The organism is Pseudomonas sp. SG-MS2 (assembly GCF_009933855.1).
Classification (GTDB): domain Bacteria; phylum Pseudomonadota; class Gammaproteobacteria; order Pseudomonadales; family Pseudomonadaceae; genus Aquipseudomonas; species Aquipseudomonas putida_E.
This window is the reverse complement of record NZ_MOMO01000173.1, coordinates 1-41,635: the sequence shown is the minus strand read 5'-3', so window position 1 is coordinate 41,635 and position 41,635 is coordinate 1. Positions and strand designations below refer to the sequence as shown.

At 63.1% G+C, this 41,635-nt stretch carries 43 protein-coding genes and 2 riboswitches; of the genes, 12 read left to right on the top strand and 31 right to left on the bottom strand.

Features of this window, described 5'->3' with window-relative positions; genetic code table 11:
- The 4 genes from BLX42_RS14905 to BLX42_RS14890 all read right to left on the bottom strand — a co-directional run.
- On the bottom strand, positions 1-193 hold a 193-nt coding region (locus BLX42_RS14905; RefSeq protein ID WP_161872071.1), incomplete at its 3' end, for a DoxX family protein.
- Positions 194-207: 14 nt separating this feature from the next.
- The gene (locus BLX42_RS14900) at positions 208-828 is read right to left on the bottom strand and encodes a ferric reductase-like transmembrane domain-containing protein (RefSeq protein ID WP_161872070.1); all 621 of its coding nucleotides are present in this window, start codon (positions 826-828) and stop codon (positions 208-210) included.
- A gap of 169 nt (positions 829-997) precedes the next feature.
- Positions 998-2,284: a HAMP domain-containing sensor histidine kinase gene (locus tag BLX42_RS14895; protein ID WP_161872069.1), complete on the bottom strand. Its 1,287-nt coding sequence runs from the start codon at positions 2,282-2,284 to the stop codon at positions 998-1,000.
- Positions 2,281-3,021, bottom strand: a complete 741-nt coding sequence (locus BLX42_RS14890) for a response regulator (protein WP_039603377.1) — start codon at positions 3,019-3,021, stop codon at positions 2,281-2,283. The genes BLX42_RS14895 and BLX42_RS14890 overlap by 4 nt, the downstream gene beginning before the upstream one ends.
- 217 nt (positions 3,022-3,238) lie before the next feature.
- Here BLX42_RS14890 and BLX42_RS14885 point away from each other — a divergent pair, with 217 nt between their 5' ends.
- Together BLX42_RS14885 and BLX42_RS14880 are read left to right on the top strand one after the other, a co-directional pair.
- Positions 3,239-3,514, top strand: coding sequence for a DUF2790 domain-containing protein (locus BLX42_RS14885; protein WP_115275282.1), 276 nt, complete (start codon positions 3,239-3,241; stop codon positions 3,512-3,514).
- Entirely contained in the window at positions 3,504-4,040 is a 537-nt protein-coding gene (locus BLX42_RS14880; RefSeq protein ID WP_046787219.1) for a thioredoxin family protein, read from the top strand. The genes BLX42_RS14885 and BLX42_RS14880 overlap by 11 nt, the downstream gene beginning before the upstream one ends.
- Positions 4,041-4,091: 51 nt before the next feature.
- Here the strand turns inward: BLX42_RS14880 and BLX42_RS14875 are convergent, their stop codons facing one another.
- The 4 genes from BLX42_RS14875 to BLX42_RS14860 form a co-directional block, all read right to left on the bottom strand.
- Positions 4,092-4,940, bottom strand: coding sequence for a shikimate dehydrogenase (locus BLX42_RS14875; RefSeq protein WP_115275280.1), 849 nt, complete (start codon positions 4,938-4,940; stop codon positions 4,092-4,094).
- The gene (gene aroQ / locus BLX42_RS14870; RefSeq protein ID WP_046787217.1) at positions 4,937-5,386 is read right to left on the bottom strand and encodes a type II 3-dehydroquinate dehydratase; all 450 of its coding nucleotides are present in this window, start codon (positions 5,384-5,386) and stop codon (positions 4,937-4,939) included. The genes BLX42_RS14875 and aroQ overlap by 4 nt, the downstream gene beginning before the upstream one ends.
- 189 nt (positions 5,387-5,575) lie before the next feature.
- Positions 5,576-6,913: an MFS transporter gene (locus BLX42_RS14865; protein ID WP_125923270.1), complete on the bottom strand. Its 1,338-nt coding sequence runs from the start codon at positions 6,911-6,913 to the stop codon at positions 5,576-5,578.
- 192 nt (positions 6,914-7,105) lie between these two features.
- Positions 7,106-7,789, bottom strand: coding sequence for a FadR/GntR family transcriptional regulator (locus tag BLX42_RS14860; RefSeq protein WP_046787355.1), 684 nt, complete (start codon positions 7,787-7,789; stop codon positions 7,106-7,108).
- 278 nt (positions 7,790-8,067) lie between these two features.
- On the opposite strand from BLX42_RS14860, the gene BLX42_RS14855 reads away from it, so the two are divergent.
- The 4 genes from BLX42_RS14855 to BLX42_RS14840 are packed head-to-tail and all read left to right on the top strand — an operon-like array spanning position 8,068 to position 10,910.
- Positions 8,068-8,853 carry a transporter substrate-binding domain-containing protein gene (locus BLX42_RS14855; RefSeq protein ID WP_161872068.1) on the top strand — a complete coding sequence of 262 codons (786 nt, stop codon included), beginning with the start codon at positions 8,068-8,070 and terminating at the stop codon, positions 8,851-8,853.
- Positions 8,854-8,875: 22 nt separating this feature from the next.
- Positions 8,876-9,541, top strand: coding sequence for an amino acid ABC transporter permease (locus BLX42_RS14850; RefSeq protein ID WP_161872067.1), 666 nt, complete (start codon positions 8,876-8,878; stop codon positions 9,539-9,541).
- Complete coding sequence (locus BLX42_RS14845; protein WP_161872066.1) at positions 9,542-10,189, top strand: amino acid ABC transporter permease; 648 nt, start codon at positions 9,542-9,544, stop codon at positions 10,187-10,189.
- On the top strand, positions 10,176-10,910 hold the full coding sequence (locus tag BLX42_RS14840; protein ID WP_119688663.1) for an amino acid ABC transporter ATP-binding protein: 735 nt from the start codon (positions 10,176-10,178) through the stop codon (positions 10,908-10,910). Before BLX42_RS14845 ends, BLX42_RS14840 begins: the two co-directional genes overlap by 14 nt.
- Before the next feature lie 21 nt (positions 10,911-10,931).
- Here BLX42_RS14840 and BLX42_RS14835 read toward each other — a convergent pair whose 3' ends face one another.
- The 3 genes from BLX42_RS14835 to BLX42_RS14825 form a co-directional block, all read right to left on the bottom strand.
- Positions 10,932-11,708 carry a ParA family protein gene (locus BLX42_RS14835; RefSeq protein ID WP_161872065.1) on the bottom strand — a complete coding sequence of 259 codons (777 nt, stop codon included), beginning with the start codon at positions 11,706-11,708 and terminating at the stop codon, positions 10,932-10,934.
- A gap of 96 nt (positions 11,709-11,804) precedes the next feature.
- Positions 11,805-13,388: a sensor domain-containing diguanylate cyclase gene (locus BLX42_RS14830; protein WP_046787210.1), complete on the bottom strand. Its 1,584-nt coding sequence runs from the start codon at positions 13,386-13,388 to the stop codon at positions 11,805-11,807.
- A gap of 86 nt (positions 13,389-13,474) precedes the next feature.
- The gene (locus tag BLX42_RS14825; protein WP_119688666.1) at positions 13,475-13,954 is read right to left on the bottom strand and encodes a hypothetical protein; all 480 of its coding nucleotides are present in this window, start codon (positions 13,952-13,954) and stop codon (positions 13,475-13,477) included.
- 117 nt (positions 13,955-14,071) lie between these two features.
- Between BLX42_RS14825 and BLX42_RS14820 the strand changes: the two genes are divergently transcribed.
- Entirely contained in the window at positions 14,072-14,572 is a 501-nt protein-coding gene (locus BLX42_RS14820) for a GNAT family N-acetyltransferase (RefSeq protein ID WP_161872064.1), read from the top strand.
- An 86-nt stretch (positions 14,573-14,658) separates the two neighbouring features.
- Here BLX42_RS14820 and BLX42_RS14815 read toward each other — a convergent pair whose 3' ends face one another.
- The 12 genes from BLX42_RS14815 to ribBA all read right to left on the bottom strand — a co-directional run bounded on the left by BLX42_RS14815 (position 14,659) and on the right by ribBA (position 28,783).
- Positions 14,659-15,996, bottom strand: a complete 1,338-nt coding sequence (locus tag BLX42_RS14815) for an OprD family porin (protein ID WP_161872063.1) — start codon at positions 15,994-15,996, stop codon at positions 14,659-14,661.
- Positions 15,993-16,427: a pseudoazurin gene (locus BLX42_RS14810; protein ID WP_161872062.1), complete on the bottom strand. Its 435-nt coding sequence runs from the start codon at positions 16,425-16,427 to the stop codon at positions 15,993-15,995. Before BLX42_RS14810 ends, BLX42_RS14815 begins: the two co-directional genes overlap by 4 nt.
- A 16-nt stretch (positions 16,428-16,443) precedes the next feature.
- The gene (locus BLX42_RS14805; protein WP_161872061.1) at positions 16,444-17,232 is read right to left on the bottom strand and encodes an ABC transporter ATP-binding protein; all 789 of its coding nucleotides are present in this window, start codon (positions 17,230-17,232) and stop codon (positions 16,444-16,446) included.
- The gene (locus BLX42_RS14800) at positions 17,229-18,245 is read right to left on the bottom strand and encodes an iron ABC transporter permease (protein ID WP_161872060.1); all 1,017 of its coding nucleotides are present in this window, start codon (positions 18,243-18,245) and stop codon (positions 17,229-17,231) included. The genes BLX42_RS14805 and BLX42_RS14800 overlap by 4 nt, the downstream gene beginning before the upstream one ends.
- Positions 18,245-19,255, bottom strand: coding sequence for an ABC transporter substrate-binding protein (locus tag BLX42_RS14795; RefSeq protein ID WP_119688670.1), 1,011 nt, complete (start codon positions 19,253-19,255; stop codon positions 18,245-18,247). The genes BLX42_RS14800 and BLX42_RS14795 overlap by 1 nt, the downstream gene beginning before the upstream one ends.
- 110 nt (positions 19,256-19,365) lie before the next feature.
- A riboswitch (cobalamin riboswitch) is annotated at positions 19,366-19,564 on the bottom strand.
- 28 nt (positions 19,565-19,592) lie between these two features.
- The gene (locus BLX42_RS14790) at positions 19,593-20,759 is read right to left on the bottom strand and encodes a DUF1624 domain-containing protein (protein ID WP_161872059.1); all 1,167 of its coding nucleotides are present in this window, start codon (positions 20,757-20,759) and stop codon (positions 19,593-19,595) included.
- Between the two features lie 203 nt (positions 20,760-20,962).
- Positions 20,963-23,089 carry a TonB-dependent siderophore receptor gene (locus tag BLX42_RS14785; protein ID WP_161872058.1) on the bottom strand — a complete coding sequence of 709 codons (2,127 nt, stop codon included), beginning with the start codon at positions 23,087-23,089 and terminating at the stop codon, positions 20,963-20,965.
- A gap of 112 nt (positions 23,090-23,201) precedes the next feature.
- Positions 23,202-23,408, bottom strand: a riboswitch (cobalamin riboswitch).
- A gap of 46 nt (positions 23,409-23,454) precedes the next feature.
- Positions 23,455-24,603, bottom strand: coding sequence for an ABC transporter ATP-binding protein (locus BLX42_RS14780; RefSeq protein ID WP_161872057.1), 1,149 nt, complete (start codon positions 24,601-24,603; stop codon positions 23,455-23,457).
- Between the two features lie 19 nt (positions 24,604-24,622).
- Positions 24,623-25,432 (bottom strand): ABC transporter permease, encoded by an 810-nt coding sequence (locus BLX42_RS14775; RefSeq protein WP_046787199.1) that lies wholly within the window; start codon positions 25,430-25,432, stop codon positions 24,623-24,625.
- Positions 25,433-25,438: 6 nt separating this feature from the next.
- Complete coding sequence (locus BLX42_RS14770) at positions 25,439-26,356, bottom strand: ABC transporter permease (protein WP_115275265.1); 918 nt, start codon at positions 26,354-26,356, stop codon at positions 25,439-25,441.
- Positions 26,353-27,378: a polyamine ABC transporter substrate-binding protein gene (locus BLX42_RS14765; protein ID WP_046787197.1), complete on the bottom strand. Its 1,026-nt coding sequence runs from the start codon at positions 27,376-27,378 to the stop codon at positions 26,353-26,355. Before BLX42_RS14765 ends, BLX42_RS14770 begins: the two co-directional genes overlap by 4 nt.
- A 289-nt stretch (positions 27,379-27,667) precedes the next feature.
- Positions 27,668-28,783, bottom strand: a complete 1,116-nt coding sequence (gene ribBA, locus BLX42_RS14760) for a bifunctional 3,4-dihydroxy-2-butanone-4-phosphate synthase/GTP cyclohydrolase II (protein WP_125923280.1) — start codon at positions 28,781-28,783, stop codon at positions 27,668-27,670.
- 78 nt (positions 28,784-28,861) lie between these two features.
- On the opposite strand from ribBA, the gene BLX42_RS14755 reads away from it, so the two are divergent.
- Both BLX42_RS14755 and BLX42_RS14750 read left to right on the top strand, forming a co-directional pair.
- Positions 28,862-29,155, top strand: a complete 294-nt coding sequence (locus BLX42_RS14755) for a DUF1330 domain-containing protein (RefSeq protein WP_125923281.1) — start codon at positions 28,862-28,864, stop codon at positions 29,153-29,155.
- A 100-nt stretch (positions 29,156-29,255) separates the two neighbouring features.
- Positions 29,256-30,002 (top strand): SDR family oxidoreductase, encoded by a 747-nt coding sequence (locus BLX42_RS14750; RefSeq protein WP_161872056.1) that lies wholly within the window; start codon positions 29,256-29,258, stop codon positions 30,000-30,002.
- Positions 30,003-30,012: 10 nt separating this feature from the next.
- Here the strand turns inward: BLX42_RS14750 and BLX42_RS14745 are convergent, their stop codons facing one another.
- The 3 genes from BLX42_RS14745 to BLX42_RS14735 all read right to left on the bottom strand — a co-directional run bounded on the left by BLX42_RS14745 (position 30,013) and on the right by BLX42_RS14735 (position 33,962).
- Positions 30,013-32,088: a PAS domain-containing sensor histidine kinase gene (locus BLX42_RS14745; RefSeq protein ID WP_161872055.1), complete on the bottom strand. Its 2,076-nt coding sequence runs from the start codon at positions 32,086-32,088 to the stop codon at positions 30,013-30,015.
- A gap of 101 nt (positions 32,089-32,189) precedes the next feature.
- On the bottom strand, positions 32,190-33,599 hold the full coding sequence (mapR, locus tag BLX42_RS14740) for a GntR family transcriptional regulator MpaR (protein WP_161872054.1): 1,410 nt from the start codon (positions 33,597-33,599) through the stop codon (positions 32,190-32,192).
- 123 nt (positions 33,600-33,722) lie between these two features.
- Complete coding sequence (locus tag BLX42_RS14735; protein WP_046787191.1) at positions 33,723-33,962, bottom strand: DUF3203 family protein; 240 nt, start codon at positions 33,960-33,962, stop codon at positions 33,723-33,725.
- 192 nt (positions 33,963-34,154) lie between these two features.
- Here BLX42_RS14735 and BLX42_RS14730 point away from each other — a divergent pair, with 192 nt between their 5' ends.
- Positions 34,155-34,670 (top strand): MgtC/SapB family protein, encoded by a 516-nt coding sequence (locus tag BLX42_RS14730; RefSeq protein ID WP_161872053.1) that lies wholly within the window; start codon positions 34,155-34,157, stop codon positions 34,668-34,670.
- 532 nt (positions 34,671-35,202) lie between these two features.
- Here the strand turns inward: BLX42_RS14730 and BLX42_RS14725 are convergent.
- The 3 genes from BLX42_RS14725 to BLX42_RS14715 form a co-directional block, all read right to left on the bottom strand.
- Positions 35,203-36,102 carry a hydroxymethylglutaryl-CoA lyase gene (locus BLX42_RS14725; RefSeq protein ID WP_161872052.1) on the bottom strand — a complete coding sequence of 300 codons (900 nt, stop codon included), beginning with the start codon at positions 36,100-36,102 and terminating at the stop codon, positions 35,203-35,205.
- A 20-nt stretch (positions 36,103-36,122) separates the two neighbouring features.
- Positions 36,123-36,521, bottom strand: a complete 399-nt coding sequence (locus BLX42_RS14720) for a MerR family DNA-binding transcriptional regulator (protein WP_046787188.1) — start codon at positions 36,519-36,521, stop codon at positions 36,123-36,125.
- 109 nt (positions 36,522-36,630) lie between these two features.
- Positions 36,631-37,509 carry a helix-turn-helix domain-containing protein gene (locus BLX42_RS14715; RefSeq protein WP_125923285.1) on the bottom strand — a complete coding sequence of 293 codons (879 nt, stop codon included), beginning with the start codon at positions 37,507-37,509 and terminating at the stop codon, positions 36,631-36,633.
- Positions 37,510-37,639: 130 nt separating this feature from the next.
- On the opposite strand from BLX42_RS14715, the gene pobA reads away from it, so the two are divergent.
- Positions 37,640-38,827: a 4-hydroxybenzoate 3-monooxygenase gene (pobA, locus tag BLX42_RS14710; RefSeq protein WP_046787186.1), complete on the top strand. Its 1,188-nt coding sequence runs from the start codon at positions 37,640-37,642 to the stop codon at positions 38,825-38,827.
- Between the two features lie 135 nt (positions 38,828-38,962).
- On the opposite strand, the gene BLX42_RS14705 is transcribed toward pobA, so the two are convergent.
- Positions 38,963-39,145: a hypothetical protein gene (locus BLX42_RS14705; protein ID WP_039604431.1), complete on the bottom strand. Its 183-nt coding sequence runs from the start codon at positions 39,143-39,145 to the stop codon at positions 38,963-38,965.
- A 155-nt stretch (positions 39,146-39,300) separates the two neighbouring features.
- Here BLX42_RS14705 and BLX42_RS14700 point away from each other — a divergent pair, with 155 nt between their 5' ends.
- The gene (locus tag BLX42_RS14700; RefSeq protein ID WP_161872051.1) at positions 39,301-40,044 is read left to right on the top strand and encodes a peptidase C39 family protein; all 744 of its coding nucleotides are present in this window, start codon (positions 39,301-39,303) and stop codon (positions 40,042-40,044) included.
- Positions 40,045-40,104: 60 nt separating this feature from the next.
- Here BLX42_RS14700 and BLX42_RS14695 read toward each other — a convergent pair whose 3' ends face one another.
- Positions 40,105-41,388 carry an FAD-binding oxidoreductase gene (locus tag BLX42_RS14695; protein WP_012313845.1) on the bottom strand — a complete coding sequence of 428 codons (1,284 nt, stop codon included), beginning with the start codon at positions 41,386-41,388 and terminating at the stop codon, positions 40,105-40,107.
- Positions 41,389-41,635 lie beyond the last annotated feature (247 nt).

Here is a 41,635-nt window from a genome sequence, read left to right as displayed (position 1 = left end):
AGTTAAACTCCGCTGGCAGCAGGCTGAAGGGCAGAGGGAAGCTCCCCTGTATATCGCCGAACCAGTTGCTGCCGTTGAATTTCTCCAGGCCGGATTCGAAGAACTCCCAGGCCAGAAACATCCGCAATGGCAAATCAGCGCCCCAATCTGCAAGACTGTCGAGGGGGGGCAGGGTGCGAGTCAGCGTGGTCATGGTCTGTTCTCTCTTCAGGAAAGGGCCGTGGCGTTACGGCGCTTGTACAGCGCCAGCTTGGCGGTGAGCTTGAGGGCGATGGCGGTGAACATCAGGGCAAAGGCCAGCGGATACCAGCCACCCATGGGAATGCGTTTGTAGAACGACAGGCAGAACACGCCGGCCAACACCCACATGCCGGTGCTGTGCAAGGCTTTCCAGGCACGGCCGCCGAGCAGGCGCATGCTCGGCTTGAAGGAGGTAAGGGCCAGCAACAGCAGGAACAGGTAGGCGATGCTGCCTGGCAGGCTGGAGGTAACGGTGCGGCCGGCCCAGAACAACTCGGGAAAGTGCTGGGCGTAGCGGTAGATCAGCAGGCCGTGCACGGTGTGCGAAAAGGCAAAAGCCAGCCCCAGGAAGCGCCGCTCGCGCAAAACGCGAAGGCTGCTTGGGCCGGGCAGCAAGGCCACCAGCGTCGAGGCCAGGAACGTCATCAGGAACAGGGCGAAGGAACTGCGTGCGGTAGCGCGGATAGCGCTGCGCAGGCCGTCGGAACCGAGCGGGTGGCTGGCCAGGACCACGGCGGTCATGAACAGAGTAAGGCCGGCCAGGACGGTGAACAGCTTCCAGCCGGAGGGAAGGGCGATGGCTCTCATCGAAGAGGCTCCCGGTGTGTCAAAGTGTGACCGGGAGTGTGGCGGCACGGCGTATCTGCAGTGTGTCGGTGCAGGCTGTATTGTGTATCGGAATGTAGTGACAGGTGGTGTAGGCCAATTTCACCCGTGCAGGCGCGGCGCTCAGCACCGCGTCAAGGACGGCAGCGTTTCACTTCAGCTCGATTTGTGCGCACAGGCCTCCGCCCTGGCGATTGCTGAGGACCAATTGCCCGCCCATGGCCTGCATCAGTTGGTGGGCGATTGCCAGGCCCAGGCCGGTGCCCCCGGTACTGCGGTTGCGCGAGCTTTCCACCCGATAGAAGGGTTTGAGCACTTCGCCGAGCTCTTGCTGGGGGATGCCAGGGCCTTCGTCCAGCACGCGGATCACGATACGTCCCTGCTCACGGCTGACCTCCAGTTGCGCCTTGCCGGCGAACTTCAGGGCATTGTCCAGCAGGTTGACCAACACCCTGCGCAGCGCATGCGGGCGCGTTTCCAGCAAACTGCCGGTACTGCCGTGGCGCTCGACCTGCGCGCCGCTGTCCTGGTAATCGAACACCACGCTGTCGAGGAACGCGTCGAGGTTGATGCGGCAGGGCGGCTCGGTGTTGATATCCATGCTGCGGGCATAGGCTACGCCTTCGCGGACCAAGTGCTCCATGGCATCCAGGTCATGCCACAACTTGTCCCTCTCGACTCCCTCGTCCATTACCTCGACCCGGAGTTTCATACGCGTGATCGGGGTTTGCAGGTCATGGGAAATCGCTGCCAGCAACTGCATGCGCTCCTTGAGGTAGGCAGCGATGCGCGCCTGCAAGGCGTTGAAGGCGACAGCGGCGAATTTCACCTCGCGCGGGCCGCTTTCGTCCAGCAACATGCCGGGCTTGTCCGGGTCGAGGTCGTCAAGCGCCTTGACCAGGCGTGTCAGCGGGCCGATGGCCAGGCGCACGGCCAGCCAGGTACAGAACAGCAGCACGGCAAGCTGAATGAGCAGCACCAGCGGCAGCCAAGTGGCGATCGGCACGGGGGCCGGGGTGACATCGATGGTCAGCGGGGCGCCGTCGGCCAGACGCAGGTGGGCCTGGAAGTGTGCGTTAGGGCCAGGTATCTCCTGGAAGGTCAGGCGATACTGGCTACCGATGGCCTTGACGATCGAGTCGGCGGCCATGGGCGGGTCGTCGCTGGGCATCGCCGCACCCGTTACGCCAGCGTCCAGCCGATAGCGATAGGTGCGCCGCTCCAGGCGGGGCAGCCAGGCCGGGCGTTCAGCGGCGGGCAGGCGGTCGAGGATGGCCACCGAAGTGGCGACGTCCTGTTCCAGATTGCTGAGCATCATCGAGCGGCTGCTGATATAGCGCTCATAGGCCTGCAGGCTGAACGACAGTCCGTAGGCCAGCACCAGCCCGGTGATGAAGATCAGTGCCAGGCGCGAGGCGAGGGTGCGCGGCCACTTCATGATGGCGACTCGAGCAGTTGCACTGGCAGCGAGAACACATAACCTTCGCTGCGCACCGTCTTGATGCAGCTGGGCTCGCGCGCGTCGTCGCCCAGGCGCTGGCGCAGGCGGCTGACCAGCAGGTCAATGGAACGATCGAAGATATCGGCCTCGCGGCCCTGGGTCAGGTTGAGCAACTGTTCGCGGCTGAGAACCCGTTGTGGGTGGTCGAGGAACACGCGCAACAGGCGGTATTCGGCGCCACTGAGGGCCACCAGCGTGCCTTCGCTGTCGAGCAGGTGGCGCGCGGTGGTATCCAGACGCCACTGGCCGAAACGGATCAGGCGGCCGCTTTCGCTGATGGTCAGGTTGGGCGGCAGCATGCGTGTGCGGCGCAGCACGGCATTGATGCGGGCCAGCAGTTCACGGGCTGAGAATGGCTTGGTCAGGTAGTCATCGGCGCCCATCTCCAGGCCGATGATGCGGTCGGTCTCGTCGTTGCGCGCGGTCAGCATCAGCACAGGCGTATTGCGGTGCTTGCCGGCGCGCAGTTCGCGGCACAGCAGCAGGCCGTCATCGCCCGGCATCATGATGTCGAGGACGATCAGGTCGACGCTGTTGGCTTCGAGGAAGGCGCGCATCTGCCGGCCGTCGGCGACGATGCTGGTGCGCAGGCCGTTCTTCTTCAGGTAATTGCCGACCAGTTCGCGGATTTCGCGGTCGTCGTCGACGATCAGGATGTGATCGACATGTTCCATCGGTGGGGTCCTGTGCAAGGGGAATGGGCGCAGTGTACCGAGCAGGTATGAGCTTGCCTGCAGAGGTTTGTATTGCAGTGTATCTGGCCATGCAACAGATACAGCAGGAGGCAGGGCGCAGGGTCGGGTGACACATGCCCGATACCTGGCGAGCGTGAAATGGCTCTCACCGGGGAACACAACTCCCCACCCTCAGAAGATCCACAGGAGCGATGCCATGAACATGAAAACCCTCGCCAGCGCCAGCCTGTTCGCCGTGCTCAGCCTCGGCACCCTGGCTGCCCAGGCATCCACGCAGCCGATGGAGGATGCCAGCGTCATGCAGTACCGCTACGGCGACCGGCTGGATATACAGAAAGTGCTGTCGGTGAAGGATGATCAAAGCGATGCCTGTGGCCTGGTCAACACCCGCATGGATTACATCAACTCCCAAGGCCAGCGCCAGAGTGTGCAGTACCGCACCTATGCCACGAGCGGTTGCCATGACAACTGAGCGCCGCTTGTTGTTGAAAGTGGGCGGCGTCGCCTTGGCGCTCTTGGGCCTGGGCCTTGCCGGCCACCTGGCAGCCCGCGACAGTTATGGCGCGATGCCATCGCTGTCCGGGGCCAGTGAGTGGATCAACTCGCCAGCGCTGGATACCAAGGGGCTAAAGGGCAAGGTAGTGCTGGTGGACTTCTGGACGTGGGACTGCATCAACTGCCAGCGCAGCCTGCCGCACGTCAACGACTGGGCCCGGCGGTACGCCGATCAGGGGCTGGTGGTGGTGGGCGTGCACACGCCGGAGTACGACTACGAGCATGATGTCAGCCAGTTGAAACGCAAGGTGGCCAGCCTGGGGATCGCTTACCCGGTGGCGGTGGACAACGATTATCGGGTTTGGAATACCTGGGGTAATCAGTTCTGGCCAGCGCACTACTTTGTTGATCGCCAGGGCCAAGTGCGGCATGCGCACTTTGGTGAAGGTGACTACGACGGGCAGGAGAAGGTGATAAAGGCGTTGCTGGATGAAAAAGGCTGAGGTGTTTACCGTTCCTTTCGCGAGTAAACCCGCGAAAGGAACGGCACGGGCTCAACCGAAGCTGGCGAAATGCGCCTGCATGCGCTCGGCATTGGCCTGGCGGCCACTGAACAGTTCGAACGCTTTCACCGCCTGGAACACAGCCATGTTGCTGCCATCCAGGGTCCGGCAGCCCAGTGCCCGTGCCGCGCGCAGCAGCTCGGTTTCCAGCGGGAAATAGATGATCTCCGCCACCCACAGCCGGGCATGCAGCAGCTCGACCGGCAGCGGTGTGCCCGGCAGTTTGGCCATGCCGACCGGCGTGGTGTTGACCAGCCCGTCCGCTTCGGCAATCTCAGCCGCCAGGTCCGTGCCCACAATGGCTCGACCTGCGCCGAAATGGCCGTTGAGGTTGTCGACCAGCGCCTGGGCACGCGCTGCATCCACTTCGAACAGCACCAGCCGCTCGACCCCTTCGCCCAGTAATGCATGGGCCACTGCCGAGCCAGCACCGCCGGCACCCATCTGCACCACCTGCCGGCGCGCGACGTCGGGCAGGCCGCGGCGCAAGCCCTCGGCGAAGCCCAGGCAGTCGGTGTTATGGCCTACACGCTTGCCGTCCTTGAGGACCACGGTGTTGACCGCACCGATACCCCTGGCCTCATCGGACAGCTCGTCGAGCAGCGGCAGGATCGCTTGCTTGAACGGGTAGGTGATATTGAGCCCGGTGAAGCCTGTGTGCTGGGCCGCTTCGAGCAATTGCGCCAAGGCGCTGTCTTCCAGTTGCAACTGGTCGGCGTCTATCAGGCGGTAGAGGTAGCGTAAGTCCTGCGCATCGCCTTCATGTTCATGCAGGGCAGGGGTGCGCGACAGTTGAATACCACGGCCGATCAGGCCGGCAAGGATGGCCGGCTGAGTCATGCTGCCTGCTCCTGGAGCATTTCGGCGAAGTGCGCCAGAGCCATGCGGTAGCCGTGGCTGCCCAGGCCGCAGATCACACCAACCGCGATCGACGAGACGAACGACAGGTGACGGAACGGCTCGCGCTTGTGCACGTTGGAGAGGTGCACTTCGATCACTGGCACCTCGCTGGCGACCAGCGCGTCGCGGATGGCCACCGAGGTGTGGGTCCAGGCACCGGGGTTGATCACGATACCGGCGCAGCGACCACGGGCAGCGTGGATCCAGTCGATCAGGTCGCCTTCGTGGTTGGTCTGGCGAAATTCGATATCCAGGCCGTGGGCCTGCGCGGTGTCTGCGCAGCTCTGAGCCAGGTCAGCAAGGGTTTCACGGCCGTACTGGGCAGGCTCGCGGGTACCCAGCATGTTCAAGTTGGGGCCGTTGAGCACGAGGATAAGGGGCTTCATGGCGGGCATCACTTTGTTGTTGTTGAATGCCCGTATGTTTGTACCACCTGGTTAGTTTCGTCAATTGGGTTGGCTGTCGCATAGTGGAAAGTGGGCGATTATCGGACGCAGACCCCAGCGTTCTTAGCGCGGGTGTGCCCTTTGAAGGCGCCTCTTGTTACGAAAGGGCTGCAAAGGCAGCCCCACCTCTCAAATGGTGCGGGCGGCCCCACGACCCACTTCATCCCCGGCTGTTTCTTCATGCAACGATATTCGCGAGGTTTCTGGCAGCGCCAGCCCACCCACCAGCGCCACCAGTGCGATGACCACCAGGTAGAACGCTGGCGCCAGGCTGCTGCCGGTCTGTCCGATCAGCCAGGTCGCCACCAGCGGTGCGGTGCCGCCAAACAGCGTATAGGCCACGTTGTAGGTAATCGCCGATGCGGTGTAGCGCGTACGGGTCGGGAAACTCTCCGAGAGCAACGCGGCGGTCACCACACCACTGCAAAGTGCCCCCACCGCCAACAGGATGACCCCCACCAGCGCAGCCGTCACCGACCCGGAACTGGCCAGCCAATAAGCCGGGAATACACAGACCATTACCCACAGGCAGGTGAAACCAATGGTCTTGCGCCGCCCGACCCGGTCCGAGAACGCGCCGGCCAGCGGACAACCGATGGCGGCGAACACCAGCGCTACCGTGGTCACCAACAGCGACTGGGCGCGTGTCAGGTTGCCGACCATTTGCAGGTAGGTGGCGAAGTAGGTAGTGAACATGTAGAACGACAACGCTGTAAGCGAGATGAAGGCACCCAGATTGCGGATGGCCCGGCCGTGGTTACGCAACGTGTCCTTGAGCGGCGAATGCTCATGGGTCTTGCCTTGAGCGATGGCCTCGCGAAATGCCGGGGTTTCCTCCATGCGCCAGCGCAGGTAAAGGCCCACCAGGCCCAGCGGCGCCGCCACCAGGAACGGTATGCGCCAGCCCCAGGCCGCCATCGCTTCGGCCGACAGGCTTGCCTCAAGGCCGTAGGCGATCACCGCCGCACAGGCGAAGGCAGAGAAGGTCGACACGGGCACGAAGCTGCCATAGAAGGCCCGCTTGTTTTGCGGTGCGTGCTCCATCAGGTACGCACAGGCACCTGCATACTCACCGCCTGCGGAGAACCCCTGCAGGCAGCGCGCAAGGGTCAGTAGCGCGGGGGCGGCAAGGCCGATGCTGGCGTAGGTCGGCAGCAGGCCTATCAGTGTGGTGGAGCCGGCCATCAGCAGGATGGTCAGTGACAGGATGCGTTTGCGTCCCAGCCGGTCACCCAGCGCTCCGAACACGATCCCGCCCAGTGGCCGCAAGGCGAAGGCCACGGCGAAAACGGCAAAGGTCTTCAGCAAGGCCACGCTGGCATCGCCGCTGGCGAAGAACTGGCTGGCGATGATCGTTGCGAGAAAGCCGTAGACGGCAAAGTCGAACCATTCGACGAAGTTGCCGATGGCCGAGGCGGCAATGACCCGGCGCAGGGTGGCGGGGGATACCTCGTGAGATGCGGACATAGGGAAACGCTCCGGTTTCAAAGGCAGCCTGGCGGATTAGCGAAGCGGTCTGGCCGCTTCGTCGTTGTTGTTGCAGGCAGTAAACCGGCGCGGGCGCGAGGGCGCTTCTTCGAGGGCGACGCCCAGATATCTGTTTTGACCGCGTGAGCCCCTTCGTGGCCAAGCTGTGGTCAGCCCGGCAATGGGTGGGCGTTACACCGAAAACACCACCCCGGTACGCGAAGCCGCATTGCGAATATGCTCCTGCATCGCCTTTTGCGCCGCCGCCTGTGAACGGCGAGCCAGGGCGCGCAGGATCTTGCGGTGCTCCTGCCAGGTTTCCATCGCCCGTTCCGGGCGGATGAAGGGCAGCTTCTGGCTTTCCAGGAATATCTCCTGGCTGGCGGTGATCACCTGCAGCATGGCGTGGTTGCCGCAGGCTTGCAGCAACTGCTGGTGAAAGGCGAAATCCAGCCGTGCGGCGGCTTCGAAGCGGCCCGCGCGCAATTCCTGATGCATCGCCTCTACATTCACTTCCAGGCGATCGATGTCGTCCGCAGTCAGTGCCAGTGCCGCCTGCCCGGCAGCGAAACCTTCCAAGGCGTAACGCAGCTGGAAGGTGTCGCTCGCAGAGACCTGTTCGGCATACGGCCAGGCAAATGCCGAAGGCGCTGGCGCCTGCACGAACACACCCTTGCCCGGCTGCACGCTCACCAACCCCAGAGCGCTGAGCGAGGACAGCGCTTCTCGCAGAGAGGCCCTGCTGACCCCCAATTGCTCGGCAAGGTCGCGCTGCGAGGGCAGGGCATCGCCGGGCTGATAGCCGCCGTCTTCGATCAATTTGCGGATGCCTTGCAGGGCCTGTTCGGGGACGGCGCGGGGTAGGGTGTCGAGCATGCTGTTCAGACCGGTCGGAGGGCGATGACCTTGGCTTTTTACGGCCATTGTCAGGCGCTTGCAAGCATTGCTCCGCGCTGATGCAGGCAAATGCGGCCTTGCACAAAAGCGGGGCGTGACGGCGTCGGGGTAAGCGGGCAGGCAGGCAACTGTTCAGACCAGTAAGACCGTTCAGCTCAGGGCTTGCGCACCTTAAGCCAGTGCCAGCACGGACGTTGGCATGGCCCGTGCACTGGCCAGCCAGCACTCTTTTCCCTGGTTACCTGCGAGGCCACACCATGAAGACATTCCGCACCTTGTTCCTGGCCAGCCTGTTCTGCAGCAGCGCCCTTGTGCTGCCAACCGCCCAGGCTGATGCCCTGGCCGACATCAGCGCCCGTGGCGTGCTCAAGGTGGCAGTGCCCCAGGACTTCCCGCCTTTCGGCTCGGTCGGGCCAGACTTCAAACCCCGTGGCCTGGACATCGACACTGCACAACTGCTGGCAGACAAGCTGGGTGTGAAGCTGGCCCTGACCCCGGTAAACAGCACCAACCGCATACCGTTCCTCACCACAGGCAAGGTCGACCTGGTGATTTCCAGCCTCGGCAAGAACCCGGAGCGTGCGGCAGTGATCGATTTCTCCCGGCCCTATGCGCCGTTCTACCTGGCCGTATTCGGCCCGGCCGAGGTGGACATCGCGGGCATCGACGCCGTCGCTGGCAAGACCATCAGCGTCACCCGCGGCTCGATCGAGGACATGGAACTGAGCGCCGTAGCGCCAAAGGGGGCGGTGATCAAGCGCTTTGAAGACAACAACTCGACCATCGCCGCCTACCTCTCTGGCCAGGTCGAACTGATCGCCAGCGGTAGCGTGGTAATGGCCGCCATTGCCCAGAAGAACCCGGCCAAGGTGCCGGTGGTCAAGGTCAAGCTCAAGGACTCGCCCGTTTATGTGGGCCTGGCCAAGAACGAGCCGGCGCTGCTGGACAAAGTGAACGCCACGCTCGAAGCCGCCAAGGCCGACGGCAGCCTCAACCGCAATGCCGAAAAATGGCTGAAGCAGCCGCTGCCGGCCGACCTCTGAGCTGTACCCGGAGTTTGCCACCATGGCCTATGAATTCGACTTCGCCCCCGTGCTGGCCCAGGCCCCCCTGTTGCTCAAGGGCGCCTGGTTCACCCTGCAACTGACGGTGGTCGGCACCTTGCTGGGCGTGGCCATCGGCGTGCTCGGCGCGGGGGTTCGCGCCTGGCGTGTGCGCCCCTTCGACATGCTGTTTGGCCTGTACGTGGAACTGATCCGCAACACGCCCTTCATCGTCCAGCTGTTCTTCATCTTCTTCGGCCTGCCGGCGCTGGGCATTCGCCTGAGCGAGTGGCAGGCGGCGGTGCTGGCCATGGTGATCAACCTGGGTGCCTACTCCACCGAGATCATCAGGGCGGGCATCCAGGCCATTCCCAAAGGCCAGCTGGAAGCTGCCGCGGCCTTGGCCATGAGCCGCTTCGAGGCGTTTCGCCATGTGGTATTGCAGCCTGCCCTGGCCAAGGTATGGCCGGCACTGACGAGCCAGATCGTGATCGTCATGCTCGGCTCGGCGGTGTGTTCGCAAATCGCCACCGAGGAGCTGTCGTTCGCCGCCAACTTCATCCAGTCGCGCAATTTCCGTGCATTTGAAACCTACCTGCTGACCACCGTGCTGTACCTGATCATGGCCATCGCCTTGCGCCAGTTGCTGGCATGGGTTGGGCAACGTCTGCTGATGGGGAGACGCTGAATGGAATTCACCTTCTGGGACATCCTGCGCAACCTGCTGATCGGCCTGCAGTGGACCTTGCTGTTGTCGCTGGTGGCCTTCTTCTTCGGTGGCCTTGCAGGGCTGCTGGTGCTGGTCGCACGCATTTCTCAATGGCCGTGGCTGCGTGGCCTGGCGCGGGGCTACATCGAGCTGTTTCAGGGCACGCCATTGCTGATGCAACTGTTCATGGTGTTTTTCGGCATTGCCTTGTTCGGCCTGGATGTGTCTGCCTGGATGGCGGCTGCCATCGCCCTGACCCTGTTCACCAGTGCGTTTCTCGCAGAGATCTGGCGCGGCTGTGTCGAGTCCATTCCAAACGGCCAGTGGGAAGCGTCCGGCAGCCTGGCGCTGAGCCGCATGGAGCAGCTGCGCCACGTGATCCTGCCACAGGCGTTGCGCATTGCCGTGGCACCGACCGTGGGCTTTTCGGTGCAGGTGGTCAAAGGCACGGCGGTCACCTCGATCATCGGTTTCACCGAGTTGACCAAGACCGGCGGCATGCTGGCCAACGCCACCTTCGAGCCGTTCATGGTCTACGGCCTGGTTGCGCTGGGCTATTTCATCCTCTGTTACCCGCTCTCGCTGAGCGCCCGTTATCTGGAAAGGAGGCTGCATGCCCCTGCTTAGAGTGTCCGCGCTGCACAAATACTACGGCGACAACCATGTACTCAAAGGCGTTGACCTGAGCATCGAAGAGGGCGAGGTGGTAGCGATCATCGGCCGCAGCGGTTCGGGCAAAAGTACCTTGTTGCGCACGCTCAACGGCCTTGAGTCGATCAGCGATGGCGTGATCGAAGTGGACGGTGAATACCTCGATGCCGGCCGCGCCGACTTGCGCGCGCTGCGCCAGAAAGTGGGCATGGTGTTCCAGCAGTTCAACCTGTTCCCACATCTGAGCGTGGGCGAGAACGTGATGCTCGCGCCGCAGGTGGTGAAGAAGGCCAGCAAGGCCCAGGCGCGCCAGCTGGCTGAGCAGATGCTGGCGCGGGTGGGCCTGGCGGAGAAGTTCGATGCCTACCCCGACCGGCTTTCCGGAGGCCAGCAACAGCGGGTGGCGATCGCGAGGGCGCTGGCCATGTCGCCCAAGGTGCTGCTGTGCGACGAGATCACCTCGGCGCTCGACCCCGAACTGGTCAACGAGGTGTTGGGCGTGGTGCGCCAGCTGGCCAGCGAAGGCATGACCCTGATCATGGTCACCCATGAGATGCGCTTTGCCCGCGAAGTGGGCGATAAACTGGTGTTCATGCACCATGGCAAGGTGCATGAAGTGGGTAACCCGCGTGAAGTGTTCGCTGCACCGAAAACGCCCGAGCTGGCCAATTTCATAGGCTCAGTGGTATCGGCCTGAGCCTGCATCATTGAGTGCAGCTCAGGCGGCCCGCTCCAGCACATCGAGCAGGTCGACGAACTCCATCGCCAGTTTGTGCCGCGGCGCCAGGTGTACCAGCGGTACCGACGCCAGGTGCGACTCTCGCATCTTGATCGAGCTGCTCAAGTACACCGGCAGCACGGGCATGCCTTCGCTGCGCAGTTGGTCAACCAACGTCTGGTGCAATGCCGTGCGGCCGGCGAACTGGTTGACCACGACGCCTTCCACTTGCAGCGCCGGGTTGTGGTCCAGGCGCAGCTCCTCGACCTCGGCCATGACACTGTGCAGCGCCTGGCGCGAGAAGCTATCGCAGTCGAACGGGATCAACAGGCGCTCAGCCGCAACCAAGGCGCTGAAGGTATAGAAGTTGAGCGCAGGCGGGGTGTCGATGTAGATCCGTTCGTAGTCCTCGCCCAGCTCCAGCAACAGCTTGCGCAGCTTGTTGATCTTGAACTTGCTCTCAAGCTTGCTCTGCAAGTCGCTGAGGTCGGGGCTGGCGGTCACCAGGTGCAGGTTGCGGTAGCGGGTTTCGGTGATGGCCACCCGGTGCTTCTTGCCAGCAGCGGTGACGGGCGACAGCGTCTGGCGAAAGAAGTCGGCGATGCCGGCGGGGATGGCGTCGTTGGTGAGGCCAGTGAGGTAGTAGGTGGCGTTGGCCTGTGGGTCGAGGTCGACCAGCAACGTGCGATAACCCTCCGCGGCACTGGCGGCGGCAAGGTTGCAGGCGATGCTTGACTTGCCCACGCCACCTTTCTGATTGAAAACCACACGACGCATTAGACGCTCATCCATGAAGAAGGGAAATGTCAGGTTGGGGTCAATCCTATGACCAATACACGACAGTTTTATGACAATACTTGTTACATCTTTCCTTCAGTGCCCGCCAGCTTCGCTGCACACCTGATTTCGCCCTCCGCGCTTGGCCCGGTACAACGCGCTATCCGCCTGGCTGAGCGCTGCACCCGGCTCGCGATCCTGCTTGGCGTGCCAATGCGCCACCCCCAGTGAGATGGTCACAGCGCCTACCGGTTCTATCGCGGTGTCCTGCACCATCACGCGCAGTCGCTGCGCCACCGTTGTCGCGACTACCAGGCCGGCCCCCGGCAGCAGCATCAGGAACTCCTCCCCACCGGTCCGGCACAGTAGGTCACCTTCACGGCAACAGCCGCGCATGATTGCGGCCAGGCGCTGTAGTACCTGGTCCCCGACATCATGCCCATGCCCATCGTTGATCCGTTTGAAGTGGTCGATATCCAGCACGATGACCGAAAACGCGCGGCCTTCGGCCTCCAGCAGCGATAGCTTGAATTCCAGGCTGCGGCGGTTGCCCAGGCCGGTCAGCGGGTCGGTCTGAGCATCGCGGTTGAGCCGGCCGATGCGCTCTTGCAAGAGGTTCAGGCCGAACAGCATGGCCCGTTTCAGTTCAGCAGCCTCGAAGTACCAGGCATGTACCCTGTGCAGCCGTTCGGCGTTGCCGGTGCGGTCCATGGTGCGGGCGCCGGCGGCCAGTTGCCAAAGTGGCCTGGCGATGGTCAACGCCAGCCACCACAGCAGCAGGCTGCCCACCAGTGCCAGGGGGGCCGAGATGCCCATGACAGTGAGAATCAGATGACTCAACGGCGCCACCGTTTGCGCCAGCGGTTGTTGCGCCACCACGCCCCAACCGGTACTGGGCACTGTGGCGAAGCCCGCCAGCATGGCTACCCCTTGGCTATTGATGACCTGCCGCGTGCCGTGCTGCAGTTCGGTCAGCTGGTCGATCAGGGTATTGCCTTCGACCACGCTGCCTACCCGTTCGGCATTGGGGTGATAGAGCAGGCGGCGGTTGCGATCGACCACATAGAGGTAGGAGCCGTCCTTGTAGAAATGCTCGCCCAGGAGGCTGTTGAGTATGTTGCGTTCGCGCAGGTACAGGCTGCCGCCGACATAGCCCAGGTAGCGGCCGTTGGCATCGAAGATCGGCTGCGACAGCGCCACCACCAGGTTGTTGGCCGCCGACAGGTAGGGCGTCGACACCAGGGGCCGGCGCTCGCGCAATGCCTCTTCAGTACCGGGCGTCTGTACCTTGCGGCCAAGGTAATGGCGCAGCGCAGCGGGTGAAATCGCCCTCACGATACCTTCGGCATCGACCACGAAGGTGGAGTTGAAGGCCATGCTCTGGCGCAGCAACCGTGTGGTTTCTGCTTCCAGCGCAGCGCCGTCGGCCAGTTGCCGCCCCTGCACACTGGCGCTGAATGACAGCTGTTGCAAGGCAGTCGCGATGAAGGTTTCGGTGATTGCCGCCAGCTTCGCCGCATATACCCGGTTGGCCTCCAGGGCGTTATCGATCAGCAACTGGCGCTGCACCCGGTAGCTGGCGAAGTAGCTGGCACAGAGCATCACCAGGGCTGTGAGTGTGCAAAGGCTGAGGATCAGCGTGCGCAAGTCCAGGCGCAGTCCATGCTTGGCGTGTGGCAATCCAGACCTCACTGGCGCAAAAGAAATAACCTTACTCGTTATGGGCTTGCACCGCTACGGGAGGGATGTGGGGCTGTCGCAATCGTTCAGGAACCGGCGTTTTCCAATGCGTCCAGCTCGTCCTGCACCCGTTGCAGGCGCTGCGCTGCGAGTGCCTGGGCCTTTTCATCGCGTGCTGTCTCGCGCATCAGCCGGGTAAGTTTCGCGCTCAGTTGCTGGCCGTCCTCGGTCTGCTCCAAGGCCTTGGCCTTTGCCGGGTCCCGAGTCACCTCGACGATAGTGGCGAACTCGGCGTCGCTGAAGTTCTTTTCGCTGTAGAGCTTGAACAGGTCCTGGCGCTGATCCTCGACCGTGAGGTGCTTGCGCAGCACGCTGCGGATTGTTTCTTCGTCGAGTCGCGGGTGGCTGCGGGTCAGCAGCAACGCCATGCGGTCTATGTTGTGCTCATAGGCCTCCTGCAAGGGCAGGCTGGCCACGATCTGCTCTTCTCGAGTCGGTTTCTGGTCGCAGGCGGTGAGGGCAGCGGCGAACAGCAGGGGCAGCAACAACTTGCAGAGGCGGGGCATGGGCTGGCCTTGGGCGCGTTTCAGGCCGGGGATTATAGCGAGGTCGGGCCGACCATGCATTGCGCCGTCCGATGCTGTAGGGTAGAAACACGTTCCCCAGGCCATCGCTTCAACCCCATGCCCGACTGGACCTTCCAAACACCCGGCCGTGACGCCATCGATGAAGTCGTTGCCTTCGTCGACAGTGCCCGACGCGAGCTCTTCCCCATGCTCGCCCATTTGCCTTTGCCCAAAGACCTGGCCCATTTCGAGGCGACCTACCTCGATGGCGACGGGCACTTTCTGGAAGCCCGTGATCGTGGCACGTTGATCGCAGTCATTGGCTACCTGCCCTATGACCATCGCTTCCACCAGCTCGACTACCACGGCAAGCGCGTCGTCGAAATCGTGCGCCTGTTCGTGCTCCCCGAATACCGGCGCAACGGCCTGGCCGCGGCACTGTTCCAGGCCTTGCGTGAGCACGCCGTCGGGGCAGGTGTTGAGTGTCTGTACCTGCACACCCATCCGTTTCTGGCAGGGGCGATCCGGTTCTGGGAGCGGCAGGGCTTCACGGTGATCAACGTAGAGGATGACCCGGTGTGGCGGACTACGCACATGGAACAGTGGCAGGCGGTTTAGGAGCTTTCCTGCTTTGCAGTGACGAGGGTGGATACCCGCAACGCCAAGGGCCTCATCAAACCGGCGCACAAGGAGGATGAAACCACTCAGAGCCCGCCCGACAACGGCCACTCCACGGCCAGGCGGATCTGGTTGCCGTCCAGTTCCGCCTGCGCCGTATCCCCGCGGTGCACATTGTGCCTCAGTGAAAACGCCGTGCCCTTGGCCTTGCCACTCTGTACCACATACCGCGCCTCAAGGTCCCTCTCCCAGTGTTTGCCACCCTTGCCATAGCCCAGGTACGCATACCCGCCGTTGGGGTCCACGTGCGTGCCATCGATATCGAACCCGCGCACATACAGCGCCGTCAGGTTCAACCCCGGCACCCCATAAGCGCCCATGTTCAGGTCATAGCGCGCTTGCCAGGACTTTTCGTTGGGTGCGTTGAAGTCAGACATCTGCACGGCGTTGGCAATATAGATTGCACCGCGGGTCACGTAGTCGAACGGCGTGTTGCCATCCACCTGCTGCCAGCCCAGGCTGAAAGCATGGGGGCCTTGGCTATAGCGCGAGACCAGGCTCCAGGTGGTGTTGTCGATGCGCCCGGACAGCGCTTTGCCGGTGTCGGTGGTGCGGTACAGGTTGAGGTCCAGGCTCAGGCTGCGCCGGTCATCCAGTGCATGGGTGAGGGTGCTGCCCAGGTAGTGCTGGTTCCAGGTGTCTTCATAGCGGGAGGTGTACAGGCTGGCGCTCAAGGCAGCGCTGGGGGTCCACACCGCACCGGCGAGGTCGAAGCTGTTGCCCTGGCGGGCGTTGGAGTAATTCACCACGAAGCCCTGGTCATGGCTTGAAGCATTGCGGTCGGTGCTTTCGTTGAAGTGCCCGGCAACCAGCTTGACCTTGTCGATTTCATTGCTGGTGAGAAAGAACCCGGTGGCGGTGCCGGGTAGCAGGCGGCTGTCGGAAGAGCTGAATACCGGCGTCTTCACCCGCTGCTCACCATAGGAAAGCACGGTGTCGGACAGGCGAAGCTTCAAAGCGGCACCGCCGCGGCTGTATTCGTTTTTAGGGTGACCATCGTTGTCCACACCGAGCAGGCGAGCCTTGCCGGTTCGACCTCCACCGCTGTCGAGTTGTACGCCAAGGTAGGCATGGGCATCGACGCCAACACCGATCAGGCCCTGGGTAAAACCGGACTGGAATGTACCCATCAAACCGTAGGCCCATTCCTCGGCCAGGCCATTGCGTTCGCTGCGCGGTTTGTAGGCATTGCGGGCGGCACTGTTGCGCCCGCCATGCTTGTAGTCACGCTGGTCGTAGACCGTGCGGTTGAGGATGCTCCAGCTGCTGTCTTCGACCAAGCCGTTGCTCTGCGACTGTGCGGATTCCGCCAGCGCCAAGGACGCCAGGCCCAGCAGTGGCAGGGCCAGAAGCAAACGGTTCATTGGCCGGCCTCCAACTGCTGCAGTTGGGCTGCCAGGCGCGCACGTGCCCGCGCAGGCAAAGCCGCTGGCAACTCGGCCAAGCCGGTATCGCCCACCTGGATCAGCATCACCATGCCCATGGCCAGGTGTGGGATGCACTGGATGCCGTACACCCCAGGCACCGTAAAGGTCTGCTCGAAGGGCTGGTTCAGCTTGCTCTTGAAAGCCTCGGCGCCTACCGGCAGCAACCCGGGCAGGCTGGCCGCGTTGTGGCCGCTCTGGGTCGGCACGAAACGTACCGTATCACCCGGTGCGATACGCAGGTGGTCGGGCTCGTAGACCATGGCACCGGCCGCGCCGCGGGTGAGCATCTTCACTTCGTGCACGTCGGCCTGCGCGGCGAAAGGTAGCAGAGCGTTGGCGAGCAGCAGGACGGTAGTGCGCAACAGCATGCGGGAGCTTCCTGGTTCAGGGGGCGCGAAAGCGCAGGATGCGCGCGCCGTCGAAGGGGTCGGTGAGGTAGTGGGCATGTACGCCGAAGGTGCTCAGCAAACGCTCGGGGGTCAGTACCTCCAGCGGCTTGCCGAGGGCGACTAATCGGCCGTGTTCGAGCACCGCCACGCGGTCGCAGGTCAGCGCCTGGTTCAGGTCGTGCAGGGCCACCAGGGTGGTTACCGGCAGCGCCTGTACCTGTTGCAACAGGCTCAGCTGGTGCTGGATGTCGAGGTGGTTGGTCGGCTCATCGAGCAGCAGTACCTGCGGGCGCTGGGCAAGAGCGCGGGCAATGTGTACGCGCTGGCGTTCGCCACCGGACAGCGAGCTCCAGATGCGCGTGCGCAGGTGCGAGGCATCGAGGTCGGCCAGGGCCTGCTCGACGACCGCGCGATCCTCCTGGGAAAACGGCGCCAGGGCGGACAACCAAGGGGTGCGCCCTAGCGCCACGGCATCGAACACGCTGATGGCGTCGAGGGTGTCGGCCTGTTGCTCGACCAGCGCCAGGGCCTGGGCGATGCGCCGGCGCGGCAGGCGCGCAAGCGGCTCGCCGAGCAATTGCACGCTGCCGCTATGCGGCGTGCGCAGCCCGGCCAGCAGTTTGAGCAGGGAGGATTTGCCGGAGCCATTCGGGCCAACGATACCGAGGGTTTCACCTGCGGCGATCGTCAGGTTGATATCGCGCAGAACGGGGGTGCCCGACAGTTGCAAACTCAAGCCCTGGCAGGCTAGCGGGGCGACCTTTGGGGGTGTCATGGCCGTCATGCGCGCCCCCTGCGGCTGACCAGGATCAACGCAAACACAGGTGCGCCGATCAGCGCTGTGACCACGCCCACTGGAATCACCTGGCCGGGGATCAGCGTGCGTGAAAGCATGTCCGCAGCGATCAGGAACAGCGCACCGCCCAGGGCGCTGGCCGGCAGCAGGCGGCTGTGGCCTGGGCCGAGCAACAGGCGCAGGGCATGCGGGATGACCAGCCCGACAAAACCGATGGCGCCGACGATGGACACCATCACTGCCGTCACCAGCGCCGCGCAACTGATCAGCAGCAACTGGCTGCGCCGCACTGCAATGCCCAGCGACGCCGCCGAATCGGTACCGAAGGTGAAAGCGTCCAGTGTGCGCCGGTGCCACAGGCACACCACCAGCCCGAACAGCGCCACCGGCAGCGCCAGCCATACTGACGGCCAGCGCACGCCACTGAGGTTGCCCAGCAGCCAGAACAGGATGCCGCGAGCCTGTTCGGCCGTGGCCGATTTGGTGATCAGAAACGCCGTCAGGGCGTTGAACAGTTGCGAGCCGGCAATCCCTGCCAGGATCACTTGGGCGTTGTTGCTGCTCGGGCCGGCTGCGCGGGCCAGCACCAGGACCAGGGCGAAGGCCGCGCCGGCGCCGACGAAGGCGCCGCCCGACATGCTCAGGGCAACGCTGCCCAGGCCCAGCAGGCCCACCAGCACGGCGCCGGTCGAAGCCCCGGCCGACAGGCCCAGCAAATAGGGTTCGGCCAGCGGGTTGCGCAGCAGCGCCTGCAGGATCACCCCACAGGTCGCCAGCCCTGCGCCACAGGCTGCGGCGACCAGCGTGCGGGTCAGGCGGTAGTTCCAGACGATACCGGCGTCGATCGGGTCGACCGGGTAACCGGCCTGCCACAGGTGGTTGGCCAGTACCTGGTACACCACGCAGGGGGGCACGGTGGTCTCGCCAATGGCGGTGCCGGCAAGCAGCGCGCCGAGCAGGGCAACCAGGGCCAGGGCACAGCAGGGCAGCATACGGTTCATCACGGCGCCGCTTTACCGCTGGCGAAGGCTGCCGACAGGGTCTGCAGGCCCCGGAACAGGCGGATACCGGCCTGCATGGCATCGGCGTCGAGGATGATGATGCGGTTGTTTTTCACGGCATCCATGTGCTGGGTTACCGGGTCGCTGCGCAGGAATTCGAGCTTCTTCTGGTAGTCGTCGGCCGGAAAGCGGCGGCGATCCATGCGGGCGATGATCAGCCACGTAGGGTTGGCCTTGGCGATGGTTTCCCAGCCCACCGTGGGCCACTCTTCGGTGGACTCGACCACGTTGCGTACACCCAGGGTGCGCAGCATGAAGTCCGCCACGCCCTGGCGGCCCGCAACGTAGGGGTCGATGTCGAGGTCGGCGCTGGAGAACCAGAACAGTGCCGAAGTCTGGCTCAGGTCTTTGCCGGCCAGTTGTTGCCTGGCGCTGTCCAGGCGCGCCTTGAGGTCGCTGTTCAGTGCCACGCCGCGGTCCTGGACGTCGAAGATTTCCGCCAGCTGGCTGACGCTCTTGTAGATGCTCTGGACCTGAAACGCCTGTAGTCGCGTGCCATCGGCCCCCACCAGGTTGTCCTTGCCTTCGCAGTCCGAGGGCAGCAGATAGGTGGGGATCTTCAGTTCGTTGAACTGCTCACGGGTCGCGACCACGCCCTGGGCGCCGACCATCCACTCGAACTGCACCGCCACCAACTCTGGTCGCTTGCCCACCACTGCTTCGAAGCTCGGATCGTTGTCGGCCAGGCGCGGCACCTTGTCGTTCTGCGCCTTGTATTCGGGCAAGACGTTGTTGAACCACAGCGATGTGCCGGCCAGTTTGTCGCCCAACCCCAGCGCGTAGAGGATTTCGGTGCCGGCCTGGCCGATGGTGACTGCGCGCTCGGGGGCGTGGGTGAAGGTCTGCGGCATGCCGCAGTTGTCCACGGTCAGCGGGTAGTGCGTGGCGGCGGCCTGAGCCGCGCCGGTTAGGCTCAAGCCGGCGAGCAGGGTGGCGAAACGGGACAGCATGCGGGGCGATCTCCTATCGGACAGTTCACGGAAGGAACGCACGGACAGGCATCGCCGCGCCCCTGCAGGCGACAAGGGCAACTCTGATGGCCAATCCCGGACACCCCGCCGGTTGGTGAATGTAAGCCGGCAGGTCTCCTGACTGGTGCGTCATCACCCGGCTCCGGCCTTCCCGGATCAACTGATCCAGTGGCATCGATGGAGCGGGCTCGGCACCTACAGTTGCGGGGGCAGTTCCGTTTGGCGCGCCTGGGCGGCCTGGGATTCCCTATTATTTCCGTGGTGGAAACCGGCGGCCCGCATGGTAGACCATCAGGCAGCCGGTGAAAACGCTAAATCAGAAGTACTTGAGCCAGGTGATGTCGCGTCGTTGCGCCTTTAGCCTGGCGAACCAGCGCACCGGCAGGTACAGCGCCATGGCCAGCAGCACAGTACCCAGCCACACCGCGCCAATGCCGTCGAAGCCGAAGTAGTCGCCGTGATTGCGGCCGAACAGGGCGACGCTGGCCAGGTACATCAGTTTCAACACGTACAGGTGCAGCAGATAGAAGAACATCGGTGCCGCGCCAAACACCGCCAGGGCACCGATCCAGCGGGCTTGCCCTGCGCGCTCAAAGGCGCGCAGCAACAGCAGGCCGCAGCCCAGGGTCAAGGCCAGGAACAACAACGAAGGCGGGTATTTGGTGATGTTGAAGAAACTCATCACGGTCTGGGTAAGCGTCGGGTAGCCGCTCCACGGCGCTTCGCCGTAGCCATTGAGCATGCGCAGCGCCATGAAGCCGAGCAGGGCGATGACCCCTGCCAGCAGCAGGCGGTACTGACGCTGGCCGGCATCGCTGCCACGGGCGAACCAAGGGCCCAGGCCATAGCCCAAGGCAATGACGCCGATCCACGGCAGTACCGGGTAGGAGGTGCGCAGGCGCAGGCTTTCAGAGAGCTCCAGCCAGCCACGGTCATGCAGGATCGCCCACGGCACATGCATCGCCGACTCAGCGCCAAAGTTCAGGCCGTCGAGCAGGTTGTGCCCGGCGATGATCACTGCGCCCAGCACAACCAGCGCCGGGCGCGGCAGCCATACCAGCAGCGACAGGGCGATCATGCTGACGCCGATTGCCCAGATCACCTGCAGGTAGATGACACTGGGCGGCAGCTGGAAGGTCCAGGCGAAGTTCACCAGGGTGAACTCCAGCACCACCAGGAACAGGCCGCGCTTGAACAGGAACGCCGAGACATCGCTGCGGCCCTGATACTTCTCGCCGTACAGCCAGGCTGACAGGCCAGTGAGCAGTACGAACACTGGTGCACACAGGTGGGCCAGGGTGCGGCTGAAGAACAGGGACGGGTCGGTGGCGTCGATGCTCATCGGGTCGCTGACCTGGCGGTGCAGGAAAAATGTCTCGCGGACGTGGTCGAGCAGCATGAACAGGATCACCAGGCCGCGCAGGGCATCGATGCTCTGCAGGCGCTGAGTGAGCAGGGTTGGGGTGGCGGCGGCACTTGTCATGGAGGGGTCGCAGGCAGGAATGGATGTCAAATGAAACGTTATCTTATAACTATTTCATTTGTGCCGGGTAGTGGTTTTTGCAGTGGCGGTTCAGCCGTCATCGCCGGCAAGCCAGCTCCCACTGGGTTTGCGCTGAGCTCGAGAGCAGCGGGGGCCCCGTGTGGCCGGCTTGCCGGCGATGAGGCCGATACAGTCAGCTCAAATCAGAAGCTGTAATCCACTGTCGCGAAATACGACCGCGGCGTGCCCATGATCCATTGCGTGCCACTGAACGCCGAAGCCACATATTCACGGTCAAACAGGTTGTTTACCTGCAGCACCAGGCGCACATCCGGTAACAGCTGCCAGCCGATGTTGGCATCGACCACGGTATAGCCCGGCGCACGCTGAGTGTTGGCCGTATTGGCATAGCGGTCGTCCACGTACCGTGCGCCAATGCCGGCCTCCACTTGCTGGCCGAAGCCCTTGGTCAGCCATAGGTTGGCAGTACGCCGTGGCACGTTGGACGGGCGATTGCCGGCGCGATCCTGTGTTACACCGGCCACCATTTCGTCGAACTCATCGTATTTTGCGCGCACCAGTGACGCATTGGCTGAGACCTGCCACTGCTGCGGCAAGGCCAGCTCAAGGCTCGCCTCCAGGCCGTCGGAGGTTTGTTGCCCGGCCTGCTGCTTTTCATGGGTGATAGGGTCATCCACCAGCAGCTTTTTCTTGACGATGTGGTAGGCCGCCAGCGTCCATTCACCACGGCCTTCCCAGAAGCGCTGCTTCAGGCCCAGCTCGGTCTGCTTGGACTCGGTGAGGTCGTAGTTCATTTGCGCAGGGTTGAGACTGATCAGGTTGTTCACCCCGTCCTCGCTGGTGGAGTACTGGCCGTACAGCGCCAGGTCGTCACTGATGGCGAACACCAGCCCTGCGCGCCAGTTGCCACCTTGCAGGCTGCGGTCGCTGCGCGTGTCGTCGGTGAGGTTGTTGCGGTCAATGTGGTTCTGGTCTCGACGCACGCCGGTCACCAGCGACAGGCGATCAGTCAGCTGCAGGCGGTTTTCGGCGAACAGAGCGAAGGTGTGGGTCGTGGACAAGGTTTGCGGTCGCAGGGGCGAAGCACTGTGGAACCAGCCAGGGGCTGGATGCCACGGGTCGATATAGTCGCCGCCGACATCGTTGTACGGCGAGTTGCTGTCAACGTTGAAGCGCACCTTATTGTACTCGGCGCCAACCATCGTCCTGCTGGCAAGCCCGAACAGCGCATGGTCTAAGGTGAACGTCTGGCGATCGCCTATCTGCTCCTGATCATGCTTGATCTGCAGGTAGCTCTGTCGCAGCAGCTGTTGGCGGTCGGCGTCCCAGCTGTAATCCTCGGCATTGCGCCAGTGCCGGCGGCTCTTGATGTAGTACAGCTGGTTGCTGGCACTGAGCTGGTCACTGATGGCCCAGTCAGTGGTGAAGCGGGTCCATTCGTCATGGTAGCGCTGCACGTCATTCTGAATGTTGTAGTTCTTCTTGCGCAGGCTGCTGCGGTAGTGGCCGTCGATCAGCGGCGTACCGTAGTAATTGGCGGGCTCGGCGTCGCCGCGCTCGTGGGCCAGGGTAAAGCTCAGGTCGTCAGTGGCATCGAATCGCAGTGCGGCACTCAGGGCAAGGCTGCGCGAGTTGGTGCGGTCGACCCAGCCATTGCCAGCCTGCTGGTCAAGGGTCAGGCGGTAACTCAGGCGCTTGCTGAGGCTGCCACCGCTGTCCAGGCCTAGTTGCTGGCGGTCCCAGGAACCATAGCCAAGGCGCAGGTGGTTGTGAATGTCGCCGGTGAACGGCTTTTTCGGGATGACGTTGATCACCGCGCCGGTGGCGCCCTCACCATACAGTACCGAGGCCGGGCCCCGGATCACATCGATACGCTCTACCATCCACGGGTCGACTGGAAAGGTCTGGGTGCCGGCCCCGGTATACAAGCGTGCGCCGTCGAACAGGGTCATCACTGAACCGTGTCCGGTAAAGCCGCGCGCCGAAAGGCCGGTGCCGCCATCGCCCGGGCTGCCGATGAAGGTGATGCCCGGCGAGCGGGTCACGGCCTCCTGCACGGTGAGGTTGTTGCGCTGCTGGATCTGTTCGGCGGTGATGCTCGTGGTGCTGGCCGGTGTTTCCAGGGCGCTGAGGTTCAGGCGTGAACCGGCCTGGGTCGGCGTGGCGAGGTCGACCTTTTGCTCAGCGCGGGTGTCGGTGATGGCTGTGGATGGCAGCGCCAGCGCAGGGTTGTCGTGGTCATCGGCCAGGGCCGGCAGGGCGACCGCCAGGCAGGCTGCCAGAGGGTGAAGCTTGAAGAAACGGGACATGTCTTTCCACTGCTGCAGGAATGAATGGATCCCGGTGGAAAACACGCAAAGGCACAACCACCGCAGGCGCAGACGCGCACGCGGATACCGGCCTGCGCCCGCCCACCGCGGGTTGCCAAGTGAAGCTTCAGGCCGGTCTCCGGGCTTGCGAGGGTCATGAGGCCTTCACCTTCCCATGCGTGTGCACAGTGGTGTGTCGAAGGCTTCGCTCGCTTACCGTTGCGGGGGCAGCGCCGGACTTGTCGTGAACCACGACGCACCGGCTTCCCGTTTCACCCTGCGCGCGGCGGCGCAGGACACCTGAAACTGGCGCGCATATGACCATTGGTCGGGATACGCGTCAATCATTTACCTGCTGCTGATGCTCAGTGCGCGCCGGCCGACTTGCTCAGGTCGCTTTGCGCCCATTCGGTGTAGATGCAGGCGTCTGCAACCGCCCAGCGGACCTTCACGGTGTCTCCGGGCTGCATGGACATACCCGCAGCCGACAGTGCTTTCACGGTCAGTTCAGTACCGCCCGGGGTCATTACATGGCAGGTCTGGCTTTCGCCGAGGAACAGCACTTCGCCAACCTTGGCAAGCACTTCGTTCCAGCCCGCTGGCAACGGCTCGCGTGCAGCCTGGTCGGCGGTGAGTGCCAGGGCCTTTTCCGGGCGTACCATGATCAGCGCATCTTGGCCTGCCGCCAGGCCAGGCGTCAGGCGGATCGCCACTGGCTGGCCTTCGAAACTGCCGGCACCGTTGCTGCTGGCCGTGATGCGCAGGAAGTTGGAGTTGCCCAGGAACGAGGCGACAAAGGCGTTGGGCGGGTTCTGGTAGAGGTCATAGCCGGTGCCCAGGCCGACGATCTTGCCGTGGCTGAAGATGGCGATGCGCTGGGACAGGCGCATGGCTTCTTCCTGGTCGTGGGTGACGTAGACGATGGTGATGCCCAGCCGGCGGTGCAGCTGGCGCAGTTCATCCTGCAGGTCTTCGCGCAGTTTCTTGTCCAGCGCGCCGAGTGGCTCGTCCATCAGCAGGATGCGTGGTTCGTACACCAGGGCGCGGGCAATCGCCACACGCTGTTGCTGGCCGCCCGACATCTGCGAGGGTTTGCGGTGGGCGAACGCCTCCAGTTGTACCAGCTTGAGCATGGCGTCGACCCGCTTCTTGGTTTCTGCCGCGCCGAGCTTGCGGATGGCCAAGGGGAAGGCGATGTTGTCACGCACATTCAGGTGCGGGAACAGCGAGTAACGCTGGAACACCATGCCGATGTCGCGCTTGTGCGGTGGCACATTCACCAGCGACTGGCCCTCGACCAGAATCTCGCCGTTGCTGGGCGTCTCGAACCCGGCCAGCATCGACAGGGTGGTGGACTTGCCCGAGCCGCTGGAGCCGAGGAAGGTGAGAAACTCGCCGTCCTGGATTTCCAGGTCGAGATTATCCACGGCGGTGAAGTCACCGTAATGCTTGTTCAGGCCGCGCAGGCTGACCAGGGTCTTGTTGTGCGCGTTGTCTTTGATCACTGCACTCATTGTTGTTTTCTCCGGGCGCTCAGGCGTTCGTTTCGGTGCGCCGGCGCAAGGCGGCGGCAATGACCATGACCATCAGCGACAGGCCGATCAGCAGCGTCGAGGCGACGGCGATCACCGGGCTCAGGTCCTGGCGCAGGGTGGTCCACATCTTCACGGGCAAGGTTTGCAGGTCGGGGCTGGCCATCATCACGCTCAGTACCACCTCGTCCCACGAGACCAGGAAGGCAAACAGGCCGCCGGCGATCATCCCCGGGCGAATGGCCGGGAAGGTCACCTTGAAGATCGCTTGCAGGCGTGAGGCGCCGCAGATCACCGCGGCATCCTCGATCGACTGGTCGAACAGCTTGAGCGAGTTGATGATCGAAATGATGGTGAAGGGCAGGGCGACGATCACGTGGCTGACCACGAAGGCGAACAGCGTGCCGGTATAGCCGAGCTTCAGAAACAGTGCATACACCGCCACGGCAATGATCACCAGCGGCACGATCATCGGCATGGTGAACAGCCCGTAGAGCATTTCGCGGCCGGGGAAGCGGCCACGCACCAGGGCGAATGCAGTAGGCAGGCCCAGCAGCACGGCGGCGATGGTGGTCAGCACGGCGACCTTGAAGCTGGCCAGGGCGGCGTCCATCCACTCCGGGTTGGCGAAGAACTGCGCATACCACTTGAAGGTCCAGCCTGGTGGCGGGAAGACCAGCCACTGCGATGAGCCGAACGACAGCAGGATGATGAACACTACCGGCAGCAGCAGGAACGCAGCAATCACGCCGGTGGTCAGGTACAGGCCCGTGCGCAGCGGGCGCCCCATGGCATTGGGAGACAGAAGCATGGCGGTTTACCTCGCGTTGCCGACCGGTGATTCCGGTTGCAGCTTCAGGTACAGGTAGAAGAGCACCAGGGTGATGACCACCAGCAGTGCGGCGGCGGCGCTGGCCAGGCCCCAGTTAAGGAACGATTGCACCTGCTGGATGATGAATTCGGGCAGCATCATGTTTTGCGCGCCACCAAGCAGTGCCGGGGTGACGTAGTAGCCCAGCGACATGACGAACACCATCAGCGCACCGGAGAACAGCCCCGAGCGGCACAGTGGCAGGAACACCTTCCAGAAGTTGGTCCAGGGGCTTGCGCCGCAGATGGAGCCGGCCTGCAGGACCATCGGGTCGATGGCGTGCATGGTCGCCTGCAGCGGCAGCACGATGAACGGGATCATGATGTAGCTCATGCCGATCACCACGCCGGTCAGGTTGTGCACCATTTCCAGCGGGGCATCGATGATGCCCAGCGCCATCAACGCCTTGTTGATCACCCCCGAGCCCTGCAGCAGCACCAGCCACGAATAGGTACGCGCCAGCAGGCTGGTCCACATCGACAACAGCACGATGTTCAGCAACCAGCGGCCCCAGCCGTTGGGCACCAGGGTGATTGCCCAGGCCAGCGGGAAGCCCAGCAACACGCTGATCAGGGTGACGACGCCGGCCACCGAAAAGGTGTTGAACAGTACCCGCGCATACGCCGAGTTGGCGAACAGCTGCTCGTAGTTGCCCAGCCCCGGCACCGGCTCCAGCACGCCGCGCAGCAACAGGCCGATCAGCGGGGCGAAGAAGAACAGGCCAAGGAACAGCAGGGCGGGCAACAGGTTGCGGCTGCCTTTCCAGCGCTGGCCGAGGCTCATGCGGCGCGGGGCCGTCCCCGGAGCGCCGGTGCCCGTGGGGGCACCTTGCGCGTTTTGCAGGGCATTGATGGCGACTTTCATTTCACCAACCACTCATTCCAGCGCGCGGCGATGGCCTGGCCGTTCTTGGCCCAGTAGGCGAAGTCCAGGGTGACCTGGTCCTGGGCGTAGGCGGTCGGCAGGTTCTGCGCGAGGTCTTTGTCGAGTTTGGCCACGCTGTCCAGGTTCACCGGCGCGTAGGCGGTCTTGTTGGCGAACTCGGCCTGGCCTTCGGCGCTGCTGGCCTGGGCCAGGAACTTCATGGCCGCGTCCTTGTTCTTGGCGCCCTTGGGGATGACCAGGAAATCGGCCATGACCAGGTTCTGCTTCCAGCTCACGCCCACCGGCGCTCCATCTTGCTGCAGGGCGTAGACGCGGCCGTTCCAGAACTGGCCGAGCGAGGCTTCACCGGAGGCCAGCAGCTGCTGCGACTGGGCACCACCGCCCCACCAGACGATGTCTTTCTTGATGGTGTCGAGTTTCTTGAAGGCGCGGTCCAGGTCCAGCGGGTAGAGCTTGTCGGCTGGCACGCCGTCGGCCAGCAGGGCCAGTTCCAGTACGCCGGGGCTCGGCCACTTGTACAGGGCGCGTTTGCCGGGGTAGGTCTTGGTGTCGAACAGCGCGGTCCAGTCCACCGGCTTGTTGGCGCCGAGCTTGCCTTCGTTGTAGCCGAGCACGAACGAGAAGAAGAACGAACCGACGCCATGGTCGGAGACGAAGCGTGGGTCGATCTTGTCGCGCGCGATGGTGTTGAAATCGAGGGGTTCGAGCAGGCCTTCGCTGGCGGCCCGCAGGGCAAAGTCGGCTTCCACGTCGACCACGTCCCACTGCACGTTGCCGCTCTCGACCATGGCCTTGAGCTTGCCGTAGTCGGTCGGGCCGTCCTGCACCACTTTGATGTTGGTCGATTTGCTGAAAGGTACGGCCCATGCTTCTTTCTGGGCGTCCTGGGTGGTACCGCCCCAGCTGACGAAGTTGAGGCTGTCGGCGGCCTGGGTGGCCTGACATGCCAGGGTCAGCAGGCTGGCGGACAGCACTGCGGTTACACGTTTGCTCAACAGCATGGTTACGCCCTCGTTGCTTTTTGTTATTCGAGGCGGGCTGGTAGTGCGCCCGCCAACAGTATTCGGGGAGCAGCTAAAACAATGTGTCGGTGGCCGTTTGGTGAGTGTAGGTGGCGGCCTGTGATTTCAAGGTCTACGGGATATCATATTATGGTATTCCAAGATTTTGGCAAGAGCGGGAGGCTACCGGCCATCACTCTTTCTCGCCTCGAAGCTGCAAGCCTCAAGCTGCGAGCTTCAAGTCAAAGCAGATCGCGTTGCGCCGCAGATCCGCTTCAACTTGCAGCTTTCAGCCCTGGGGCTCGAAAGGTATGCTCTGCACCACTTCCAGCTCATACCCCGCCAAGCCCGCATACTTGAGCGGTGGGCCCAGGTGGCACAGCTTGCCAACGCCCAGGTCCTGAAGAATCTGCGCGCCGGTGCCGACTTCCGAGTACACCTTCGATTGCCCACGCTGGTAGGGGCGCAACGGCTGGGTCAGTTGCGGTATGCGCTCAAGCAGCGCCTGCGACGATTCATGGTTGGCCAGGATCACCACCACCCCGGCACCTTCCTCAGCGACCTTCTGCAGCGCAGCCCACAAGGTCCAGTTGGCCGGCCCGGCATATTCGGCACCGACCAGGTCGCGCAGCGGGTCGATTACGTGCACGCGCACCAGGGTCGGCTGTTCGCGGTGGATATCGCCCATCACCATGGCCATGTGCACACCGCCTTCGATACGGTCTTCATAGGTCACCAGGCGGAAGGTGCCGTGCACGGTCGGCAGTTCGCGTTCACCGATGCGCTTGATGGTCTGCTCGGTGCTCAGGCGGTAATGGATCAGGTCGGCGATGGTGCCGATCTTGATGCCGTGCCGGGCGGCGAACACTTCCAGGTCCGGTCGACGGGCCATGGTGCCGTCGTCGTTGAGCACCTCCACGATCACCGACGCCGGGGCAAAACCGGCCAGGCGTGCCAGGTCGCAACCCGCTTCGGTATGGCCGGCGCGGTTCAGCACACCGCCTTCGCGGGCGCGTAGCGGGAAGATGTGGCCGGGCTGCACCAGATCCTCCGGGCGGGCATCGGCGGCCATGGCTGCAGCCACGGTGCGTGCCCGGTCGGCCGCAGAAATACCCGTGGTAACCCCCGTAGCGGCCTCGATCGATACGGTGAAGGCGGTGCTGAACGCACTGCCGTTGGCCGGTACCATCTGCTCAAGCCCCAAGCGCTGACAATGCTCGTCGGTCAGTGTCAGGCAGATCAGGCCCCGCGCTTCGCGGGCCATGAAGTTGATGGCCTGAGCGTCGCAGCGCTCGGCGGCGATCAGCAGGTCGCCTTCGTTCTCCCGATCCTCGTCGTCAACCAGCAGTACCATCTTGCCTTGGCGGTAGTCCTCGAGGAGTTCTTCGATCGTGTTGAAAGCCATGCTGCACGCTCACTGTGAATGGGTGATTATTATGGTATACCATCATACACAAATAGTTTTGCAACAGGAGAGTAGCGGATGAAAGCGTATTGGATTGCCCACGTGGACGTGACCGACCCCGAGCAGTATCAGCAGTACACCCAACGTGCGCCCGCCGCCTTTGCCGCATTCGGCGGGCGGTTCCTCGCCCGGGGCGGGCGCAGCGAGGCGCTGGAAGGGCGGCCAACCCCCCAGCGCAGTGTGGTGATCGAGTTCCAGACCTACGAGCAGGCGCTGGCCTGCTATCGATCCGAGTTGTATCAGCAAGCGTGCAGCCATCGCCAAGGGGTGGCCAAGGCAGAGGTGATCATCGTGGAAGGGTTCGAGCCCTGAGCTCGGGCTGATATCGCCTGACCTGTTGTGCTGGGTCATTCCCAGCGGCTGGCTTTTCCCCTATTGTCGGACCTATCTTTCCAAGCGATTTGGCAGGGCCATGGAGAAAGTCATTGTCATCACCGGCGCCAGCCGTGGCATCGGCGCCGCCACCGCCATGCAGGCCGCCCGCGAGGGTTACCGCATCTGCATCAACTACCACGCCGATGACCTGGCCGCGCAAGGCATTCTTGCCCAGGTGCGCGCACTCGGCGCCCAGGCCATCTGTGTGCGTGCAGACGCCAGTGTCGAGGACGAGGTGATCCAGCTGTTTCATCGCGTCGATGAAGAGCTCGGCCCCGTCACCGCACTGGTGAACAACGCCGGCACCATCGGCCAGCAAAGCCGTGTCGAAGGCATGTCGGAGTTCCGCCTGCTCAAGGTGATGAAAACCAATGTGGTCGGGCCGATGCTTTGCGCCAAGCACGCATTGCTGCGCATGGCCCGCCGCCACGGCGGCCAAGGCGGGGCCATCGTCAATGTGTCATCGGTCGCTGCGCGCCTGGGCTCACCCAACGAATACGTCGACTACGCCGCCTCCAAAGGTGCCCTCGATACCTTCACCATCGGCTTGGCCAAGGAGGTGGCAGGTGAGGGGGTGCGGGTCAATGGCGTGCGCCCAGGCTACATTCATACCGCCTTCCACGCCCTGTCCGGCGACCCCGACCGTGTCGCCAAGCTCGAGCCTGGCTTGCCCATGGGGCGCGGCGGCCGCCCGGAAGAAGTGGCCGAGGCGATTCTCTGGCTGCTGTCGGACAAGGCGTCTTATTCCACTGGCAGTTTTCTCGACCTGGGCGGCGGGCGCTGAGCGCCACCGCTCACGGCTGCCTGGCCGCCAGCAGTTGATGGACGCACTCGGCCAGCGCATCCAGCTCGAACGGTTTTCCCAGTACATGGCTGCCTTGCAGCAGCTGATCGTCTCCCAGCGCCGCACTGTTGTCATAGCCGGTGATGAACAGCAGTTCAAGGCCGGGATACTGTTGCCGGTAGCGCTCGGCCACCTGGCGACCGTTGGGGCCGTCGGGCAGGCCGATGTCGCTTAGCAGCAGGTCCGGCCGCTCGCTGCCTTGCAAGTGTGCCAGAGCGGCAGCGCCAGTCTCGAAGGCTTCGACCTGATAACCCTGTTCTTCCAGCACCTCGCGGATCACCAAGCGCAGGGCTAGCTGGTCTTCCACCAGCACGATGCGCTGCCCGCCCGCACGGTGCCTATCCAGTGAGCCGGTCCTGGAGGGCAGGGCCTGCTGCACGGGCTGTGCGTGATGGCGCGGCAGGTACAGTTCAACGCGTGTGCCCTTGCCGGGTTGAGAAAGCAAGCGTAACTGCCCGCCAGACTGGCGCACGAAACCGTAGGTCATCGACAACCCAAGGCCGGTGCCCCGGCCGTTGGGTTTGGTGGAGAAGAACGGGTCGAAGGCGCGTGCAACCACTTCCTCGCTCATACCGCAGCCGTTGTCGACAACGCTGAGGCGCACGTAGTCGCCGCAAGGCAACCCCAAAGGGCGTGCCTGATCGCTGTCGAGCGCCACATTGTCGCCATGAATGCTGATGACACCACCGTCAGGCAGCGCGTCGCGGGCATTGATGCACAGGTTGAGCAATGCGCTTTCCAATTGTGGCGGGTCGATAAAGGTTGGCCAGAGTTCAGGCGCGAACCGGCTGTGCAGGGAAATGGAAGGGCCTATCGTTCTGCGCACCAGCTCCTGCATGTCGCCCAGCAGCGCCGCCACCTCGGTGGAACGGGGTTGCAGGGTTTGCTGGCGCGAAAATGCCAGCAGTCGGTGCACCAGCGACGAGGCGCGTTTGGCCGTACTGTTGGACAGTTCGAGTAAGTTTTCCAGCCCGGTATAGCGCTGTTGTCGCAGGCGCAGCTGGATCAGTTCCTGGGTATTGAGGATGCTGCCCAGCAAGTTGTTGAAGTCATGTGCGATGCCGCCGCTAAGCTGCCCGACGGCCTCCATTTTTTGCGCCTGACGCAGTGCCTGCTCTGCGTTGGCAAGGCGTTGCTGCTGCTGTACCCGCTCGCTGATGTCGTAGGCGAACAGGTAAGCACCCACCGGGGTACCTGCAGCATCGCGCAGGGCATTGAAGCGCAGTTCATAATGGCGCTGGTCCGGCGGCTGGCCGAATGCACCGGTTGCGGTGAACTGCTCGCCCTGCAGTGCCCGTCGCCACAAGGGCAGGATCGCATCCCGGTCCGCGGCATTGTCACCCATCAGGGGGGGCATGCAGGCGCCGACTACCGGTGTCTGACCATACAGGAACCGGAAGTCCTCCCTGGCCTTGCGATTGACGGCCAGCCAGTGCATGCCGCTATCGAGCACATGCACGTTGGCTGCGCTCTGGTCGATAAGCTCTGCGAACAGGCTGCGCTGTGCCAGGGCTTCGCTGACCCTTTGCTCCAGGTGCGCATTGAGCTGCTCGAGGGCCTGCTCGGTCTTGCGTCGCTCGGTGACATCCTTGAACAGAACCGCAACCTGCCGGCGCTGCGCCGGCTCGACGCGAAAGCTGCTCACTGACAAAACGCGGCCGCTGGCTCGCAATTCCTGCTCGAATTGCAGGGGGGTGCCGGTATGCAGCACTGGACCGTAGCGGGCAACCCAGGCGTCGGCTTCATCAGGCAATATGTCGCGCATTTTCTGGCCGGTCACGTCAGCGATGCCGGCATGCCTGGCATAGGCCGGGTTGACGAGCACGTGCACGAAATCACTCAGCGGGCCATGCGGGCCGTCAATGAATTCGATGATGCAGAAGCCTTCATCCATGCTCTCGAACAGAAAGCGGTAGACATCGAGGCCCAGATGCGGGTGTTGCTGCAGTTCGGCTTCAAGCTGCGCGTTACGGCGGCGCAGGGTTGCGATTTCCTCGCGCAGGGCGAGCATCTCGTTCAGAGGCATTGGCGACGTCCGGCAGCGGTGCGTGGCCAGACTTTAACGCGACGGCTCTGGTACGCCTAGCCGCCATCTCGCCAGATTGCGCACGAGTGGGCAGTTTGCCGTCAGAATGAGCGGATGATGCGGCCCAGGGTTTCCATTGCCCGTTCGGCGGTGTCGCCCCAAGGGGTGCCGTAGTTCAGGCGGATGCAGTTGCCAAAGCGGCGGGTGGGCGAAAATATAGGCCCCGGAGCGATGCTGATGCCTTGGGCCAAGGCCATGTGGAACAGCTTCAGTGCATCTATCCGTTCGGGCAGTTCCAGCCACAGAAAGTAGCCGCCAGAAGGCTGGCTGACTCGCGTCTGCGGCGGAAAATACCGCGAGATGGCGGCGAGCATGTTGGCTTGCTGGCCTTCCAGGGCATAGCGCAGTTTGCGCAAGTGGCGGTCATACCCGCCGTGTTCCAGATAGTCGGCAATGGCGGCCTGGGCCGGCATCGAGGCGCACAGCGAGGTCATCAGCTTGAGCCGTTCGATCTTCTGGGCAAAGCGCCCGGCGGCTACCCAGCCAATGCGGTAACCGGGCGCCAGGCTCTTGGCGAACGAGCCGCAGTGCATCACCAGGCCCTCAGTGTCGAAGGCCTTGGCGGGCTTGGGCGCCTGCTGCGAGTAATACAGCTCGGCGTAGACGTCGTCCTCGATCAGCGGCACCTGATGGCGTTGCAGCAACGCCACCAATGCCTGTTTCTTCGCCTCGGGCATGCTCGCGCCCACCGGGTTCTGGAAGTTGGTCATGCACCACACGGCTTTGACCGGGTGCTTCTCCAAGGTCTGGGCGAGCGCGGCCAGGTCCATGCCCTCGCGCGGCTGCACGGGTATCTCCACCGCCTTGAGCTTGAGCCGTTCCAGCACCTGGAGGCAGGCGTAGAAGGCCGGTGCTTCGACCGCCACCAGGTCACCCGGCTCGGTGACCGCCTGCAGGCACAGGTTCAGTGCTTCCAGCGCGCCGTTGGTGATCAGCAATTCCTCCATGGGCAGCATCAGCCCGCCGACCATGTAGCGCAGGGCGATCTGCCGGCGCAGTTGCGGGTTGCCCGGTGACAGGTCGGTGACCACCATGCGCGGGTCCATGGCCCGGCTGGCGCTGGCCAGCGAGCGCGACAGGCGCTGCAGCGGGAACAGTTCCGGGCTGGGGAATGCCGACCCGAACGGCACGGTATTCGGGTCCTTGATCGACTCGAGTATCGAGAACACCAAGGCGCTGACATCCACGTCAGTCGATTCGCTCAACGGCTCCAGTGGCTGTGGCTCGCTGAACTGACGCGGTGCATGGGCAGTGACGAAATAGCCTGAACGCGGCCGTGCGCGGATCAGCCCGCGGCGTTCGAGCAGGTAGTAAGCCTGGAACACGGTCGACGGGCTGACCCCGTGCGTCTGACTGGCGTAGCGCACCGAAGGCACGCGCTGGCCGGGGCCGAGCACGCCGGAGCGGATCAGTTCGGCAATGTCATCGGCAAATCGTTCGTAGCGTTTCATGAGGGCTCGGCAAGCAGGGTGAACAGGCAATTCACCCACACTATGGCCCCGAAGCGGTTTTCAGTACAGGCTCAGGCCATGCACCAAAAACCGGATCAGTTGCCGGGCAGTGCTTCTGCCGCGCTAGATTACCGAGCCAGGAACGCTCGCCTTCAAATGCTTTCGGCTGTCCACGGCACCGGCGACGGTCAGCGCGTCGGCTTCGGCTTCGGTGATCGGGACACGCTGGCCTGCGAGCAGTGCCACAGACATGTGCAACTGCTCATCTGTAACGATCTCGATGTCCGGGCCATCGCCTTCGATGCGCAGGTCTTCGCCTATGAGGGTGCAGCGGCGGGTGCTTTCTTCGATTTCGACGGGCATGGGGTGGTCCTCCGGGTTGCGGTTACAGGTGTGACCGCGAGCGGTAGCAGGTTGCTGCATCAAGCTGCTGCACGGCACTTTATCGGGCGTGCACGGGTCAACCCACAAAGGCGCCCCTGCCGGCCTTTTCGCCTGCATTGCTCGTGAATGGAAGGTAGGGGCAGCACACAGCTTGCGTCTGAGAAACGACCCATGGACCTCATCTGGCAAACCATTCAAGCAGAATTCGCCGACATCACCGAAGTGCGCGACGTCACCCGTATCATCCTGCGCCTGCTGATGGCAGCCATTCTGGGGGCCGTTCTGGGCTTCGAGCGCGAGCACAAAGGCAAGTCCGCTGGTGTGCGTACACATATGCTGGTATCGGTGGGCGCCGCATTATTCGTGCTGGCGCCAAGCATGGCAGGTGCCGACGAGCAGGCCATGAGCCGGGTAATCCAGGGCATCGTCGCCGGTATCGGTTTCCTCGGTGCCGGCACCATCCTCAAAGGTAATGGTCGCGATACCAGCCACGTCAAAGGCCTGACCACGGCCGCCGGCCTGTGGATGACGGCGGCAATCGGTACCGCTGCAGGCATGGGGCGTGAGGCGACGGCGCTGATCAGCACAGTGCTTGCGCTGTTGGTGCTGGCCACGATGCCGATAGTGGTGGAGAAGGTCGAGGGGCAGGACGAGGAGAAACAGCAGGAGGAGGGCAGGAAGCACTGAGGGGAGCCGAAGCTCCCCTCAAAGCGTTGTTGCCTGCTCTTTTCTTATTATTGAGGCCGGCCCTTTTGTTGTTTTTGTAGGCCTGCCTTGGTGTTGCGGGTGACCCCCAACCGGGGTCAAGAGCAAACGTATTTTTTTGAGCGCTGACCTGCTTTCATCCTGGGGATCCGATGCTGACTGCCGCTACCTTGAGGTAGTTTTATTGTTCTGTGCCAGACCGCGGGGCGAACCCCTGAAAAGCGTGTCTACTCCAAAAAAATCTGCTTGCTGCGCCTCTGCCGTGTTGTTCTTGTTATGTCAGAGCCGTTACATGTTGTTTTTATTGGGTATCGCATTTTTTGTTGTTGTTGTACCAAAGATATAGCAGGTGCCGTGCCAACTTTTTAAAACCCTTTAAAATCAATGGTTTGGCCTGATTCGCATGATTTGGGTGCCGTGAAATTCTGTCGAATTGTTTCCCTGTTACCCGATTTTTTGCTGACGGCTGTGGGGGCGGTAACACTCACCCACACATACGTGACAACCGTGTGAATCACTGTGCGCTGCGTGCCCGCGCCACACGAGAGCCGTTGGCCCGGCCCAGCACCTTGCTGATACGCTGCCCGGCGGCGATCAAGCGGTCCAGGTCGATGCCGGTTTCAATCCCAAGCCCTTGCAGCAGGTACACCACATCCTCGCTGGCGATATTGCCCGTTGCGCCCTTGGCATAGGGGCAACCCCCAAGGCCGGCCACCGAGCTGTCGAACACACTGATGCCTTCGAGCAGGCTGGCATACACGTTGGCCAGCGCCTGGCCGTAGGTATCGTGGAAGTGGCCGGCCAGTTGCTCACGCGGCACGTGCGCCGAGACAACCTCGAACAGCCTGCGGGTATCGCCTGCGGTGCCAGTACCGATGGTGTCGCCCAGAGAGACTTCGTAGCAGCCCATGTCATGCAGGGCCTTGGCCACAGGGGCGACCTGTTCGGCACTGACCCTGCCTTCATACGGGCAGCCGAGCACGCAGGAAACGTAACCGCGCACCTGCACACCGTGGCTGCGCGCCGCCTGCATGATCGGCTCGAAACGCTGGAGGCTCTCACTGATCGAACAATTGATGTTGCGCTGGGAGAACGCTTCGGAGGCGGCGGCGAACACTGCCACTTCCTTCACCCCGGCCGCCAGGGCGTCTTCGAACCCTCGCAGGTTGGGCGCCAGGGCCGCATAGGTAACACCCGCGCGTTGCTCGATAGCGGCAAACACGTCGGCAGAGCCGGCCATCTGCGGCACCCATTTGGGCGAAACGAAACTGCCGACTTCAATGTAGGCCAGCCCGGCGTCGGTAAGGTCGTCGACCAGGCGCACCTTGTCCGCGACACTGATGGGCTGGGCTTCGTTCTGCAGGCCGTCGCGAGGGCCGACTTCGACCAGGCGGACTTTTTCGGGCAAAGGCATGGTGGGGTTCCTGTGGCGGGTCAGCGGTTGTCGTTATTGTTCAATGTTGCAGCCAGGGCCTGTTCGCAACGTTCCTGGGCGGTATCCAGCTCCAGTTGCATCTGGTGAATATCGAGCATCTGTTGCTCAAGCTGGGCGCGGCGCTCGGCGATCTTTGCCAGCATGCTGTTGAGTTGCTTGAGGTTACCGCTGCTGGGGTCGTAGAGCTCGATCAGTTCACGGCATTCGGCCAGCGAGAAACCGATGCGCTTGCCACGCAGTATCAGCTTCAGGCTGACCTTGTCGCGTGCCGAATAGATGCGTTCCAGGCCACGGCGCTCGGGGCTGAGCAGGCCCTGTTCCTCATAGAAACGGATGGCGCGGGTGGTGATGTCCAGCTCGCGGGACAGGTCGGAAATGCTGTAGGTCTGGCTGCTCATGCGTGGGCTCGGCGTGGAGTATGGCGGTATCCTGAATGCAGGTTGACGTATACGTCAAGCAGGGTGTTGCGGGTGTGTCGCTCTTCGCCGTCCGTACAGGCATTGCCAATCAATCAGGCTGCACCGAGCGACGATAACCATTGGGTGTCTGCCCACTCAAGCGCTTGAAGAACCGTGCAAAGTAGGTCGGATCACTGAACCCCAGGCTGTCCGACAACTGCCCGATGCTCATGCGTGTATAGATCAGGTTTCGCTGTGCCTCTAGCAGCAGCCGCTGGTGCACCAGTTGCAGTGCGCTCTGCCCGCTCAATGCCCGGCACAGCTGGTTGAGCTGCAGGCTCGGGATCTTCAACCGCGCGGCAAAGTCCTCCACCGACAGGTGCTCACGGTAGTGCGCTTCGACCAGGCGCAGGTATTGCCCCAGCAACTGACGGTCACGTTCGTCGCGGTTGCGCGGCGCCTGGCCCAGTTGCTGGCGACGGCTGATCCACACCATCAGTGCGGTCACCAGGGCTTCGAGCAGGGGCGCGCGTGCCGGAGCATGGCCCTGGTACTCCTGCTGCAGCGTGTCGATCAGGCTGCGCAGATGCACACGGTCCTTGCCCAACGGGTAACAGGCAGGCTTGGCCAGCACCCCCAGCGGTGCACCCAGGCGTTGCTCGAGGTTGGCTACCAGCGCGGTGCCGAAGGTCAGCACATGCCCCTGGATATCGGCACTGAAGCGAAAACCGTGCACGGTCAGCGGTGGCACCACCTGGATTGCCGCTTCGCCAATGGCACTGCGCACGCCCTCGATCTCTACCTGAGCCTGGCCACGTTGCACATACAGCAACTGAAACAGTTCGGCGTGCTGGTGCGGTTTGATTTCCCAGTGGTGCAGGCGGCTGCGGGCCGGGATCGACTCGCAATGCAGCAGGTCCGTACCGGGCCATGCCTGGTTTTCGCCATACAGCTGAAACAGCGGGACGCCGGGGAGTGACGATTTCATGAGCGGCTGGCCTGTCCGTTAATCGAACGCTTTTTATAAAAGTGCAGTTTTTGCATCGGATAGCACAGCTATTGCGCCTGTGCTGCCCGTAAAAATGCAGCTAGAAATCTAATAACACGAGAGAACAACAATGAAAACTCAGGTTGCAATCATCGGTGCAGGTCCGTCTGGGCTTCTGCTTGGTCAACTGTTGTACAAGGCCGGGATCGACACGGTCATTCTTGAACGTCAGACGCCTGACTATGTACTTGGCCGCATACGTGCCGGTGTGCTCGAACAGGGTACCGTCGACCTGCTGCGTGAGGCAGGTGTTGCCGAGCGCATGGACCGCGAAGGGTTGGTGCACGAAGGTGTCGAGCTGCTTGTAAGTGGGCGCCGCCAACGTCTGGACCTCAAGGGCCTGACCGGAGGCAAGACGGTCATGGTCTATGGCCAGACCGAAGTGACTCGAGACCTGATGCAGGCGCGCGAAGCCAGCGGTGCGCCGATCATCTATTCGGCCAGCAATGTCCGGCCCCACGAGCTCAAGGGCGAACGGCCGTACGTAACCTACGAGAAGGACGGCCAGACCCACCGCCTGGACTGCGACTACATCGCCGGCTGCGACGGCTTCCATGGTGTTTCACGCCAGAGCATCCCCGAAGGTGTACTCAAACACTACGAATGTGTTTACCCGTTCGGCTGGCTAGGAATGCTGTCCGATACGCCGCCAGTGAACCACGAACTGATCTACGCCCATCACGAGCGTGGCTTTTCGCTGTGCAGTCAGCGTTCGCAGACACGCAGCCGCTACTACCTGCAAGTACCGCTGGATGAACGCGTGGAGGACTGGTCCGACGAGCGTTTCTGGACCGAACTCAAGGCCCGTTTGCCTGAAGACGTGGCAGCGCGCCTGGTCACCGGCCCGGCGCTGGAAAAGAGCATTGCTCCCTTGCGCAGCCTGGTGGTCGAACCCATGCAATATGGGCACCTGTTCCTGGTCGGTGACGCCGCACACATCGTCCCGCCCACCGGGGCCAAAGGCCTCAACCTGGCGGCTTCGGACGTGAATTATCTGTACCGCATCCTGGTCAAGGTCTACCGCGAAGGGCGCACCGACCTGCTGCAGCAGTACTCGCCCTTGGCGCTGCGCCGCGTGTGGAAAGGCGAGCGCTTCAGCTGGTTCATGACCCAGTTGCTGCATGACTTTGGTGAGCACAAGGATGCCTGGGAGCAGAAGATGCAGGAGGCGGACCGTGAGTATTTCCTGTCCTCACCTGCGGGGCTGGTGAACATTGCCGAGAACTATGTGGGGTTGCCGTTCGAGGAGGTGGTTTAGGGGCAGTGCATTTAGTAGAGCGCTTGCGATCAAAAAAGTGGCCTGCAGGTTAATACTGGTCAGTTAGCGTTAGCAGGGCTGCTATGCAGCCCAATCGCCGGCAAGCCGGCGATTGGGCCTCGGAAATTGCGAAGATCAATGCGCCTGCGCGTGACGGCGCACCCGATTGACCGGCTGCTGCTTGGCCGGAACCTGCGGTGGCAGGTGGTGATGGTGCTGTGCATGACGCCGCACGATGCGTAGTACACCCCAGAGCATGGCGGCAGCGACGCTAAGCCACATACCTACCAGCATGAGGATTGCCATGGTCAGGCTCATGTCTACCTCCTTCTCTTGGGCCAGCTTTCGGCTCACCCTCCAGATATTGCTTAGTCTAGCTCCCACCGCGTGACGTTCCATCTATCGAAGGTCTATTGCTTGGTTCGTTTGGTTCCAAGCCCGCACCGGGCTATACCCACGTCGCCTGGCGCCCTATGATCGTGGGTCAAGGCCGGGCGTTGCCAGCCTGGCGCCAGAACAAGCGAGTGTCCATGGTGCAAATTTCCTTCAAGTCCCGGGTTTTCGAGCCACGCCGCCTGATGGTGGCCTGCCTGCTGGCCGCGAGCCTCTCAGGCTGTGCCAGCGCGCCACCGGCCGCCGTCAAGGGCGTTGCGCAGCGGGTCGAGATCAGCAGCGTGCCGTTCTACCGAGGCAACGCCAACCACAGTGGGGCCATGGCGCTGGCGGCGTTGCTCTCGCAGCAGGGCGCGCCGATCACCCCAGGGCTGCTGGACAAGCCACTGAACCTGCCGCAGGGCGCCGAGTCGCTGGGCACCGGCATCCCGCGCGTGGCGCGCGATTACGGCAGGGTCGTATACCCGCTGGACAAACAGCTGGACGCCCTGTTGACCCAAGTCGCTGCAGGCAACCCGGTGCTGGTGCGTTTTCAGGAAGGTTCGGCGTGGTGGAGCGAGCCGCGCTATGCGGTGCTGATCGGTTTTGACCGTTACAAGCAGCGGGTGCTGCTGCGTTCAGGGATGCACCGGCGGCAGATGATGCCCTTCGATGATTTCAACTCGGCGTGGGCGCAAGAGGGGAGCTGGGCGATACTGGTACAGCCGCCACGGCAACTGCCGGCCCAGGTGGACCGGCAGCGCTGGCTGCAGGCTGCCGACGAGTTGGCCCGTGCGGGCCAGGAATTGGCGGCTAAGCAGGCCGTGGACAGCCTGGAAAGGTAAGCCACCCGCACTGGCCTGATCCGCGGCAAGCAGGCGATCAGGCCAGTGCTGGCAACATCATCAGAAGCCCAGACGGTCGCGCAAGCTGTAGTACCACGCACCCAGGGCGCTGAACGGTACGCGCAGCATCTGGCCACCCGGGAACGGGTAGTGCGGCAGGCCGGCGAACGCGTCGAAGCGCTCGGCCTGGCCGCGCAATGCCTCGGCCAGCACCTTGCCCGCCAGGTGGGTGTAGGTGACGCCGTGGCCCGAGCAACCCTGCGAGTAATAGATGTTGTCGCCGATACGGCCAACCTGTGGCAGACGCGACAGGGTCAGCAGGAAGTTGCCGGTCCAGGCGTAGTCGATCTTGACGTTCTTGAGCTGCGGGAAGGCCTTGAGCATCTTCGGGCGGATGATCGCTTCGATGTTGGCCGGGTCGCGTGCACCGTAAACCACACCACCGCCGAAGATCAGGCGCTTGTCGCTGGTCAGGCGGTAGTAGTCGAGCAGGTAGTTGCAGTCCTCGACGCAGTAGTCTTGCGGCAGCAGGGTGCGGGCCAGCTCCTCGCCCAATGGCTCGGTGGTGATCACCTGGGTACCGCATGGCATCGATTTGGCCGCCAGTTCCGGCACCAGGTTGCCCAGGTAGGCGTTGCCGGCGACGATGATGAACTTGGCGCGCACCTTGCCCTGCGGGGTGTGCACAACCGGGTTGGCGCCACGCTCGATGCGGATGGCCGGGGTCTGCTCATAAATGATGCCGCCCAGCGACTCGACCGCGGCAGCTTCGCCCAGGGCCAGGTTCAGCGGGTGGATGTGGCCGCCGCTCATGTCCAGCATGCCGCCGATATAGCTGTCGCAGGCGACCACTTCACGGATGCGCTTCTGGTCCATCAGCTCCAGCTGATTGTGGCCGAAACGTTCCCACAGGCGCTTTTGCGATTCCAGGTGGCCCATCTGCTTGGAGGTCAGCGCAGCGAATACGCCGCCATCCTTCAGGTCGCACTGGATGTTGTACTTGGCTACACGCTCACGGATGATGCGGCCGCCTTCGAAGGCCATGTGGCCCAGCAGCTGCGCCTGCTTGGGGCCGACTGTGCGTTCGATGACGTCGATGTCACGGCTGTAGCTGTTGACGATCTGGCCGCCGTTGCGGCCCGATGCGCCGAAGCCGACCTTGGCCGCTTCGACGATGCTCACCTTGAAGCCGTTTTCCAGCAGGAACAGGGCGCTGGACAGGCCGGTGTAGCCTGCACCGATGATGCACACATCGGTTTCCACCTCACCCTGCAGCGCCGGACGCGGCGGCACCGGGTTGGCCGAGGCGGCGTAGTAGGACTGGGGGTAGGGGGTATTGGCCATGCTCGAGAAACCTCGTGTTTTATATTTTTAACGAATGTACCGATGCTATCAATAATAATAAACACCCGCTAGTCGTCCGTTGAAAATCCTTTACTGCTCCTTGGGCGGCGCTTCTCTATAAAGAGGTTAAGATTCAGTAGGTTAGCTCGAAAAAAAGTGTTGACAGCGGTTTTGGATTGCGTAGAATGCGCACCACACGACAGGCACATAGCTCAGTTGGTTAGAGCACCACCTTGACATGGTGGGG

What these genes read in the sequence shown, in the direction of transcription:
- BLX42_RS14900 (WP_161872070.1), bottom strand. Translation starts at nt 828, where the DNA reads ATGAGAGCCATCGCCCTTCCCTCCGGCTGGAAGCTGTTCACCGTCCTG.
- BLX42_RS14895 (WP_161872069.1), bottom strand. Translation starts at nt 2,284, where the DNA reads ATGAAGTGGCCGCGCACCCTCGCCTCGCGCCTGGCACTGATCTTCATC.
- BLX42_RS14890 (WP_039603377.1), bottom strand. Translation starts at nt 3,021, where the DNA reads ATGGAACATGTCGATCACATCCTGATCGTCGACGACGACCGCGAAATC.
- BLX42_RS14885 (WP_115275282.1), top strand. Translation starts at nt 3,239, where the DNA reads ATGAACATGAAAACCCTCGCCAGCGCCAGCCTGTTCGCCGTGCTCAGC.
- BLX42_RS14880 (WP_046787219.1), top strand. Translation starts at nt 3,504, where the DNA reads ATGACAACTGAGCGCCGCTTGTTGTTGAAAGTGGGCGGCGTCGCCTTG.
- BLX42_RS14875 (WP_115275280.1), bottom strand. Translation starts at nt 4,940, where the DNA reads ATGACTCAGCCGGCCATCCTTGCCGGCCTGATCGGCCGTGGTATTCAA.
- aroQ (WP_046787217.1), bottom strand. Translation starts at nt 5,386, where the DNA reads ATGAAGCCCCTTATCCTCGTGCTCAACGGCCCCAACTTGAACATGCTG.
- BLX42_RS14865 (WP_125923270.1), bottom strand. Translation starts at nt 6,913, where the DNA reads ATGTCCGCATCTCACGAGGTATCCCCCGCCACCCTGCGCCGGGTCATT.
- BLX42_RS14860 (WP_046787355.1), bottom strand. Translation starts at nt 7,789, where the DNA reads ATGCTCGACACCCTACCCCGCGCCGTCCCCGAACAGGCCCTGCAAGGC.
- BLX42_RS14855 (WP_161872068.1), top strand. Translation starts at nt 8,068, where the DNA reads ATGAAGACATTCCGCACCTTGTTCCTGGCCAGCCTGTTCTGCAGCAGC.
- BLX42_RS14850 (WP_161872067.1), top strand. Translation starts at nt 8,876, where the DNA reads ATGGCCTATGAATTCGACTTCGCCCCCGTGCTGGCCCAGGCCCCCCTG.
- BLX42_RS14845 (WP_161872066.1), top strand. Translation starts at nt 9,542, where the DNA reads ATGGAATTCACCTTCTGGGACATCCTGCGCAACCTGCTGATCGGCCTG.
- BLX42_RS14840 (WP_119688663.1), top strand. Translation starts at nt 10,176, where the DNA reads ATGCCCCTGCTTAGAGTGTCCGCGCTGCACAAATACTACGGCGACAAC.
- BLX42_RS14835 (WP_161872065.1), bottom strand. Translation starts at nt 11,708, where the DNA reads ATGCGTCGTGTGGTTTTCAATCAGAAAGGTGGCGTGGGCAAGTCAAGC.
- BLX42_RS14825 (WP_119688666.1), bottom strand. Translation starts at nt 13,954, where the DNA reads ATGCCCCGCCTCTGCAAGTTGTTGCTGCCCCTGCTGTTCGCCGCTGCC.
- BLX42_RS14820 (WP_161872064.1), top strand. Translation starts at nt 14,072, where the DNA reads ATGCCCGACTGGACCTTCCAAACACCCGGCCGTGACGCCATCGATGAA.
- BLX42_RS14815 (WP_161872063.1), bottom strand. Translation starts at nt 15,996, where the DNA reads ATGAACCGTTTGCTTCTGGCCCTGCCACTGCTGGGCCTGGCGTCCTTG.
- BLX42_RS14810 (WP_161872062.1), bottom strand. Translation starts at nt 16,427, where the DNA reads ATGCTGTTGCGCACTACCGTCCTGCTGCTCGCCAACGCTCTGCTACCT.
- BLX42_RS14805 (WP_161872061.1), bottom strand. Translation starts at nt 17,232, where the DNA reads ATGACGGCCATGACACCCCCAAAGGTCGCCCCGCTAGCCTGCCAGGGC.
- BLX42_RS14800 (WP_161872060.1), bottom strand. Translation starts at nt 18,245, where the DNA reads ATGAACCGTATGCTGCCCTGCTGTGCCCTGGCCCTGGTTGCCCTGCTC.
- BLX42_RS14795 (WP_119688670.1), bottom strand. Translation starts at nt 19,255, where the DNA reads ATGCTGTCCCGTTTCGCCACCCTGCTCGCCGGCTTGAGCCTAACCGGC.
- BLX42_RS14790 (WP_161872059.1), bottom strand. Translation starts at nt 20,759, where the DNA reads ATGACAAGTGCCGCCGCCACCCCAACCCTGCTCACTCAGCGCCTGCAG.
- BLX42_RS14785 (WP_161872058.1), bottom strand. Translation starts at nt 23,089, where the DNA reads ATGTCCCGTTTCTTCAAGCTTCACCCTCTGGCAGCCTGCCTGGCGGTC.
- BLX42_RS14780 (WP_161872057.1), bottom strand. Translation starts at nt 24,603, where the DNA reads ATGAGTGCAGTGATCAAAGACAACGCGCACAACAAGACCCTGGTCAGC.
- BLX42_RS14775 (WP_046787199.1), bottom strand. Translation starts at nt 25,432, where the DNA reads ATGCTTCTGTCTCCCAATGCCATGGGGCGCCCGCTGCGCACGGGCCTG.
- BLX42_RS14770 (WP_115275265.1), bottom strand. Translation starts at nt 26,356, where the DNA reads ATGAAAGTCGCCATCAATGCCCTGCAAAACGCGCAAGGTGCCCCCACG.
- BLX42_RS14765 (WP_046787197.1), bottom strand. Translation starts at nt 27,378, where the DNA reads ATGCTGTTGAGCAAACGTGTAACCGCAGTGCTGTCCGCCAGCCTGCTG.
- ribBA (WP_125923280.1), bottom strand. Translation starts at nt 28,783, where the DNA reads ATGGCTTTCAACACGATCGAAGAACTCCTCGAGGACTACCGCCAAGGC.
- BLX42_RS14755 (WP_125923281.1), top strand. Translation starts at nt 28,862, where the DNA reads ATGAAAGCGTATTGGATTGCCCACGTGGACGTGACCGACCCCGAGCAG.
- BLX42_RS14750 (WP_161872056.1), top strand. Translation starts at nt 29,256, where the DNA reads ATGGAGAAAGTCATTGTCATCACCGGCGCCAGCCGTGGCATCGGCGCC.
- BLX42_RS14745 (WP_161872055.1), bottom strand. Translation starts at nt 32,088, where the DNA reads ATGCCTCTGAACGAGATGCTCGCCCTGCGCGAGGAAATCGCAACCCTG.
- mapR (WP_161872054.1), bottom strand. Translation starts at nt 33,599, where the DNA reads ATGAAACGCTACGAACGATTTGCCGATGACATTGCCGAACTGATCCGC.
- BLX42_RS14735 (WP_046787191.1), bottom strand. Translation starts at nt 33,962, where the DNA reads ATGCCCGTCGAAATCGAAGAAAGCACCCGCCGCTGCACCCTCATAGGC.
- BLX42_RS14730 (WP_161872053.1), top strand. Translation starts at nt 34,155, where the DNA reads ATGGACCTCATCTGGCAAACCATTCAAGCAGAATTCGCCGACATCACC.
- BLX42_RS14725 (WP_161872052.1), bottom strand. Translation starts at nt 36,102, where the DNA reads ATGCCTTTGCCCGAAAAAGTCCGCCTGGTCGAAGTCGGCCCTCGCGAC.
- BLX42_RS14720 (WP_046787188.1), bottom strand. Translation starts at nt 36,521, where the DNA reads ATGAGCAGCCAGACCTACAGCATTTCCGACCTGTCCCGCGAGCTGGAC.
- BLX42_RS14715 (WP_125923285.1), bottom strand. Translation starts at nt 37,509, where the DNA reads ATGAAATCGTCACTCCCCGGCGTCCCGCTGTTTCAGCTGTATGGCGAA.
- pobA (WP_046787186.1), top strand. Translation starts at nt 37,640, where the DNA reads ATGAAAACTCAGGTTGCAATCATCGGTGCAGGTCCGTCTGGGCTTCTG.
- BLX42_RS14705 (WP_039604431.1), bottom strand. Translation starts at nt 39,145, where the DNA reads ATGAGCCTGACCATGGCAATCCTCATGCTGGTAGGTATGTGGCTTAGC.
- BLX42_RS14700 (WP_161872051.1), top strand. Translation starts at nt 39,301, where the DNA reads ATGATCGTGGGTCAAGGCCGGGCGTTGCCAGCCTGGCGCCAGAACAAG.
- BLX42_RS14695 (WP_012313845.1), bottom strand. Translation starts at nt 41,388, where the DNA reads ATGGCCAATACCCCCTACCCCCAGTCCTACTACGCCGCCTCGGCCAAC.